Below are 57002 nucleotides of genomic sequence, written 5' to 3' on the forward strand. Positions count from 1 at the left end.
CTTGTCTGCGTTGATGGACTCTTTTGTGGTAAAGCCTTTATATTGGTTCCTTTTGGTAATCATACCAAAGATATTAAGCCGGGCAGCTTTCTCGGATGGGATGTAAACATCCTCATTCTTGAATTGCCAGCCATATGGAACATATCCATTTGTACAGACATGGCTTTCGTCGGCATAATATAGCACAAGTTCCCCTTTGGAATCAAGTTCTTCAAGTTCTTGCAACTTCTCTTTCTTGTATGCGTAGAGCTGCGGTGAGGGTTTGCCCCTTGGGCGTTTTCTTATACGCTTATATCTTGCACCAATGTTTCTAAAAAACGTTTGAAGGTAATGTCACTGGCTTCTTTGCCAGTCGCATTCTGCCATGCCTCACGTGCTTTAGACACGCTTTGACGGTCTTCCTCAATTGCCTTGCGGACTGCTTCTTCATCAGAACAATCCATAATAGGCTTTCGACCCTGACCAGGACGTGTCTCCAAGCCTTTGATGCCATTTTCTTCATAACGTTTTACCCATGCGTAGACAGTAGGTACAGTCACCTCAAGCATTTCTGCTATTTTGGGAGCTGATTTACCTTCTGACTTCAGCAATATGGATTTGCATCTGATACGAAAACTATGAGTAGGGCCATTATGATAGCCTTTCTCTAATTTGAGGCGATCAACCTCTGATAATTCAAGTACTTTTATTGGTTTCATAATTCTACTTTTTCTATAAAACGGAAAATGAACCATATTAGTACTGATATATATAAATAATTTAGATCACTTACTTATATTATTGCTTAATCCAAATGAATATTATAAATTTAGGAATTCTTGCTCACATTGATGCAGGAAAAACTTCCGTAACCGAGAATCTGCTGTTTGCCAGTGGAGCAACGGAAAAGTGCGGCCGTGTGGATAATGGTGACACCATAACGGACTCTATGGATATAGAGAAACGTAGAGGAATTACTGTCCGGGCTTCTACGACATCTATTATCTGGAATGGAGTGAAATGCAATATCATTGACACTCCGGGACACATGGATTTTATTGCGGAAGTGGAGCGGACATTCAAAATGCTTGATGGAGCAGTCCTCATCTTATCCGCAAAGGAAGGCATACAAGCGCAGACAAAGTTGCTGTTCAGTACTTTACAAAAGCTGCAAATCCCGACAATTATATTTATCAATAAGATTGACCGTGCCGGTGTGAATTTGGAGCGTTTGTATATGGATATAAAAACAAATCTGTCGCAAGATGTCCTGTTTATGCAAACTGTTGTCGATGGATCGGTTTATCCGGTTTGCTCCCAAACATATATAAAGGAAGAATACAAAGAATTTGTATGCAACCATGACGACGATATATTAGAACGATATTTGGCGGATAGCGAAATTTCACCGGCTGATTATTGGAATACGATAATCGCTCTTGTGGCAAAAGCCAAAGTCTATCCGGTGCTACATGGATCAGCAATGTTCAATATCGGTATCAATGAGTTGTTGGACGCCATTTCTTCTTTTATACTTCCTCCGGCATCAGTCTCAAACAGACTTTCAGCTTATCTCTATAAGATAGAGCATGACCCCAAAGGGCATAAAAGAAGTTTTCTTAAAATAATTGACGGAAGTCTGAGACTTCGAGACGTTGTAAGAATCAACGATTCGGAAAAATTCATCAAGATTAAAAATCTAAAGACTATTTATCAGGGCAGAGAGATAAATGTTGATGAAGTGGGTGCCAATGATATCGCGATTGTAGAAGATATAGAAGATTTTCGAATCGGAGATTATTTAGGTGCTAAACCTTGTTTGATTCAAGGATTATCTCATCAGCATCCCGCTCTCAAATCCTCCGTCCGGCCAAATAAGCCCGAAGAGAGAAGCAAGGTGATATCCGCTCTGAATACATTGTGGATTGAAGACCCGTCTTTGTCCTTTTCCATAAACTCATATAGTGATGAATTGGAAATCTCGTTATATGGTTTGACCCAAAAGGAAATCATACAGACATTGCTGGAAGAACGATTTTCCGTAAAGGTCCATTTTGATGAGATCAAGACTATCTACAAAGAACGACCTATAAAAAAGGTCAATAAGATTATTCAGATCGAAGTACCACCCAACCCTTACTGGGCCACAATAGGGCTGACTCTTGAACCCTTACCGTTAGGGGCAGGGTTGCAAATCGAAAGTGACATCTCCTATGGTTATCTGAACCATTCTTTTCAAAATGCCGTTTTTGAAGGGATTCGTATGTCTTGCCAATCTGGTTTACATGGATGGGAAGTGACAGATCTGAAAGTAACTTTTACTCAAGCCGAGTATTATAGCCCGGTAAGTACACCTGCTGATTTCAGACAGCTGACCCCTTATGTCTTCAGGCTGGCTTTGCAACAGTCAGGTGTGGACATTCTCGAACCGATGCTCTGTTTTGAGTTGCAGATACCCCAAGTAGCGAGTTCCAAAGCTATTACAGATTTGCAAAAACTGATGTCTGAGATTGAAGACATCAGTTGTAATAATGAGTGGTGTCATATTAAAGGGAAAGTTCCATTAAATACAAGTAAAGACTATGCCTCAGAAGTAAGTTCGTACACTAAGGGCTTAGGCATTTTTATGGTTAAGCCGTGTGGGTATCAAATAACAAAAGGCGGTTATTCTGATAATATCCGTATGGAAGAAAAGGATAAACTTTTATTCATGTTTGAAAAATCAGTATCATCAAAATAATGGAACGATCCAGGAATTTCTATAAGACAATACGGTTGGGGTATATACTTATCTCCGTTCTTATCGGATGTATAGCATATAATAGCTTCTATGAATGGCAGGAGATAGAAGCATTAGAACTTGACAATAAAAAAATAGACGAGTTCCGAAAAGAGATAAAAAGGCGTAACTTTGCACAATATTTCAACAAACAGAGCCTCGGTTTCGTGCTTTCGGCACAGTCTTATTGTGGCGGCGAAAGTCTTGTGGGCATGCTTTCTGCTGTCGGCAAACAAGTGTTGTGGCGCAGAATTATGGCAGACGAAACTTGGGAGGCACAAGTATTCGGAAAAAACAAAAAAGGAAAATAGTGAAAATGAAGCAGACTTTTATTCTGTTGTCGGCTCTTTGCGCCGCCGTTCTTGTGGGATGCGGCGGCAAAGGAGATTCCGCCCAGAACGGAGAAAACGGCAATAACGGCGGCAAACAGTGGAAAACCATGGTGGTGAAGCGTTCCGACACCGAGGTGTCGCAGCTCTTCCCTGCATCCATTCAGGGCCGGCAGGACATTGAGATACGCCCCCAAGTGCAGGGCAAGATAGTGTCGGTGAACGTGAGCGAAGGTCAGGAGGTGAAGCGCGGGCAGGCGTTGTTCGTTATCGACCCGGTGCCTTTCCGCGCCGCTTTGGCTCAGGCTTCGGCCCAAGTGCGCGCCGCTATGGCGAGTTCGGCCACTGCCCGGCTCAATTACGAGAGTCGCAAGCGCCTGTTTGACCAAAAGGTCGTGTCGAAACACGACCTTCTGTTAGCTTACAACTCATGGCTCGACGCTCAGGCTCAGGTGAGTTTGGCGCGCGCTTCAGAGGCAAGTGCCCGCAACAATCTGTCTTACACCGTTGTGAGGAGTCCCGGCAACGGCGTTGTTGGCGTGCTGCCGTTCCGCCAAGGAGCCTTGGTGGGGCCTGAAATCACGCAGCCTCTCACCACCGTGTCGGACAATTCCGAGATGTATGTCTACTTCTCCATGGACGAAAACCAACTCTTGGGACTGCTGCGCAAATACGGTTCCATGGCAAAGGCGGTCAGTTTGATGGACAGCGTGGGCTTGATGCTGAGCGACGGAGGCATGTATGTCAGGCAAGGCAAGGTGTCGAGCATCAGCGGAGTAATCAACAAAAGCACGGGAAGCGTGTCGCTTCGCGCCGATTTTGCCAACCCCGGACGCCTGCTTCACAGTGGCGCCACGGGCAATGTGGTGATGAAAAACAAGTATAACGGAGTGATTGTCATTCCCCAGTCGGCCACCGTCACTTTGCAGGACAAGCTCATTGTCTACCGGGTCGTGAGCGGAAAGGCCGTCTCCACAGCCGTGAGTGTTGCGCCTTATAACGACGGCCGCACCTACATAGTGCTTTCGGGACTGAAGCCAGGCGACGAGATTGTTGCCGACGGAGCAGGACTTGTGCAGGAAGGAATGGCTATAAACAAATAAGATTATAAATGAAAAAAGGCAATATCTTTATAAAGCGTCCGGCGATGGCGGTTTCCGTTTCAATCATAATGTTGGTTGCCGGAATCATTTCGCTGTTCACGCTTCCGGTGGAACAATACCCCGACATTGCGCCGCCCACGGTGTATGTGAGCACCAGTTACACCGGAGCTGATGCCGATGCGGTGATGCAGAGCGTGGTGATGCCGCTTGAGGAGGCAATAAACGGCGTGGAAAACATGATATACATGACCTCGAACGCCTCCAACGACGGTTCGGCTGAGATTTCGGTCTACTTCAAACAGGGCACCAATCCCGATGTGGCTGCCGTGAATGTGCAGAACCGTGTGGCGCGTGCGCAGGGACTTCTGCCTGCCGAAGTAACTCGTGTGGGAGTGAGCACGGAGAAGCGTCAGAACAGTTTCTTGAAGATTGCTGGTCTCACTTGCACCAACGGCAAGTACGACGAGAACTTCATTTCCAACTATTTGGAGATAAATGTGTTCCCCCGGTTGAAGCGCATCGAGGGCGTGGGCGATGTGCAAGCCTACAGCAGCACCTACGCTTTGCGAGTGTGGATGAAGCCCGACGTGATGGCACAATACGGTTTGGAGCCTGACGATGTGAACGACGCCATCAACCGGCAGAGCTTTGTTGCGGCGGTGGGCGCGTTGGGAGAGCAGAGCAAAAACGCTTTCCAATACACAATCAAGTATAAGGGCCGTTATGCAGATGTGAAGCAATTCGAGGACATTGTGCTCAAGAACGACAAAGACGGCAACCTGCTGCGGCTGAAGGATGTGGCGAAAGTGGAACTCGGAGCCACCGCCTACAACTTCAAGGGAATAATCGACGGCAAGCCGGGAGTGAGCTTTCAGGTGTTCCCCGTGTCTGGAGTGAACATGACGGAAGTGAACAACAACATCAACAAGGCACTTGACGACATGAAAAAGGACTTGCCCGACGGGCTGAAGTTCGTCACCTTCATGGACACCAACGACTTCCTTTTCGAGTCGATTCACGAAGTTGTGGAGACGCTTGTCATTGCAATTCTGCTCGTGATACTCGTTGTCTACTTCTTCTTGCAGGACTTCAAGAGCACGCTCATACCGTCGCTTTCCATCATAGTGTCGCTTGTCGGCACGTTCGCCTGCCTGAAGATAGCCGGATTTTCCATCAACATCCTCACGCTCTTTGCCCTTGTGCTCGCCATCGGAACGGTGGTTGACGATGCCATCGTGGTGGTGGAAGCAGTGCAGTCGAAGTTCGACGCAGGCTACAAGTCGCCTTATCTTGCCACGCGCGACGCCATGAGCGACGTCACGATGGCGGTGGTTTCCTGCACGCTCGTGTTCATGGCGGTGTTCATCCCCGTCACCTTCATGGGCGGAACGGCAGGCGTCTTCTACACACAGTTCGGCATAACCATGGCCACTGCGGTGGGTCTTTCTATGGTGAGCGCCCTCACTTTGTGCCCGGCATTGTGTGCACTGCTCATGCGCCCGGCATCGGGAACTAAGGGAGCGAAGAGTCTCAACGGCAGGGTGAAGGCGGCTTACAACGCCACTTACAGCGCCTTGCTCGGCAAATACAAGCGTGGCGTGATGTTCTTCTTCCGTCGCCGGTGGACGGCATGGACGGCTCTCGGCATCGTGGTGGCGCTGTTTGCCTACCTCATCAGCACCACGCGCACAGGACTTGTGCCTCAGGAGGACAAGGGATTAATACAGATGTTCGTTTCGGCTTCGCCCGGAACCTCGATGGAGGAAATGGGAAAGATAATGGAACGTGTGGAGAAAGTGGTGAACCAGCAGCCCGAAGTGGCAAGCTATGCACGCATCGACGGTTTCGGAGGAGGCACGGGCTCGTGCTACGGTGCGCTCTACATAACGCTGAAAAAGTGGGGAGAACGCAAGGGAAGCGAGCACAGCATAGGGGCGGTTATCGGCCGTATGCAGGCCGGAACGGAAGCCATAAAGGAAGCCACGGTGTTCTGCATGGAGGACGCAATGATTCCCGGCTACGGCGAGGGCAACGCCATCGACCTGAATTTGCAGGATCGCACGGGCGGCGATGCCAAGGTGTTCTACGACAATGTGCAGCGCTTTCTCATGGCGCTCAACGACCGTAAGGAGATTGCAATGGCTTTCTCGTCTTACAGCATCAACTTTCCGCAGTACGACATTGATGTGGATGCGGCGAAGTGCGAGCGTGCCGGTTTGTCGTCGCAGCATGTGCTCGACGTGCTCGGCGGATACACCGGCGGCACTTATGTGAGCAACTTCAACAAGTTCGGCAAGGTCTACCGCGTGATGTCGCAGGCTTCGCCGGAATACCGCACCGACGAGTTTGCACTCAACCGCATCTTCGTGCGCACCGACGACGGCATGGCTCCCATAAGCCAGTTTGCCTCGCTCCGCAAGACGGTGGGCGCAGAAGGGGCGAGCCGCTTCAACCTTTACAGTTCGATTGCGGCAAACGTGGATGTGGCAGAAGGCTACTCCACGGGCGAAGCGCAGCGCGCCATCGCCGAAGTGGCAAAGCAGACGCTCCCGTCGGGCTACTCTTACGAATACGGCGGCATTGCCCGCGAGGAGGCGGAGCAGGGCGGCGCGTCGACAGTTGTGGTCTACGGACTCTGCGTTATGCTCATCTTCCTCATTCTTGTGTGCCTTTACGAGAGTTTCCTTGTGCCGTTTGCGGTGATTCTCAGCGTGCCGTTCGGACTGATGGGAAGTTTCCTCTTCGCACGCATCTTCGGTTTGGAGAACAACATCTATCTTCAGACTGGTGTCATAATGCTCATCGGTCTGCTTTCCAAGACGGCCATTCTTATCACTGAATACGCCTCGGAGCGCCGCCGCAAGGGCATGGGCATTGTTGAGGCTGCCTACAGTGCGGCCGTGGCGCGGTTCCGCCCGATATTGATGACGGTGATGACGATGGTTATAGGAATGCTTCCGCTCGTCTTCGCCTCGGGGGCGGGAGCCAACGGCAACCGTGCTTTGGGCACCGGAGTGGTGGGTGGACTGCTTGTGGGCACGTCGGCATTGGTTTTCGTCGTCCCCTTGTTCTTCATCGTGTTCCAGTATCTTCAGGAGAAATACGTGAGAGGACCGAAGCACGAAGAGGCTGATGTGCAGACGGCGGCGGAGCATGAATCGTTTATGAGCATAAAAAACAATGAAGATGAAAAATAATCGTTATACATTGGTCAGTGGCGCGTTTTGTGGTATTGCGTTGTGCCTTTGCACCTTGTCTGCGCCCGAAGTTTCGGCACAAACGGCAACCGGCGTGGTGGCACCGACCGATGCCGCTGAAGGATATTCGTTCGACGGCGACTCGTGGCGCAAGGTGTTTGCCGACAGTCAGTTGCAGCGGCTGATAGAGTGCGGACTCGCCCACAACACCGACCTGAATGTGGCGCGCCTGCGCATAAGCGAGGCTGAGGCCACGCTCAAGTCGGCACGCCTTGCCAACCTGCCTTCGCTTGCATTCTCGCCAAGTGCCGGAATAAGCAGTTTCGGCGGCGAACGTGCGTCGAAGACCTACTCGCTGCCGTTGCAGGCAAGCTGGCAGATTGACTTGTTCGGCAAACTGAAGAACGCCAAAATGCAGCAGAAAATGCTCGTGGAAAGCAGCAAGGCTTATCGGCAGGCGGTGCAGGTGAACCTTGTGGCGAGCATAGCACGCGAGTATTACAATTGCGCCTTGCTGCATGCGCAGCTGTCGCTTGCGCGCCAGTCGGTTGATGTCTGGAACGAGACGGTGAGGACTATGAAGGCTTTCATGGAAGAAGGACAGTACACCGATGCCGCCGTTTCGCAGGCGGAGGCGAGCCGTGAGCAGGTGAAGGTGACGGCAGTGGACTTGGAACAGCAGATTCGCGAGAGCGAGAATGCCATGAAAAAGCTTTTGGGCGACAGTGCAAATACCGTTGTTATGGCATTCGATGCCGACAGTTCGGGCGGCGGCAGGAGTCTGCTTCAGAGTGCTTCGGAGTCTATGGGTGCCGACATTGCGGAGGGGCAGGGCATCGCCTTGTCGCGCCTGTCGGTGCGCCCGGACGTGCGTCAGGCCGAAATGAACTTGGCGGCGGCAGCTTATGCGGTGAAAGAGGCAAAGGCGGCGTTCTATCCTTCGCTTACCCTTACGGGTACGGCGGGGTGGACTAATTCGGCTGGCGTGATAGTGAATCCTGCCAAGATGCTCTTTGAAGCGATAGCTTCGCTCACGCAACCGATTTTCCAAAACGGACGGTTGAAGGCGGACTTGAAGATAAAGCAGTCGCAGCAGGAAGAGGCGCGCCTGCAATTTCAGCAGGCTCTGCTAAATGCAGGAGTGGAGGTGAACGATGCTTTGACGCAGGTGCAGACTTACAACGGAAAGTCGGCATTGCTCGACAATCAGGTGAAACTGCTTGAGCGCACCGTGAAGTCCACCCGTTTGCTGCAGCAGAATGGCAGCAGCAACTATCTTGAGGTGCTCACGGCGCAGGAGAATCTGCTTTCGGCGAAGATGACCGTGTTGCAAAACTGCTACATGAAGGTGGCTTCCTTGATAGCCCTCTATCAGGCTCTGCCGTAAGCTTCGCGTGGCGGTGGATGCCGCAGTGCGGCAGAAGCTGAATTGAGTGTGAAAACCGGCAGTATTTTGCCGCTTTAAAAACAAGGCTTGTTTGGAACGCAAACAAGCCTTGTTTTGATTGCAAAGAAGTTCGTTTTGCAGAGCAAACAAGGCTTGTTTTTGAATGGGGTGGAATATGGCTTGATTAAAAGTGAAAAAAGATGGTTATTTAATCACCCATTCCGTGAAATTGGCTTCGTTTTCCACGTTGAAGTTTATTCCCACCTTAGTCACAGGTTTGCCTGCGTCTTTGTAAGCGTCGGCATAAGCCTTTTCTTCAATCTGCCGCATGGCTTCTTCTGCCGAGCCGTTTAATTTCGTTTCAATTACATATATGCGGTTCGATGTTTCGAGCACGGCATCGATGCGTCCCTTGTGGGTGCGCACTTCCACCTGCATGCGGTAGTTGGTGAGAAGCGAGAACATTATGTAGAGCAGTTGCTGGTAGTGCCCTTCATATTTCGTGTTGTCGCAATAAGGAACGGTTGACAGAAAATCTTTCATCAGCCGCAGGGCGCCGTCCATGTCGTCGCGGTTGATGAGCGAAGCCATCTTTGCCACGGCCGTACCGCCGCGCCCTCCCTTGTTGCCGAGATATTTTGGCAACAGAGATTGGAACAGTCCCACACGTATTTCCTTGTTGGGTATGCCGAGATGATACACTTCGCCAAAAGCGTCGAAATTCTTTATTGTTAGGTACCCGCTCTGATAAAGCAACGGAGTGAGCGACTCCATGTTCTCTGTAGGAGCGTCAAATTCGGGGCGGATGGCATCAACCCCTTCGCCTATGTCCGACGGAATAACGCCGAATTTCGGCACAGTTGCAAATATCCGTGGCTTATTTTTGTAGTATAGGTCTATATTTTCTTGTTTAATGCTTAAATGTTTATAAGAAGCATTACCTTTGCACTCATGAGTAAGCAATCAGCATTTGACTATAAGATTCTGGCAAGTTACCTTCTTCCCAAAGGCATACTTGAGTACTTCGACGTTACATCCGTTAACGAAGACCACACTGGCATTATTGAAGAGACTGGTAATGAGCGCGTCCTTCTTCACATCTATCTTGACGAAAAAGATGCACGGGAAGAAGAGTGGCACGACCTTAAGCCCAATGGTTTCACGGAAAGCCGTCAGGTTAACGACTTTCCTATCCGTGATCACAAGGTCGTTCTTCATGTCAGACGTCGCAGATGGTTAACGGCAGAAGGCAGAAACATAATCCTTGACAGGTACTCGTTGCTTGCTGATAACACCAGCTACTCTAAGGAGTTTGCTGATGTCTTAAAAAAAATATTTGGATACCTACCCGATAACGGCCCGCTCGCTGGGACTATACTTTAAGGTAGATGGCAATAACCTGGAGCGTGCTTACAAGGATCATCTGAGCGGTTTCCGTAATTGGGAACAAGCCAGTCATGCAGAGGACTGGGTGCTGCATCCTAAGAACATAGGCAAACGGCTGGGCATTGACGAGACCATGCTTCACAAGGACCTGATGACATTCTTGACCAACAAAGAAGGGCATGGCAAACGTCACACCTTAATAGCAGCTGTAAAAGGCACTAAGGCCTCAGACATTATCAATGTTCTTATGCAGATACCGCAGGAACAGCGAGAGCAGGTCGAGGAAGTTACCATGGACTTCTCTGACAGCATGTTTGCTGTCGTCACAGAAGCCTTTCCTAATGCAGCCATAGTCATTGACTGCTTCCATATCGTCAAGCGTTGTATCGAAGCAGTGGAGGAACTCCGCCTCAAAGCTAAACGAGAAGCACAGAAAGCACAAAACAAGGAGAAGGCCATGTTCAAAAAGAAACTTGAACAGCTGGTAAAGAGCCGTAAATACTACCGCAAGAAACATCCAAAGAAATACAAAGGCAAGAAGCGGGGACGCAAGCCACAGAGGTTGAACAAACGCTTCAGGCCAACCATGCTTGCCAATGGCGAAACTGTCATAGAACTGCTGACAAGAAGCAAGTATCTGCTGAGTGTGAGTGGTGAGAAATGGACTGACAGGCAGAAAACACGTGTTTCGGGATGTTCCCAAAGATAAAGGAAGCATATACTTTGATTTGTAGCCTAAGAAGCGTGTTTAGCAACAAGTCTATCGACCGGGGTACTGCTAAGGTTAAACTGCATGAGTGGTATCAGAAGGTATCAGCTTGTACGTTGCGTGAAGTAAAGGCTGCAAGGGATGCCATCAAGTACAAGGAAGAAGAAGTACTAAATTACTTCATAAACAGATCAACCAATGCTCATGCTGAATCTCTTAACTCTAAGTTGAAAGGCTTTAGAGCACAACTACGCGGTGTGCAGGATTTACCTTTCTTTATGTTCAGAGCGTCTATGATCTTTGGATAACATGATTATATTGCCACGGACTTATGCAACTGTGCCGATAAGGAACAGCAACGCCGTTTGCTTCTTTGGCAGGATTTTATACAACGTAACAAGGAAAAAATCAAGTCTTCCTTGGAAGTCGGTATGCGCTCGGAAGGTTTTGCTGACGATAGTTTTGATGAGTTCTATGCCTTGTTAGACAAGGACTATCAGCCACAAAACTTCTCTTACTTTAAACCTCTTACCCAGTCACTCTTTGTTTCCAACTTGAGTATGGATAGTGTCAATAGAAGATATAATGTAGTTAATGTTCTTTCCGTGAAGGATAACAACGTGAGTAAAGTGGAGGATGTCTTGGATTCGCATGATAGCTATAGCTTTGATGTGGACAGTATGAATAGTGCTATCGCCAATCACTTGTCTAACGACTTCAACTATATCGGCTTTGCATGCGGATTCATAGTGTTCTTTTTCCTTTGGCTCTCTTTTGGTAGTATCGAGTTGGCAGTCCTCTCATTTGTCCCTATGGCAGTGAGTTGGTTGTGGATATTGGGTATTATGGCTTTGTTCGGTATGCAGTTCAATATTGTCAATATCATTCTGGCTACCTTCATCTTCGGTCAGGGCGATGATTATACAATCTTCATGACTGAGGGTGCCATGTATGAGTATGCTTATCGTCGCAAGATGTTGGCTTCTTACAAGCATTCCATCATCATTTCGGCATTGATTATGTTTATTGGAATCGGTACTTTGATCGTAGCACGTCATCCCGCACTCCATTCGCTTGCAGAAGTAACAATTGCCGGTATGTTCTCTGTAGTGCTAATGGCCTACATTTTCCCACCACTCGTATTCAAATTTTTGGTGCGACACAATGGCGAATATCGTAAACGACCTGTTTCAATGATGCCTCTTATCGTTATGGGATTGTCTTCATTTGTTTTTTTCTGTCAGTTGACAACAGTTTATGTAAGAGGATTTTTGACTTTATGCTTGTTAAAGCCTACGGCAAATAAGAGGAGACATTTCCATAGATATGTACAGCGACTTTATCAGTATAATCTTACGCATATACCTACAGTTAAATATCGTGTGGAGAACACTTCAGATGAAGACTTTGAACAACCTGCCATGATAATTAGCAACCATCAATCAATGTTGGATGCTGCTGTTTTTATGGCGCTGAGCTCCAAAATAGTAATCATTTCCAATAGGCACCCAAGTAACAATTGGGTAGTAAAACGTATTTATCAATGGTTGGGCTTTGTTACCCTATCAAAGGATATGAATAAGAACCTCTCTGCTCTTAGGGAACGTGTAAAACAGGGATATAGTCTTGTCGTATTTCCCGAAGGCGAACGAAATTCCAAGTCTTCTATTATGCGATTTCATAAAGGTGCATTCTATATAGCAGAACAATTGGGATTGGATATTGTGCCTGTGTTCTTACATGGTTTGAATGATGTTTTACCAAGAAATAGCTTTGCGGTGTATGGTGGAAATATTACAGTAAGTATACGTGAGCGCATTTTGTTGAATGATGCTCGATGGGGAGATGGATATGTACAGCGGACAAAAAATATACATAGGTATTATGTTGAGGAGTATGTTAAAATGGCTTCATTGATAGAAACTTCTCATTATTATCACAATTTACTGCTTGACCGCTATCGATATAAAGGAACGGAAATATATCGTGCTGTACAGAACAATCTAAAGAAGTATAGCAACTTTTCTCAGTGGATAGATGGAGTTGTAACATCTTCCAATGTTCTTGTCTTCAATCATAGCTTTGGAGAATTCGCACTTCTTTACGCCTTGGTGCATAAGAATATTATAGTATCAGTATATGAACCTGATGAGGAAAAATCAACATTGTTGTTCTATTGTTCAGAAGGATTAGTTCCTAATTTAAAAATACATAAGACAATAGATGTTGCAGAAATTAAAGCGGATAAATGTCAGGTATTTATGTTTGATATGCCCGACAAGAGTTTAGAGGAAACTAGTAATATTAAAGTTATAAGCGTATGAAAAACATGTTTATATTGTCATTTATACTATTCTTGCTTTCTTCCTCGGTTTGTGGTCAGACCGCAAAGGAACAAATGCCTTTAATAGGCGAAGACAGGTCTGTCACATTCAAATATCGTAATTCTGAAGAAAAGAATGTGATAGTAGAAGGATCTTTTACGGAAGCAAAAAATATGGCATTAATAGATCGTACATGGATTTTACATGTTGATTCTCTTCCATCGGAGATGTATACATACAGTTTCTATGATGGTGAAAAAAAGTTTTTGGATCCATGCAATCCTAATGTAGTACGTGATATTACTGACACCTTGAATTATTTTATTGTCGACGGATTCCCGGGATCTTATTATAAAAAGCAAAATGTTCCACATGGCAAAGTTCGTCAACTTTGGTATCCTTCATCATTCAATGAGAATATGAAGCAACGTCGTTTGTCTGTCTATCTGCCGGCAGACTATGACGTGAATCTCAAAAAGACGTATCCTGTATTGTATCTCTTACATGGTACTGGTGGTGATGAAATGGCATGGCTTGATATGGGTCGTTTGTCTCAGATAATGGATAATATGATAGCACAAGGCAAGGCAAAGCCTATGATTGTAATTATGCCTAACGGAATCGTAGATTTGGATGCTGCACCAGGACAAAGCCCTTATATGCAAGGAAAAGCAAGTCGTTCTAATGTATCTTCATGGATGGGGCGAACAGAAAAGGCTTTTTCTGAAGAAATCATACCTTTTGTAGAAAAAACGTTTAGGGTTGAGTCTGACAAGCAACATAGAGCTATTGCCGGTCTTTCAATGGGAGGGCTACATACAATAGCCATTTCTGCTAACAATCCAACGATGTTTGATTATGTAGGTTTGTTCTCGCCCCAATCGATAAATCCATTGACTGACAAAAATATTATGCACATACAAAAAGTAAATGCTCAAGTTGAGAAGATTAAAGACAAATTACCAGATTGGTTGAAGCAAAAATATGAGAAGGGAAAAGATGTTGTTGAAGATGTAGATGTTTATCAGAATTTAGACAACAAACTAAAAAATCAGTTTAAAACTCCTCCTCAACTTTATTATATTGCAATTGGGAGGAAAGATCCTTTAAAAACTTTCTTGGATAAATTTCGCAAGCGCCTTTCTAAACAAGGAGCTACATATCTGTATAATGAAACAGATGGAGGACATAGTTGGGAAAATTGGCGGAAATATTTATTGGATTTTTTACCTCGTATTTTTTAATTATTAACTATTATGACAATGAAAGAAATTATTCGACAGACACTGGAGAATGTGTTGCCTTTAGTAGATTTAGACTCTGATTTTTTGTTTCAAGAGCTTGATTCGCTTGGAATAACAACAATTTTAATGACACTTTCTGATATGTATGGGATAGAACTTAACCATTCAGATGTCACTCCAAAGAATTTTAGAACACTTGATAGTCTTGTTGAGATGGTACAAAAGAAAATAGCTGAAAAATGACGATAGAGGATAAATTGCGTTCGCATGCAACGTACAGCCCAGAGAAGATAGCTTTAAAATGCGAGGGAAAATCATATTCGTATTCAGCATTATTTAAGGCCGCATGCCTTAAATCAATTGAATTAGGGGATGTTACACGAAAAATGGTACCAATCGTGGCAACTTCTACTTTTGATTTTATTGCATCTTATTTTGCAATCCATCTTGCAGATGCTGTAGCTGTGCCCTTAGATAAAGAATTACCGTCCTGTAAAAGAAAGCAACTTATAGATACTTTTTCTGGAAAGATTGCTCCAGAGGGTGTGGCTGATATACTCTATACAACAGGTACAACAGGAAAATCCAAGGCAGTCATGATAAGTCATGAAACAATTATGGCTGATGCGGAAAATTTGGTTGAGGCACAAGAGTATGATGGTGATTTAACATTTATCATCAATGGACCTTTGAATCATATTGGTAGTTTGTCGAAAATCTATCCCGTTATTTACACAGGAGGAACAATCCAGTTGATTGATGGAATGAAGGATATTAACCGTTTCTTTGAGGTAATAGATGATGCGAATACCAAGGTGGCAACCTTCTTGGTTCCAGCTTGCATACGTATGCTCTTGACTTTTGCGAAGGATAAATTGACATCGTATGCTAATAAGATAGATTTCATAGAAACGGGAGCTGCTCCCATGCCATTAGAAGATATGCGTCTGTTGTGTCAAGTTTTGCCTCAAACCCGACTTTACAACACCTATGCATCTACAGAAACAGGCATTATTTCTACTTTTAATTATAATGATGGCGAATGTTTGGCAGGTTGTTTGGGAATGCCAATGAAACGATCCTCATTTTTCATTACAGACGACGGTGTCGTTGGGTGTAAGGGAAAAACACTTATGATGGGATATTGGAACGATACGGAAACAACAGCAAAAGTACTAAAAGATGGTACCATTATTACAGCAGATTTAGGGTCTATAGATATAAAAGGTAGGTTACGTCTGCATGGACGAAGTGACGATGTTATAAACGTTGGAGGTTATAAGATTGCTCCTACAGAGGTTGAAGACATTGCATTGGCTTTTTCTGGTGTGAAAGATTGCATTTGTATCGAGGCTCCACATCCTGTTGTTGGAAAAGTATTCCTCAAATCCGCAACCTATAGGGTTTAGTGGGATTTTGCTTGCAAAGCGACAAAATTCATTTTATTGTACATATTTCTTGCACAACAGAAATGTCGCAGACACAAAATCCCCTTACCCCATAAAGCGACTTGAGGTAATACGCTGGTTTAACCAGAAAAGCATGGTCTTTAACCAAAGTCTGTCTTGAACAGGTTGGCATAAGCATTGTTGTCTGAGTAAATGTTCAATACATGCCTACGTGATGTCTTAATCCATTTCGCAGGAACAGAGATGAACTTGAAAACAAAGGTCTTGATTCTGCTGGTGGCACGCAATCCAAATTCATGGGTTTTCAATCTCTGCATAATAGCTTTGTAGAAGTTTCTGATGAGAGCTGTCATAAGCAGGAATACAGTATTCTGTGCCATGAACGATTTTGGCAATCGATTCCAGCCAAAGCCATTGTTCATGTCATCGAAGATGCGTTCCTTGCCACCACGAAGATTGTAGAATTCCACGATGTCTCTTGCACTCGACTTGTAATCGTTAGTCAGTATACATCTGTAGGTATATTCGCCTTCCCAAATGTCAAGGTATCCATCTATTCGCCTTTGTCTCTGTATGACAAGACGATACGGTTTTCCTTTCCATTTCTCAACAAGGATAGAATTCAACTCAAACTCAATACCGTTGATTTCAACAGTTTTCCATCCAGTTAAGGCAAACATGGAATCGTAGAAAGAAGAGCATCTGTTGGCACGAATATAAAAATGCCTGCAATGAGCCTCTACCATATCTACGATTTCCTCCGAACATGAGCCGCAATCCATGCGGGCACGAGAAATATATATTTCCGAAGCCTCCAATCGCTTGAAGATTCTTTCCAAAGTCTCTCTTTGGTTGAAGCGCACGTTTGTGTTACCGTCTCTATTTTCAATACCGACAATCATGTCGTTAATGACTGCCACCCCTGGACTATAGCCCAAGAACTTCTTGTAGGTTGGTTTTGCATCATACTTCTCTGTTTCAATGAACTGATGGTCAAAGTCAAAATCATACTCTTGACCGGATTTCAATTGACCAGTAGCAAGCAGGGCATTGACCAGTAAGCAGTTCATCTTGTCTGCAGTATTGAAATCATAGGATTTGCCAGAAGCAGACTTATAGGTGATGCTCTTAAAAGTCAGTTCTTCGATAGCACGTAATATGGTGTCTGCGCTGCAAGTGCGAAGAGTTGGATGAAGAGACAAATGTTTCATCAGGTGAGTTGTAACATCCTCAATACATGAGCCACCACAAAGATATACGCACATCAGAGAGCGTAGAATCTCGCTATATTGATAACCAAACATAGTGCATCTCAATCCCAAGGTGGAATCTATGGTTTGAGCTAAAAGAGCATCAAATTGCTCCATAATCGAAAAAATTCCCCCAAAAGGAGTGAGTTTCTCAGATTTTATTTGTATCTTTGCCATGTCATATTAGAGTTTTGCTTGTCTTCTTTTCGCAACACTAAGGTAAGTGAAAATTCTGACATGGCAAAATCCTGGGTAACTTTTTGTTGCTCAGGCACTTATAAATAATGTTAAATATAGTGTTGCGGAATTAAGGGTATTGAAACTGTTGATTGTACCAGATGTCGATTATAATCGAAAGAATCTGGTGAATTACCTCAAATCTAAATTAGAATCTCATAAAGTTCCTGTATTATATGGTGAGATTGCTGAAGTGCGGCGTACATTTAATGGAAAAATCGATCGCAAGAGTTATCGATAAAAAATTAGATTTTGAAAAGGATGGCGGGATTGATACTCCTGCCATCCTTTTTGCATGTAAGGTGTAGGTGACTACCTGTACTACGACCGGTATCGCCTGTGACTCCAACAATTATACCGGGATAAACATATTCTCCTTTACGAACTATGATAGAGGATAAATGGCAATAGCTGACATGATAATTGCCATGCCTCAATGTAACATAGTTGCCAGAACGATTGTCATACCCTACCTTTTCGACAATACCATCCATCATGGCATAGGCAGGTTCGTTCTTCGCACGAAGATCCAAACCGTTGTGCCATGATAGTTTACCTGTGAAAGGGTCACGACGATAGCCGTAAGGGCTGGTGACTTTGATTGATTTCAGTGGATAAGTGATGCTTGGATAGCTACTTGTCCACTGTTTTTGTTTGTTATCCACCGAGTGTGTTTCCTGTTGTGGTAGATTTGCAGTGACGGAATCTACCTGATTGTTTACAGGAAACAGAAACTTCTCCTCCACTTTCTTGACTTTGTAACGGCATACGTTGTCTCTGACGGTATTGAACTGCGCCTTTGCACTCGATACCGCCAGACAACTTATTACCCATAATGCCACTATTTTCCATTTCATGGTGCAAAGTTAGGGAAAGAAATCAAGAGTGATACACGATGCTGTAAAAGTATAACATAAAATAAGATTAAAGTATGATTGAGAGTATGAAGTAATGATATAATCATAATAAAACGGAAAAGATTGGGCAGAAGAACGTAGGCTTTCTTGTATTCATTACTCTTGGGCTATCTTTGCATGGCTATATGCAAAGTATCATTCAAAATATAATCAGAATATGAAAAGAAACTCATTTGAAGAAAGAGAAGTGCCATATCAGACACTCGCTAAGTTCGGTCTTACCCATGAGATGATAGAAGACCTGCCGATGCATGCCTTGGAGGACATCAGCAATGGGCGTCCATCGCCAGTATTGCCTGTGAGCATGGAAGTAAACGAGGGTTACAGAATCAAGAGTAGAACCCGATTCGCCTTGGTAAGAATGGCAGATGGAAACGTGGATGTGATGTTCTATCCTGTGTTGAAGTACGCCCCATTGGATAACTTCACCAAAGAGCAGCAGGAACTGTTGCAGCAAGGCAAGGCTGTGGTGGCAAATGTGAATATGCCCGATGGCAATCCTATCAAGGCATTCGTACAGATTGACGGTGAGACCAACCAAGTGATGGCTGTGCCGACACCAGTGATTGGCAGAAACCTACAGGTGCTGTCCGACGAACTCAGTCTTGGAGGAACGGAGCTAAAGAGCATCCAAAATGGCGAGGCACTGACATTTGCCGTAGAAGACGAGCCTGTGACTGTAGGCATCGACCTGAAGAGCGATACTGGCATCCGCTTCACCAACGGCGATGGTGACCAGTGGCGCAAGGAAGGCAAGCGAGAGTGGGACAAATACACCTTCGGCATCTATGGCTGTTGGGTAATGGATGATGACGGTAATCTTGACTATGTTCCAGAGGAGGAATATACCGAAGAACTGTGGAATGAGCAGAAAAAAGCAGCTGGAAGACATGCTTCTGCCGTTGCAAGAAAGTAAAGTGAAACATCAAACTTTGGGAAGAAATGAGAAAAGGACCTTATTATACAGAAGACATTCTCGTAGAGAAGATGCAGAGCGGCGAATACGGTTGGCTTGATTATGTGAACCATTTCAGTGAGGAATGGCAGAACGAGTATCAAGAATACTGCAAGGAACACGCCCTGTGCATCGGCAACGAGAGTGCGGAACAGTTTGTGAAGTACAAAGATGAACTGTTAGAGCAAGGAATGGAAAAAGAGAACGCTTAATAAAATCATGCTATGGCGATAAGAAAGAACTTGAATCCAAGACAGATGGACTTGCAGCCAGAGATGCGTGACATCTTGATGCGCAATGGTATGCAAGCCCATATCATAGCCAACGGTGACGGTTATCAGTTAGCGGTACAGGGACATGACTCCCCACTGCTGACCTATAACCTCACCGAGAAACAGATGTTGGCATTGACCGATTGGGGAACCAACTCTGCCAACAAGAAGGCGTACAATGTCTTTACCAGCATCATCGGCAAAGACTTCTATATGCCGAGAAATCTTGTCCATGCAAGGAATGCTAACGGAAGAGTGGCTATGGGGCTGCATGGATATAGGATTGGTGCCGGAGAGTACGGACGGTTGGGATGGAGTCCAGAGTTTTTAGGTTGGACACCGAGAATGCAGGACGGCTATCATCTACGCAGAGTCGGAGGACATATATTCTATGCAGGAGCACCGATGGTAGCGGAAAGACCTGACAGAAGGCTGAAACCTGGTGAGTTAACCTCTGGAGGTTATGGCTTTTACTATAAAGGACAGCAACAAGTAGTACCACAAGCAGACGTATTACAAAACCTGCAAGCCGTGATGACACCTGTAGAAACACGTCCAAGAAGTCAAGAGCCAGCCAAACCCTACAAGGAACTGATTAGCTCACCTGTATATTTCTCCAACGATCAATGGCAGGAATGCCTGTCTTCACACGGTATCATCATCGATGAGAAGGCAAAGACACTCACCATCCAATCAGAAAGCACCAAGAGTGATATGGTGTATGACTTGACCGACGAAGAATTGAAGGCTTTGACCAACAATTCCGTCAAGCAAGTGTCGGTAGCCAAGCGACTGGAGATACTGAACAATGTCATTAAGGATGATTTCGCAGACAAGATAACGATGGATATGCTCAACAGCAAGGAGCGCATCCATATTGGTTTGCGCCCAGAGGTGCAGCAGGAGTTGGATGGCAAGATGCAGTTGCAGTCAACAGTAGAACCATTGCAAGTGCAGCAAGAGCCTGTGAACAATAAAGTAGGTATTGTGGATGGGCAGGACTTGGACGAGAGCAAGGGATGGTTCCGTGAAGGCAAGCATGGCAGAGAAGTAACTGTTGGTGAGATACGAGTGGAGCCAGCGGAGCAAGAAGGCAAGTTCCGCATGACAGCCATCATCAACGGTGAGCGAGTAAGCCACGAGATAACGCAGAAGCAGTATGACAAGTTCATGGCAGTGGATGACTACCATCGCATGAAACTCTTTTCCAAGATATTCGGTGAGGTAGATATGAAAGACCGTACCAGTTTGGGAACCAAGATAGGAGCAGCTTTGTTGGCAGGACTGGGTGTTGCAGCCGAAGTCGGCAGTGAACTTCATAGACCACATGGCGCACCTGTAGTGATAGTTGACCACCATCATGGTGCAGCCCCTGCACCACCTCGTCCCTACTTCAAACCAGGAGTAGATACACCGATGGATGTGGCGGCGAGAAACTTTGAGGCAGCCATGAACCAAGAGGTATTGCATCAGCACATGGGGAAAGGACTATAACGGAATACGCTTATGGCAAACAACGAACTGACATATAATGATTTCTTGCAGCGTCTGAACATACAAGAGTTGTTGGTGGACGCAGGCTATCAGTTGAACAAACGAGATGGCTTGCGCTATCCGTCGTATGTAAAGGTGGACAGTCATGGACAGCGAGTGAGGGGTGACAAGTTTATTGTCACTGGCAATGGCAAGTGCTGTTTTCAGCCACCAGAGCAGAAGAACTACAACGTGATAGGTTTCATCAAGGAGCATCCGACGCTGTTTGACGACTATAAGCCAGGGATGTCATTGGACAGACTGGTGAATGTGGTATGCAACAGACTGTTGAATAATCCCATTGACGTGCGTGAAAGCAGAGTGGCAGAACCCAAGCGAGATGCCAAGCCCTTCAACCTGTCAGACTATGACATCTTGCGTTTCAACCCAAGGGAAAAGGACACTCAACGGAAACACTATCCTTATTTCAAGGAAAGAGGCATCAACATGGGGACCCAGTTCGCCTTCCACAAGCACTTCTTCTTGGCGACCAAGCGTCGAAATGACGGATTGAGCTTTGCCAATCTCGCCTTTCCACTGTCCTTGCCGTCCAAGCCAGATTGCATCGTTGGATTGGAAGAACGAGGCAGACCCAAGCGAGAAGACGGTAAGGCATACAAGGGAAAAGCAGAAGGAAGCAACAGCAGTGAAGGACTGTGGATAGCCAACCTGACAGGTAAGCCATTGAAAGAAGCCACAAATATTCTATGGTTCGAGAGTGCCTACGATGCTATGGCAGAGTACCAAATCAACCCGGTGAAGAGCGTGTATGTCTCGACCGGAGGTACACCGACAAAGGGGCAAATAAAGGGAATGCTGGAAGAGACCCGACAAGCGAACCATTATTTGGGCTTTGACAAAGACGAGGCAGGACGTGGCTTTGTGAAGAACTTCAAAGCAATCGCCAAGGAAATGGGATTTGCAGACTTCACGGTGCAAGCCTTTCATCCTTTGGGACAATACAAAGACTGGAACGATGCCTTGCTTGGCAAACGAGACCAACGGTTGATAGACCAAGGAGAGATAGACTTCGACTATTTCGAGTTCGCCAAGGCGCAAGAGGCTGAGAGGCAACAACAGCAAGCCAAACAGAAGGAAAAAGAGGAACAGACATCGGGCTTCCGCAGATAAAGCACGGTGTCATTATCAAAAATGAGAACTATGCAGCAGACATATCGGTATAGAAACATCATCATCAAGCCCCATTGGATGCAGTTCGTCATCAACGAGCTGCACTTGCTTGTGCTTATAAGCGTAGGCTTTGTATATGCAGGTATTGATGATGCCGTCCTCTCCACTTTGGTGTTTGTCCTCTCGCTCTTGCTTTCCCTATGTTTGGCATATCGAATGGTCTATCTATGCAGGATGCGGTACATCATCAGTAACGAACAATTAGTGTTTGAGCATGGCGTGTTTCATCGGGAAGTAGATTATCAGGAACTGTATCGTGTGGTGGATTTCAATGAGAGTCAGACATTCATGCAGCAACTATTCCGATTGAAAACCGTGAGCATATATTCTGGAGACAGAACGACACCAAGACTTGACATTATTGGAGTACCGATGAAGGAAGAACTGGTGACAACCATCAGAGAACGAGTAGAAACCAACAAATGCAGGAGGAGCATCTATGAAATTACAAATAGGTAAGATATGGTTAATAGCAATTATCGGCATAGCAACGGCATTGGAAGTCAAGGCACAATTGGTGTCATCCAATCCCTTGGAATGGATGGCACTGGCAGAAGGCAATGAACTTATCAACAGTGAGATTGAAAAGCAAATCAACGGACAGACCAAGACGGCGTTGTTGCAGAACACGATGGCTGCTGAGTTTAATCAAATACACAAATGGGAGAAAAAGTACAACAGCTACTTGAAATCAGTGAACGGCTATGCCTCTTCGCTGAAAGCCTGTACCCATCTGTATGATGATGGCGTGAAGATTTTCATCACGCTCGCCAAGTTGAAGACAGCCATTAAGAACAATCCGCAAGGCATCGTGGCAAGTATGAGTATGAACAACCTGTATATCGAGACGGCAACGGAATTGGTATCGGTTTTCAATCTATTGAACGATGCCGTGGCGAATGGTGGCACAGAGAATATGCTGACAGGAGCAGACCGCTCCAAGACATTGTGGGCATTAAACGACAAACTATCTGCTTTCCAAAAGAAGCTCAACAAACTGTATCTGAGCATCCGCTACTATACAATGAGTGATGTGTGGAACAATGTCACGGCAGGGATGATAGACAGAAGTAATGGTGAGATTGCTACGCAAGCATTTGGACGGTGGCGGAGAGCTGCCAAAGTCAGTACACCATAATAATATAAAAACATTTGAGTATGAGAACATGGATATTTTGCTTTGGCATCATGCTGCTTTCTGTCTGCAAGATGCAAGCCCAAAACGACCCTGTATTGGCAGGAATGATATACGCATATACAGACAAGGCAGAAAAGGAGTTGAAGAACCAGGAGAAGGTGATGCTGATGCAGACCACTGGTCATATATGGTTGAAAGAGGAAGTGGAAGGAACCACCAATCTGCAACGAGAATTCAACAACTACTTGGACTCGTTCCGCTCCATCGTGGTGTATGCTGCACAGGTATATGGCTTCTATCACGAGATAGACCGACTGGTGGATAACTTGGGAGGATTCACCAAGCAACTGGATAAACATCCGAGCAATGCCCTTGCTGTGGCACTGTCAGCCAAGCGCAACAAGATCTATCGGGAGTTGATTATGGGCAGCGTGGAGATAGTAAATGACATCAGGCTTGTATGCTTGTCGGGCAACAAGATGACCGAGAAAGAACGAGTGGAAATCGTTTTCGGCATCCGCCCCAAGCTGAAGGTAATGAACAAAAAGCTGCAACGGCTAACCAAGGCGGTGAAGTACACCTCGATGGCGGACATCTGGGCAGAGATAGAGGAAGGTAGCCACGACAAGGCAGACAAGAAAACCATCGTGAAGGACTGCATGAACAGATGGAAGCGAAACGGAAAGATCAAATAACAATAAAAAGATACGACTATGAGTATATGGGCAAAGATAGCAAAGTATGGCGGCAGTGCCTTGAAAGGTGCAGGTAGTGTCGCCAAGCAAGGACTGAAATCTGCAAGCAATACGGCTGTGCATCCCACCCAAGCACTAAAAGGCGCAGGAAGTGCGATGAAAACAGCCGCTGTGGGCAGCGCAGCAGGATATGTGGCATGGCAGAACCTTGTCAACGACAAGAGCATGGTGGAGATAGCCAGTGATGTAGTGGTAGGAAAAGACACCACGGAGAAAATATCCGAAGCTGTGGAAGACGTGAAAGGACTGAAGAACAAGGCTGGAGAAGCAGTGGATGCTGTGAATGGTGCCATGGGCGACATCAACAGCAAGTGGAGCGGAATGAGCAACTTCTTCCGTGGCATCTTCGGAGGCAACGGACTGGAGATGTTCGGCAACTTCTTCAAGAACTTAGGTAAAGGAAACGTGTCGGGACTGAGCCTTGCAGGACTGGTAACAGCAGCGTTCCTCACTTTCGGACGTTTCGGATGGCTTGGCAAGATAGCAGGAGCCATGCTCGGCATGATGCTCATCGGCAACAATTCCAATATCAAGAACATTGTCAGTGGTGATGGCGGTCAAGGAAGAAATGTGAACGAAGCAGAAACGACCACACGCAGTGGCGGCATGAAACGATAAACATAAAAACGACAACAACATGAGATATACAGAAGAAATGATGCTGCAATCAAAAAGCGGCTTTTGCATGCCCTTTGAGGAGCGAGGCAAGGACGTGGAACTGACGCTTGGCTATGGAAAACAGAAGCATCCTGTAACAGGAACGGTGTTCTTCCATCACGGACTGGACTTTGAGGCAAATCACTATCTGCTGTCTGCCTTGGCAAGCGGAACGGTATCGGGCATTGGCAATGATGCGACACACGGCATCTACCAAGTGATACGCTACGGCAAATATGAAGTGACCTACGCCCACCTTGCCAACGTGTTCGTGAACTTCGGACAAACCGTGAAGGCAGGAAACATCGTGGCATTGAGCGGTGACAGACTGCATTTCGAGGTGAAGTTTGACGGTAAGGAAATCAATCCGATTGATTTTCTGACCATGCTATATGGCAATGTGAAGGCAATGGAACAGACCGGTAAGACTGGTTTTCCTGAGTTTGAGACCTACGACATGAATATAGCCACACAGTATGACAAAGACCAGAAAGAGATAGAAGAATTGATGCTGCGCTTCATGCCATCGTATATGGAAGACCTGTATAAAGGTATGTATGTGACACCGCAACATGCAGAGCAGTCGCTAAGGAACATCTTTACCTTGTCAGCGGCGAAACACTATTTCTATGAAGCTATGCCATCCATCAGCAATCCGTTAGGCATCGGGCAGAGAGCTATGCCCTTGGCTTGCAAGGTGCAGAACCTGCTGATTGCGGATTTCTTGAACTATCTGGCATTACGACATGGCATCTATCTGTCCACACTGAGCGAAGTTCTAAAAAAAAACTCCATGACGAAGCCGTAAGGACAAGTGGCATCATCGATCCTCTTGCAGAATTGAACATCGATATGCAGAGCTTTGATATTCCAAGGTTGGTGAGCGTCTATCCCGACCGTGCAGGAGTGAGATGGTGGACAAAGGCGTGGTTCAATAACCGAGAGGAAGGAGAATGCTCCGTGGAGATAGAACTGCAGCAAGCCATCCTCTTCATCCATGACAGAATAGAGAAGGACGCTTGGCTGGAGGAATACTTTCCAAAGCAGATGGAAGTGTATCACCAAGCCATCGAGCAGACAAGAGAACAGATATTAGGTCAACTAAACGTAACGCTATAATGAGTACTATCAAGAACCCGACACGCTTTGCAGAACTGGAGTATTGCCTTCAAGGATATTTTGACGGCAAGCTGGCATCTGTGATGAAACAGGTGCGAGATGACTTGACTCACAAGCAACTGGAGGAAAGAGGCAGATACCAGAGCAGTTTGGCAGGAGTGCTTGCTTCTGCCAATCCATATGCCGACAACACCGAGTTTGTTCTAAAGCAAACAGGCAAATGGAACAGCAAAACCACGGAGGACTATCTAGTGATGTGCAACCAGAAGATATGGAAGGACAAAAACATCGTGAAGGATTTGGCTCTTCTTGCTGGCGAGTGGCGCAATGCCGTGGTGAAGGAAATTGGACGAAGCAAATATGACGCTTTGTCGAAAGCCTGTGGCGAGGATTTGGCATACGCATACGTTGCACAAAGGATGGAAGACCTGATGATTGGGAAGCTCGTCAAGGACAATACACCCAAATCAACGATGGACTACATCTTGCGAAAGGCAGCACAAAACAGCATCTGGGGACTGCAAGAAGAACTGATGAAGTCACCATTGACAGCAGAGATAGAAGCTCGTGGCGAGAAAGCCTATAAGCCAAGCAAGACGGAGAAGTTTGCTGGAAGGGCTACCGCCTTGGTAGTGGATGCCGTGACTATGGGCGGTATCGGTAGTTGGAAGTCATTGGCAACTTTGGTGGGGAGCGACATGGCATTGGGCTATATCCTCGATTCCAAGAAGGGAAACGCAGAACAGCGGAAAGAGCAAGTGATGGAACTGAGCATCAGCAAGGGTGTGTTCGGACAGAACGGCAATACCTTCACTGGTTTTCGCTCACAAGCCAAGAAAGTGAATGCCACCGACAATGGCTATGTCAAGACGCTCAACAGCAAACTCCATAACAAGATACATATCCCACAAAAAGCATTTACACCCATGGCATGGACAGATAACAGTTTTAAGTTTCCTTTCCAAAAAGAGCAAGAGAAACGGAACGATCCGAAATACAAGAATGTACCGCTGATAGTGGCACCCGGCAAGGAAGATGCCTATCTGGAAGAGAAAGCCAAGCACGACGCAGCCAAGGTTGCAGAGGCAGAGCGCATCATCCAGGAAAAGAAAGATGCAGAGGCGCAACAAACAGAAACTGATGAACAACAGCAAGCGCAATCAGAAGAAGAACAGCAAGAACAACCTGAAAATGACAACAGCAACGGATGGGAAGGACTGTTGAAGAACTTCGGACTGAATGGTTTCAGCGACATCGGCAATAACCTCGGCTATGTGATAGCCATGTTGCCCGACATCCTTGTTGGACTGTTCACTGGCAAGACGCAATCATTAGGCTTGAAGGACAACATGATGCCAATAGCCGCCATTCTTGCAGGAATGTTTGTGAAAAATCCATTGCTGAAGATGACACTCATCGGTATGGGCGGTGCCAATCTGCTGAACAAGGCAGGACATGAAGCATTGGCAAACAAACAGGAAAGCAATGATAGAAATGCTGTATCATACGATAATACAACATCACAAGCAGTGCAATATAAGTCCTATCCAGACGAACCGTTGAATCCCCGAATAGCCAACCCTGTGCTGCAAGGCAATTGCTTGGTGGCAACCATCGACCGAGTGCCATACACCATCCAACTGCCAGAGCATGTGGTTGGAGCATATCAAGCAGGAGCCTTACCACTCAACACCCTTGCCAATGCCGTGCTTGCCAAGAGTGACCAGATGAGACAGATGGCAGAACGCAACTATGGCGAGCAAGAAGTGAGAAATGTGAGAAACGAGGCGATGGAAAACGCAGAGCAGCGAGAAGTCATCCAACGTTCAAGATAAGATAAAACGTAAAACAATCATACAATGAAAGAGAAAAGTCCACAAGAGAAGAATGCGGCAGAGCGTCAAGTGTCACTGATTACCGAAGCCCTGTCGAAAGCAGCCGACAACAAGGGTGTTTGGCTGAACGAGCAAGGAAAGCAATATCCACGGTTTTACCCAAAGGGAGCGGCAGTGAGTCCGTTCAATGCCCTCGTGATGGGATTGAACTCCGACAAGAACGGATTTTCTACAAATCTTTACACGTTATTTAGTGAAGCCAAGAAGCGAGACGAGTCTGTGATGGCGCATGAGAGAGGTGTGCCGTTCAACTGGTATGCGTGGAACAAGTATGTGAACCGACATAATCCAGAGGACATCATCAGTAGAAAGGACTACCAGGAATTGTCGGCTACCGATCAGACACAGTACAAGGGCATCCATAATCGGGAGATACGAGTGCTGTTCAACATCGATCAAACCATGTTGCTATTGAAAGACAAAGAAAAATATGAAGAGGTGGTGAAGGCGAATGTCGGTGCGAATGAAGACAAGGCATTGCGTAGCCAAGTGAATGACTTCATCCAGAAGATGAAGGACAACCTGATGGCGGTGCGCAAAGACGGAAGCGGAGTGGCACATTATGACACGGAGAAGGACGCCGTGTATATGCCAAAGCAAGAAAATTTTGAGCAATATAGCGATTATGTGCAGGAGATGCTGCGTCAAGTGGTGAGTGCTACAGGACATCAACAGCGACTGGCAAGGGAAGGCATGGTGATGAAGAATGGCATTGCACCATCTGAGGATGCCGTGAAGCAAGAGAAACTGGTGGTAGAACTGGCTTCGGGCATCAAGATGATGGAAATGGGTATGCCAGCCAAGATTTCCAAGGAGAACATGGGATTGGTGGACTACTGGAACCGTGAACTGAAAGAAAATCCATGTCTGATAGATGCTATAGAGAGTGATGTGAACAATGCCTTGGACGTTATCCGCAAGGCAGAGCGTGGCGAGAAAATAGAATATTCATCCTTGAAGAACGAGCAGCAGACCACCGAGATGCAATTGAAGATGCCCAAGCATTACTTCGTGGCAGACGAGATAGCCAAGCATCCTGACAGCGAGCAGAAGTTTGTGGTGATTGTAAGAGACAAGGAAAACAAGAGTGCTGATGTGGTGTTGCCAGCAGGAGCATCATTGGAAGTGAACAACGAGGTGTCGGGCATGAGCAAGCAGCGCATCGAACATGCCTTACAGAAAGAAGGTTTTCAGTCTGTCAAGTTCTATAATCCCGATGGCGCTTTGGGCTACCATCCTGATGACAGCTATTTTGCAGGAAAGGACATCACTGTGGCAAGATTGAAGAACTGGCAACTGGAAGACATATCCAAGATAGACGTGAGTGATGCCGTGAGCCAGAGCAAGCAGGTGGGCTTCGACCGCATACAGATGGTGCAGGATGACAACAAGCGTTGGGCGATGTATATCAAGCCCGAAGGACAGAAGGCTTTTTCCATCTATCCCGACAAGGCGGACTTAAACCGCTTCTTCACCACACTGAAACAGGCGCAGGACACGATGGACAGTCTGAGAGTGGAACTGGCACAGAAATACTATGCGATGGCAGAGACAAAGCCTGACCTGAAGGTGGACTTGTTTGGCAGCGGTCAGCACAACGAGGTGGACATGAACCGCATACAGAAAGTGAACGTGTTCAAGGCAAAGAACGATGTCATTCTGTGTGCAGTCACCATTGATGGCGCAGACAAGTTGCAGCCTCGTGTGGTATCGCCAAGCCAATGGCAACGAATGTGGATTGCCGAAGACAAGAACGAGTACAAAAAGCATCTTGCTGCTACCCTGTTTGCTGACATCCTGCAGAAAGGACAGACGCAGGAGCAGACTGCATCAGAAAAGCAAGTTGAGGAAACCGAGGTGAAGCAAGAAACGCAAGTCTCCACCGATAAGAATGAGGAAGAACATCGAGAGTATCACGAGGAAGAGAATAAGCAAGCATCTTCTGAGGAAAAGACAGATATTAGGGAAGAGAAGGATGCGACTGTTCAAAGAGATAATAACGCTACTGTGGAAAAGAAGGAAGAAACAAAGGGTAAGCAGAAGGAAGAGACCAAGGACTCTCCCATCATGAAGCAATGGAAGGAGTTGAAAGCCAAGCATCCAGATGCTTTGCTGCTGTTTCGTGTAGGTGATTTTTATGAGATGTATGAACAGGATGCCAAGCGAGGAGCGGAAGTGTTGGGGATTACATTGACAAAGAGAAACACCCAAGCTGGTATCTACATGGCTGGCTTTCCACATCATGCCTTGGACACCTATCTGCCCAAACTTATCCGAGCAGGAGAACGAGTGGCTATCTGTGACCAGTTGGAGGCACCCAAGCAGAAGCAAGAGGAGCAAAATACTGAGGAACAGCAGCGTTCTGGCGGTATGAAACGATAATAATGAGGATAAAGACATGAGCAAGAATCAGCAATATGCAGAAAGATATGCTGTCGAGGCGATGGAACAAATGAAGCGATATGGCATCCCTGCTTCCGTCACCTTGGCGCAAGGCATCTTAGAAAGCCGTAATGGACAGAGTGAACTGTCGCAGTTGGGCAACAACCATTTTGGCGTGAAGGCTTCGAAAAGTTGGCTGAAGAACGGTGGCGACTATCTTGTCTACACCGATGACAAACCGAATGAGAAGTTCTGCAAGTATGCCACGGTGGGTGACTCATACGAACACCATTCCAAGATATTGAAGAACAACAGCCGCTACAGCCAATGTTTCAAACTCTCTCCCGACGACTACAAGGGATGGACAAACGGCATTGAGCGAGGCGGTTATGCCACCAGTGGAGGATATGCAGCCAGTTTGCAAAAGATTATCGAGATCAATGGATTACAGAAGTATGACCAACAGGTGATGCGAGAGATGAGGGCTGAGGGCAAGAAGTTCGGCGTAGAACAGAATGCAAGGACTTCAGCAACGGTATCGTCTTCGGTATCGACATCCAATAATGACGAAAAGAAGCAAACAGCATCTCAAACAACCAACGACAAATACTCATTCCCTGTGAAAAGGGACGAGTTCTTGTTTGTCACTTCTCCATTCGGTATGCGTCAAGACCCTATGGACAAAAGCAAACAGCAGATGCACAAGGGCATTGACATCAGAGCCAAGCATGATGATGTGTTGGCAACCGAGAATGGTGGCAAGGTGGTAGCTGTGAACCACAATGCCAATACTGGCGGTGGCAAGTCTGTGACAGTGGAATACGCAAGATCGGACGGAAGCAAGGTGCAGACCACATATATGCACTTGGACAGTATTGCCGTGAAGGTGGGTGACGAGGTGAAAGCTGGGCAAAAGTTAGGTGTGTCGGGAAATACCGGCACACGCACTACTGGCGAACACTTGCATTTCGGAGTGAAAAACATATCGGCAGACGGCAAGACAAGGGACGTGGATCCTGCATCATACTTGGCGGAGATAGCGCAGAAAGGTAATCTGAAGCAACAAGCATTGTATAACGGCAATGACCTGTTGGCAAAATACAAGGGAAATAGTTCGGTAGTGGACACGAGTCTGTCACCTGACGATTGGATGAAGAAACTGCTTTCATCCGAGGACGCAAGCACAGGATTGTCAAGTACAGACCCGATAATGGGATTGGTGACTACCATGTATAGCAGTCTGCTTGCCCTCGCTGTGCAAATAGACAGTAAAAGCGAGGAAGAGCAAAAAGCGCAAATCTCAGAAGCTGTAAGCAAAAGGCAGGTGGACTTGAAACCGTTGATGCCGACTATGAATGAATGTGTGCTGAGCGTTGGCGATAATGGAAAGGCTGTGTTGCAAGCGGACAATGGCACTACCAAAGTGACGAGAGAGCTGACCAATGCGGAGTTATGTAGATTGTCGCAAGTGTTGGGTGATACCAACCTGAGCAATGATGCCAAGAAAATGCGCATCGCTGGAATGGTGAATACTATCGTGCTGACGCAACAGGCATCGCAAAACTATGAGCAAGTCCTGGAACAGCAAGAAGGTCAAAGTCAGACAATGCAAAGAAAGTAAGATACTTGGAGGTTCCACATCTTGGTCGATTGAAAACGAATAAAAAAGTATTTGAGCTATGATTAAATGTAACGTAAGTGTGTGCGGAACCGTCAGCAAGGCTGCAGTGGTTCGCAATGGGAAGGACGGAATGCCTTTTACGACATATTCCGTGGATGTGGTGGTGCCAGCCAAAAGTGGTATCAACAAGACCGTGATTGTCAGTTGCATCATGGATGGTGACGATTCGGAAGGTATTGTCGTGGGCAACCGCATTGAGTTGAAAGGTGTGTTGACCTTCAAGAAGAAAGACGACAACCTGTATTTCAACTTGAAGGTATCGGAAGTGAACCTGTCTCCCGTATCGGAAAGCAAGGATGGCATCGTGGGCGACATGGAGTTCAAAGGCAAGGTCGGTAAGGACATTGATATGAAGAAGGACAAAAATGGGAAGGCTTTCCTGATGTTCTCTGCTTTCAGTGCAGAGAAGATTAGAGAAGAATTTACTTTTACGTGGGTGCGCTTTGTCCGTTTCTCGGAAGAAAGAGAGGAATGGTTGCAGCCAAAAACCACCATCGAGGCAAAGGGCGAGCTGGAAATCTCGGTGTATAACGACAGGCTCAACTTAGGCTGCAAGGTGGCGGAGTTGAACCAGTGGGAGAAGAAACCGTATCATCCTAACAATTAGCAAGTATGGCATATTACAATAAGAGTCCACAGAATAATGGCGATGGAAAGAATGCTGAGGACAGAGCCTTGGACACCTTTGCCAACATGATGATAGAGAAAATCGAGTCGTTGGGAAGCAAGGACGGATGGCAAAAGCCTTGGTTTACGGAAGGTACATTGAGTTGGCCGAAGAACCTGTCTGGCAGGGAGTATAACGGCATGAATGCCTTGTTGCTCACCATGCTCTGCGAGAAGAAAGGCTACGAGTTGCCAGTGTTCTGCACCTTTAACCGTGCAGTGGGTTTGAACTATCAGACCGACAAGCAAGGTAACAAGAAGCAGATGGTGGATGCCAATGGCGAGCCGTTGCCCAAGGTTGGCATCAATAAGGGAGAAAAGAGTTTTCCCGTGATGCTGACAAATTTTACCATTGTACACAAGGAGACAAAAGAAAAGATACCCTATGACGACTACAAGCGAATGAGTGCTGAGGAGCAGAAGGAGTATAATGTCTATCCGAAGTTGAATGTGTATCAGGTGTTCAATGTGGCACAGACCAATCTGAAGGAGGCACGACCTGAATTGTATGCCAAGTTGGAAGCGGAGAACAAGCCAGAAAAGGCATTGGTGAAGGAAGGTGACATGTATTCGTTTCCTGCTGTTGACCGGATGTTCAAGGAGCAGAGATGGATTTGTCCCATCAATATCGAACACCAGGACAATGCGTTCTACTCCATTTCCAGCAACCAGATAACCATTCCTGAAAAGTCACAGTTCAAGGATGGTGAGTCGTGGTATGGAACAGCGTTCCATGAGATGGTTCACTCAACAGGAGCGGAAGATCAGTTGAACCGTCTCAAACCGCAGTCGGGCTTCGGTTCCGATGAATATGCACGTGAGGAACTGGTTGCAGAGTTGGGCAGTGCGTTGGTGTGCCAGAAGTATGGCATGACCAAGAATCTGAAGGAAGACAGTGCCGCCTATCTGAAATCGTGGCTCGGCAGTCTGAAGGAGACGCCAAGTTTCATCAAGACCACCTTGATGGATGTGAAAAAGGCAACGTCCATTCTCACGCAGAGAATAGACGAAGTGTCTTTGGAAATGAAGGAGCAACAGAGTGAGGTTGTTGCAGCTTCAGTATCGGAAGAAAACAAGGATGCGAAGGACATGAAGCAATCTGCATCATCAAATGATAATGAGCAGACTGAGGTAGAAGAGGAAAAAGTCGCACGGTCTGCGTTCCGTCGGTAACGAGTCAATTGTGGCAAACATGCAAAAAACCAAGATGCGCACATATATAATAATGTGTAGGCATCTTGGATTTTTCGTTTTGGGAGTTTTATTCTTCCTCCTCATCATCTTCTTCGGGTGATAGCCATTTCTGCCAATCTTTCTCATCAATGGTGAGGTCGTCCATTTCCCAATCATATGCGAGTTCGGGCATTGGGTCACGAGAGTAAGGGAAATGGATGGTATAGCCGATTTGTCCATAGGAGACATGGAGCGGAGTGACGCAAAGGTCTCTGCCGAAATAGCTTCGGGTGGTAAGGTATTTGCGCCAGTCGAAACGCTCATTGAGAATGTTTCGACATAGGCGGTAAAGATATTGTTCTATTGTCATACGGCTTGAAGTTCTAACTGTGAATAATATTGTTTGAATGCCTCGTAAAGGTCAGCCATCATTACTTCGGCTTCCTCCATGTCTTTGACTATATCGGCAATGTGGTAAGGTGCACCATTTTTGCCGTGACCGTCTGAGCCAATCCAAATGTACGCTTCCTCGTCAACATCAAAGTTCTCGTAATACTCATGGATATTGTCGATGAAGGCTTCCATATCATCGTCTTCAAGTTCCACGCTGAAATTGAAATCTTGACCATAGGAAGTATATTTAGCGAAGTTTACATCTGTCTTGCCGTTTTGTGGCTCGGAGAAATCAACGCTCCATCCTAATATTTTGGCTATCTCCGTTATCTTTTGCTGTATCATATAGTTTGATTTTTATCAGCCATAGGCAAGAAGCCTACGGCTGATGAATGGTTTAAACTTCTTCCCTGTCATACATGTCAGACAGAAACGACTGCAATCTCTCGTCGGAAATGTTTCCGATTGGGCAAGGCTTGAAGCTCTTGTCCTGCAATATCGGTATCTTGGGAAGGTTATGTCCGACATCCACGCTGATACTTTCCATTTCCTTGATGGAAGCATAGCCATATTCTGTATCGGCAAGACCGACAACGATAGAGAACAGCGTGAAGTCATTGCCTTCCGGCTGACCTTCCAATACATACCAACGGACTTTGCCGATGAAGAAGACGCATTGGCAAATGGCATCCTTCTTCTTGCCGTCCTGTGAATAAAGCGGATATTGCTTGAACTGCTCCGCCAACTGTGGTGTAATCAATCTGCTTGTCATAACTGCATTATTTATTGTGTGAATAATCTGGTGAAGATGGATAGTAGAGCTGCTGCTCACGCAAGGCTTCAATGGCTGCATGTGCCAAAGTGCAAGCCCATTCATTGCGAAGGTCATAATAGCCCTTCTGATAGTTTATTGCCAACTGCTCCATGAAAGCCATCATCACCTTGAACTTCTCGTTTACAAGAAAGCGGTGGTCATTGGCAAACTCTGCACCCACCTTGGATGCGGAACACATCTTGCCGTTCACGAAGCGTGAAAACTCATTGGCAAACTCCTTGTCTCTTTCGTTAATCATATCGTTCATATCTGTTCGGATTAAATTGTGAAACTTCTTTTTCTTCCCTATTCTCGAAGCCTTTACGACTTCATCGAGGGAATTGATTTTACGTGCAATCAAGAGTTCGGACATGGAGGCAGACAAGACAAGGAATTGGGAGATTATTTCATCGGAATACCCCAATCTTTGATTGGTGGAAGGCTGCTGATGAAATAACCTGCTAATAGCAAGGCGGTACTTGACAGTCTGGTGGGCTGAACTAAATTTGCTAAGGAAAAACAAGGGAGGATGAAGGGGTATGGGAGATGTGTAGTGACTAAAACTGGTAAGATTACCACTTTTTGATAATAGAGAGATCTGTTAAAACCTGTATATACAGATGCTGCATTCCCGTTTTTTGTCATTTGTGTCACTTTTCGGGAATTGTATTTCTGAAAATATCCCTGTTCAATCTTCGCACTATGTTAAATAGTATTGAACAAGATGAAATATTGAACAAAAAGTTCGTTCGTTTAAGTTTTGTTCATTATCTTTGCAACGTTCAATCAAATTGAACACAACTGATATATTGAACAAATAACATAAAATGATGGCAAACAATATCATAATAAACCAAGCATTGGATGCTCTTAGAGCAAGCCTTCCTGTGGGGGATGTTGTGTCAACAACAGCCGTCAAAGTAAATTGTACCAATGAAAATGATGTCACTGTTAAGATAATGAATATAGATTTTGTGTGTCATGTAAGGGAAAACATAACCAAGGCCACATTAAATCCGACATTAGCGACTATGCAAACGATGAACAATGACAAGCAGCAAATCTTGCTTGTTACGCAATACGTCACGCCGCAGGTATCAACAGAATTGGCAAACAGAGGTATCAACTATCTGGACTGTGCAGGAAACTGCCTTGTCAGATATACAAAGGCAGGAAACTTGATTTTCCAAATATTTAATCAAGGAAGGAAAAATACAGAGTCCAAGGTGAAAACCTATCCCGTGTTTCAAGATGCAGGATTGAAGGTCGTGTTTTATCTGTTGCAAGATGCAGACAATATAAAGAAGCCTTATCGAGAGATAAAAGAGCAAATTGGTGTATCTTTGGGAAGCGTGAAAAACGTTTTGGATGAACTTGCAAGACGTGGTTTTGTTTGTGACACTAAAAACGGGCGCATAATAAAAGACAAAAAACAACTGCTTGACTTATGGGTTAGCAATTACAATGAAGTATTGAAACCCAAATTGCTGGTAGGAGCAATGGCATTTCGAACAGAAGCGAATAGAAATGAATGGAAAAACATAGCATTGCCAAAGGGCATGTCATGGGGAGGAGAACCTGCCGCAAACTTGACGGATGGCTACTTACAACCAGGAATTTTCGACATATACACGGAAATACCTGCAGCACATCTTATACGAACAGGTGTCGTCAAGCAAGATGCAAATGGGGAAATTCATCTGTACAACAAATTTTGGAATTGGGAAACAGACAACAGAACTGTTCCTGCTATATTAATCTATGCAGACTTGATGGGTAGTGGCAATAGTCGCTGCTTGGAGGCTGCGCAACGCATATTAAAGAATGAGCTTAAAGATTTCGAGTGAAAAGATAAACAATCCATTTCTTGTGGATTTGTTGGAGAAACTTACAGATAGCTTCCGTAGAATGAATCACGACTTCTTTATCATAGGAGCCACCGCTAGAGATATAGTCATGCAGCAGATGCTGAACACGTCATCACGTAGAAAGACAAGAGACTTGGATCTGGCTATAGCTGTTCCAAACTGGCAGGAATTTGACAAAATCAAAAATAGTTTGATTGCGGATGGTTTCGAGAAGGACAAGTCAAAACACCAACGCTTCTATTATGGTGACTATGAGATAGATGTTGTTCCATACGGATATGTCGCCAAGGAAGATGACAACATCTATTGGCCACCCGAAGAAACAATTGCCATGTCCGTAAAAGGGTTTGACGAAGTGCTTTCTGATGCTATAACGGTTAGTATTGATGACAGATTCACTGTAAAGATAGCTTCCTTGCATGGATTATTCTTGCTGAAGTTCAATGCTTGGATGGACAGACATCTAACCACAAACAAGGATGCGGAGGATATGTCGTTCATATTGGACAACTACCTTATGGCAAACTTGGATCGAGAAGCTTATATGGAAGTGTATGATTGGGAAGATTTTGACGAATATGTAGCTGGTGGCTATTGGCTGGCAAACGATTTGGCAAAGTTATTGAACCGAGACCAACTTGTATATTATGCAGACAAAATTGACGAGGAATTGCAGTTGGAGGAGAGAAGCTATTTGATAAGCCAAACTCTCAATTCACAATCGGGTTTGAATTATGACCAAGTAAGGAGAACATGGCAAGTCATTTCAGAAGTGTTTCGCTCTGCTACAGAAGAAAGGGATTTATAATGATAGATATAAAATATTGTAGTCAAAAAGGCTTATGTGATACAAACCAGGATTTTATCTTGTGCAAACAATTACAAGATGGGAGTTGCATCGCTATCCTTGCCGATGGTATGGGTGGCTTACAATATGGTGAGATCGCAGCTGCCACTGTTGCACAAAGTATTTATAAAATATTGGCAGAACAAAATTCTGTGGATATAAGAGAGCTGTTAGCAAAGGCTTTTGAACAAGCAGACATTGCAGTTGCAGATAAATGCAAGGCTCTTTGTTGCAAAATGGGAGCAGCAGTTACCGTCTTATACATAAAAGATGATACTGCCTATTACGCATGGCAAGGAAATGTTCGTCTATATTACAAAAAAGAAAAAGGTATACATCAACTTACTGAAGACCACCAGAAGGAAGGTGATAATTGTACCTTTCTGACTCGTTGTGTGAATGGAAGAGGTTTCCGCAACCCTATATCCATTCAAGAAACGAAAATATCAGACATGGACTTGTTGTTTTTATGTACAGATGGATTTTATCAATCCAAGGATTGCATAGATTCTGTTATAGTAGAAAACAAATTGCCAAGTCGTATAGAATACTTGGAAGATGATGCATCCTGCATTCTCATACAGTTGCATAACCCTTGATAAGATAAGAGATATGGCAAAGAAGAAGCATAAAGGACATTACTGTAAGATTTGTGGTGAATACAAGTCGAACGAGTCATTTTCGGGGAAAGGTCATGTCCAACACATCTGTAAGGAGTGCATGGGTGAGATGAAGAAAAGCAACAAGAAGATTTTGGACTTGCCTTTCGGGGGCAATGAGTTTGAGATCGTTGATGCCGATGAATATATCGATACTATCTTATATGGCAACAACGAAGAACGAGAAAACAAGACTTTCAAGAAACTCAGCCGTGAACAGAAAATGGTGTTGAAAGCGATAGTGCAAGATGAAGTTACGTTCTATTGGCAAGCCCATCGACAGATACCAGTAAATGACAAGTTAAAACAACTCAGAAGTTCTGTCAATACTGTAGTATATGAACAGTTGGACTTTGCCATAAAGGATGACACGATGTTCAAAGCTTATATACAAGAGCAAGTTATCACTGTCATAAACAAGATCTTGCGACAGGAGAAAGAACAAAATAACCAATAGCAGAAAGAGTCCATTCTTCACGAACGGACTCTTTCTTTTGATAATCATTGTTTTGCAGATTACCGCTTATCGTATGAATGATAGTAAAACACATCTACCGTGCAAATAGTCTGACCGCCGTATGACGGTTGGCTGCAATTGGTGAATACTCATCAATACCGCCCTCGCTTTTTGATATTATCATGGACTTGTCAATGCCTCTTACCATGAGCTGTTGCGTAATATAAGCAGCTCTTGACTTGCTGAGAGGATTGTTGATGCCATCGTTTCCTGTGGCACTGTCGGCAGCACCAACAACGGAAATTTTGAGATGATAAGCCTTTGCTACACGAGCAAGCTCATCCAAGTTTACCATCTGTGAAACGTCAACCAACTGCGTGGTTCCAATCTTGAAAAAGAAGAACACTGGCGAACCGATGCACTTGGTTCCACCTGCCATTTCTGCAACGTATTTGTTCCAAGAAACAGAATCGGAAACAGAGAAACTATACTCCAGAGAGCGACTTGTTTTTTGTTTTCCCATGCCATTCCAATCCTTGTGAGCCAATCTTGCACGGAGTGAGTTCAAACCGCTGTAGTCATTTTTCGGGTAGATGCGATGCTCCATACTATCCGCATAATATGTCAGGCGGTCGGCATAGGCTTTCAGCAATCCTTCAATCTCCAAGATCTTTCTCATTTCAACGATGGCATTGGCATCCTCCGCATGAGCTTTGCTTAACTTTTGGTTGCGAGCCAACAATTCATTGGTGTAATCTGCCAGCCATTTATTCTGGTTGATATAAGGAGCGGCATCTACAACCTTCTTCCAACCGACCTTTCCGATGTTGAAAGTCAGTCCGGCAGACAAGGTGAACAAATTGTCACCAAACTTATTGGATGCGCCCACGCCGTCATAGTCACGGAATGTGGTTGCGCCACCCAATTCCATGTTGACCGCCAAACGCTTTGTTAAACGATATTGTCCAAGCACACCATAGTTGATGACAAACGGACTCTTGCCGTTATCCTCGTTATGGATAATACCGCAACCAGCATACGGAATGAATCCCCATCTTTGTGTGGTGGCATGGTCTTTGACAAAACTGTTGGTCACATTCCAAAGAAAATCTGCATGAACCATCTTGTAATCACGGACATTCTTGCTGGCATCCTTGAACAGAAAACCTTGGAAACTAAATCGACCACCAATCTCTGGCGTGAACCACTTTCCTGCCTTTATTGCCAGGGAAGGTTTCATTCTGTCGAACAAATTCCCTGTACCATGCGGCTTTCCTACAAAGGTAGATATGCCACCAGACACACCAACGAACCAGTTGGAAGACCATGCAGAAGGAACTGCCACTTCTTTGAGGTATGTAGGATCAATCTGTCGAAGCATATCCTCGTTTATGCCAGATGACACCATTTCATTCGTGCCATCATCCGTTGTTGCTGCATTGACCTGCATTTGTCCGCATAGGCACAATGCCATCATAAATATTGCTTTTCTAATCATAAATTTCAATTTGTCGATTATTCTTTCTATTAACGCTTTCTACTCTTGCTGCCTTTCGGTCGCATCATCCTGTTTGCCATCGCAAGGCAACGGTGCGCCCAACGCCTGTCATCTTCGTCATCGTTGCGTCCCCATTTCATGTCATTGCTGCCACCGCCTCCGCCACCTTGCCCTTCGGCAAATGTCGTAGCTTGGTCGATGTAGCCAAGATACAACAATGTGGCACAATGCAGAACTTCGGCAGTGTGCTCGGCTATGGTTTCCAATGGCGAGCCGTCAAATGCGACTTTGGTTTCAGGTGGCAACGATGCCATCTTGGAACGGTAGTCAGTGACCATGCTTTCCAACATAGCTGTCTTGATAAGTGTACCAGCACCAGTCTGAGCTTCACGAGAGAACTGCATGGCATCCTGTCGAAGCGTCTCTGTCCTCTCCTTGACAAACTCCATGTCTTTGTTCAACTCATCCAACTGCTGGTCAGCCACAGCGAGCTTGTCTTTCTTGTCTGCCAGTTTCTCATCAACGGAAGCCAACTCGTTTTGCAATTTTTCCAACTTCTGCGACAAGATGGAACTATCTCCTTCCTTGTTGGCAATCTGCATCTTCAACTTGTCAATCTCCAACATCTTCTGATGTTTCTCTTCTTCCAGATGTTCCACCATAGAAGAGAGACCTTTCACACGACGTTCTGCCAGTGCTATTTCCACCCGAAGGTCGCTTACAGCTTTGTTAAGGTTGTCCAGCTCCTCTTCCTTTGAAGAACATTCCTCGGACAGATGCTTGCGGTATTCCTCCGTAGGTCTGTGTCGTTGCCGAGTCTCCGTTTGGCTTGTTCCACGCACCAGTCCCCAAGGCTCATTGACCATCGCCAACTCGTCATGAAGTTTCGATGTACGTTGACTATATTCCCGATTGTTGGCACCTGCGAAGATTTCTTTGAAGGCAAACTTGCCGTCCTTGATTGGCAGAAGAACGCAATGAATGTGTGGTGAAGTCTCGTCCAAGTGTACATAGAAGGCAACGATGTTCTCCTCACCATACTTTCCTGCGACAAAATTATAAATGTCCGTCGCCCATTGCTCAATCTCAGGCATACGCTTGACGGCATAATTTTCCTTGTTGTCGCCTGGCTTGAAGACTACCTTTTGGTCACCGAAGGCAAGCTCACGCATCTTCCATTGCGAACCGCTGAAAATGAAGTCCGCCACCGTTCTGAAACGTGGCTCAGTCAATCCCTCATTTTTGTCCTTGATGCCACGAGCAGCCAAGTTCTCAGCCATCATCTGTGGGATGGACTTGCTCTTGTCGATAGGTGCTATCTTGCCTCCCTTGGAAATCTGGAAGTTCAGATGCTGTCTGCCGAGGTCATAGTTACCCTTGGCAATGGCTACCTGCCAAGCCCGGTCGCTCCAGTTGCGTTGGTATTCACGGCTGAGAGCGGCGGCGCATCCCTTACGTCCCCTGACGTTCAAAACCTGCTTTGCTATTCTTTCCATATCTCTGATATGCTTATATGTGTCAGTAAAAATGGTGTCCCAGCTTGCTGCCTTGGCGGACACTCTCCCGAAGACTTTTAGGTCGTAGGGGTAATGAGTTACCACACTCCCTAAATTCGTGAACAGCGGGCAAGCCCGATGCGCTAAAAAGGCAAGCCACGACGAGTGCGATATGCCAGTACCGAACCGTGAGGTCTTAAAAGGAGAATGTCCGTAAGGCAGCTATAATGGAACAGAATGAACTCTACTTATGGTTGTCCGCCTTGGCGGTTACAACTGGCTTGGCAGCTGTCTCAACTGTTGAGGTAGGACAGCAAGCCTTATAAGCGGAACACAGGGATTGAAAAAGGCTCATGTCTTCAGCTGTGTTCAATTTGACGGAAGCAGCCTTTCCATGACTGGCGATGTCGGGCAGTTCCTTTATCAGAAGGAGCAACTGGAGCCAGTCTCGATTGAGAACACGAGTGAAGAACTTGAAGATTGCGTTACGCAGCTGAAGTCTGTTATGTTCTTCCTCATCTACAAGAGGCATACAATCCACAAGTCTGCCAATCATGCAAGTAGCAATATCATCAGATGAAAGTTGGTTGTCAGATGATGTAGAAGCAGAGTTGTTTTCTTGCGATAATGCTACTGCACCCTTTACAATCTGACCACAGACAACGGCAGTCTCTTCTGTGGTGGAAGTGCCATTGAACCAACTGTCTATTGTGAAACGGATGATTGGTTCCAATATGCTATTTCGCATTGTCGGAGCGTTACCGTCATTCATGCCAATCATCGTGATGATGGTGTATTTCGTTTCAAACTCCTTGCTGTGTATCAGCCCATGTTTCGTTAATTTTTCGAGGAACTGACGCACGGTGGCACGATGCCAATGCCAGTCCTCCGCAAGTTGAGTTTTGGTTGTGATAAACTGAAAATCTTTCAATTCGTCTGCCACTTCCTTACTTACGGCTTTCGGCATGTAGTGTTCACAAGCCTTGTCCAGCAGATAGCAGAATGCCTCATGCTTGGAATACCGCTCATTATGTCGGTCCTGGAGAGAAGCCAAGAAGCAGACAGAGAGGCTTACCTTTATATTTTCCTTTGGTATATGTTTCATTGAAAATGTCTTGTTGATGTTGTGAAATAATGATTCTCATTTTTGACTGAGTGTTGTGGAATGTGCCAGTACCAAGTGGCATATTCCAAGATAGGACTAAAAGTAGAAGTTTACGATGTCCTCAGGACATTGCGCCAAGTGTCTGCCACTGTCAGGACATTGTGCCTTGAAGATGACCTTTGAGGACGGATAGTAGATGGATGCCACCAAGAGAAGCCCAACCATCACTCCCAATGTGTACAGATGGGGAGTGAACATGAACACCAATGAGGCTGTAAAAGCGATGGCACATGATTTCCTGTTGTCATGCAACCTATGCAGCAGATTGTCTGCATAGGAGAACTTGAACAGCAATAATGCCAACATTGCCGTTACATGAGCACCAATCTCGTTGGGCAGTACTTGATATACCACGAAACTGAACACCAATATTGCCATCAGCAACAGCAATGTGTACAGTTTCCGAAAATTATGCGAAAACACCATGCGGAGATAAAATCTCTGCATCATCCGATTGTTCTTCCTGTAGCACATCGTTGATGCCAATAGAAGAAACATAGGGAAGAAAAGAAAGATAATCTTGAATATCATAGATCAAATTGTAATGTAAAACGGTCAATAACCTTCGAATAGCTCCAACTCAATAATTCCATAGGTGACTTCCATGAAAAGTCGCTCGACATCCGCCATTGTCAAAGCATTTGATGCAAGGCGTTTCTTGAAACCAGCATCCTTTCTCATAAGAATCTTGGCACTTCGGTCAATGTCAAGCAGAGGAATATGCCACTCTTGCCCACGGACATAATCATTGTTGGAATGACAGGCCCGAAGGGTAATACACCGACAGCAGACGGTCTGCACCATGCCATGCCGTGAAACTGCGGTGTCTTTCCAATGGAACGAACTGCCAACGTCTATCCATGTGTGGCATTTGTGGATGATGTCCACGATGTTCTGAAGCTGCATGTCGCTCATAAATGGAACGTAATGTCACATGAAACACATCAGCATGTCCGCCTTGTCACGCTTGTACTTGAAGAAGCCTGTCCTCGCTTGCAGTTCCATGTCGTGGCACAAGTCACCGTACATGAACTCCAAGGACTCATAGATTGTCACCATGACGGAGTGGACATTTCCATTGGCATCCGTACTGGTATTCATCTTGTACATCCGCCCGAAATTAGGGTTGGAGAAGGCACAGCAGAACTGTCCGAACTCTGTATGTACGGAAGTCACCTTGTGGTAAAGGATGACCAGTTCCATCTGGTCTTCGAACAGGTTCATCACCTCTTCGAGAGGACAAGGCTTTTCCAACTTGAAGTCAAGCAGGACATAGCCGTCTTCATAGACTGGCTGTTCCATGCGCTCCTGGTTGATAAGCTCTGGCAACTGCAATGGTGCAAGTGCCAGGAAGTCGTTGAGAAATTTATGCAGCATAACTGTTGTGTTTATAATGAAGAAATGTATAGCTTGATGAACATATCTGGTAACCCGTCTGTCATATTCTTGTCCATCTGCAAGGAACGGCTAAGACAGGCGATTGTGCCTAAAGCATCTATTGACAGTTGCACCAAATCCTTTCGCTGATTCTCTGAAAGCATCGCCATTCCGAAGTCATCAATGGACAGGAATGGTTGCAGTATCATCCAAAAATATGCAGTCCGTTGTTCTGCGGAAGTAACCTTTCCACTCTTAATATCAGCAACGCAAGTCTGCGCATTGGCGATGATTCTTCGATTGGTACGAACCGCCATGTATGCCACGGCATCCCTTGCCGGTAAGTTTCCTTTCCTTGAAGATTGAGCAATCATCTTGCACACATCTTCTGTTCCACTTGTTATATGCGAAACCGACACGTCGCTCATCTCGTATAGATGAGATAGAAATGTTCTGAACAGCCTATCCTCCGTTTTCAGAAAGGCGAGGAACTGTGATTGGTTGGCAATGCCTTCCTTCTTCACCTTCTCCAAGAAGAAATGATAGGTGGTCAAGATCCTTGTCTTGTCACCTTTATATAATGGTATGGTGTCCATACTCTCAAAAAACTTTGAAGCCACCAAGGAAAGGCCGTCCGTTTCCTTATTACCTTTATAAGGTGTGGCGTTCATCTTCAACAGAAGTACATCCTTGAATGTCCTTCGCTTGGCGGTAGCTATGCGCATAAACTCGTCACGGATGGAGTCATGGACATTGGAAAATTCTTCCAGAGGAAACGAATGTGCCTTTTTGGTGGTGTCTCGCATCAGACAAGCAGAAACCGAGTCTTCTAAAGTACGCCATTTGGATATTTTGTCGGCAAGGTGTTCCATAGACAAATCCTTGTCTGATTTCATCCTTGAAAGGAACACCTTTTGCGCATCCAATGCCTCCCTTGCATTATGGAAAGATGATTCACTGGCATTTTTTGAACAGGATGCCAGCAAAAGAATGGCAAGTATGATGGCAGACAACATGGACATTTGTTTTCTGCCTTCAAAGTATGATATGCGAAAACTTGAAGTGCAAGGTTGTTTGCACTTCACCCTCAATCGGCTTTTTGCCGCAGATATGATAATGTTTATACTTTCCATTTCGGACTTTGTTTGAAATTTGCGGTGCGAATTTACGACTATTTATCGGGTATTCATTCAAACTAAATCAAACTTTATGTTTTATTCTCATTCATACTTTATAGCATGATATGAAATGATAATATATCCAAGAAAGTGCAGTACATCAATCTTTAATTAACTATAATAATTATCAGAGTATGATTATACTTTGATGGAATATGAGTATCTTTGTCGGCAAATTACAAATCATTGTATAATAGCTATGGCAAAAGTAGGTTACATATTTAACTCGGAGCAGTATGACACATTCACCTTTGACCGGGCTTGGATGGAGAAGTACGGCTGCTGCCGTATCATAGAAGATAGTGCAAGCCAAGAGAAGACACGCCCGGAATGGAAGCAACTCATGGATTGTCTGGAACGAGGTGATGAACTGGTCATCTCGAAGTTCAGCAATGCGCTGCGTGGTGTTCGGGAATTGGCGATGTTCCTGGAGTTTTGCAGGGTGAAAGTGATAAGGATAATATCCATTCAGGATAAGATTGATTCAAAGTGTGAGTTGTTCCCAAGTACATCAATAGCCGATGTGCTTTTCATGTTCGGTTCGTTGTCTGAAGAGGTCGTAGCCTTGCGCAAGGCTACTGCCCATGTGGAATATATCAAGTCGGGTATTAAACCAGCCAAGAGTTCTACTCCAAAGAAAGGTATTGACCGTGAGAGGAACATCGTCAATATGTATAACAACAACTACACTATCGATGACATCTGGAAGGTCAGCGGCTTCAGGAGCCGCAGCTCGGTGTTCCGCATACTCAACAAGTATGGGGTGAAGCTGAACCGTGGCAAGTTCAGCGGACCGCTTGGCAAGAGAAAGCCCAAGGATGAGAATGAATAATCACTATAACATTCAAGTATATTCCAAAATTAAAGACGTATGACACCAAAAGAATATGAGCAATATATAGCAAGTATATTCCAAAATCAAGGATATAAAACTCTTGTAACTCCATACTCCAATGATTGGGGTATAGATGTTATTGCTATAAAAGGTAAAGAAAAAATAGCAATTCAAGCTAAAATGTATGGAAATAAAAGAAAAGTCAACAGAGCTGCCATTATGCAACTATATGGAGCTATGGCCTATCAAGACTGTACAAAAGCGGTAATTGCCACCGATGGAGAACTTCTTGATGATGCTATATCAGTGGCAAAGAAGCTGAAAATAGAGATATTGACGACAAAAACAAATTTTGTTTCAACTTTTCATAAAGAAAAAGAAGAGGAGAACTCAGATTCTATCCATAAAGATTTTCGTATGGAATATCCAACGTTTGATGAAGTCTGGAGAAAATACATTATGCCTTTAAAAGGAGTGACACTATGGAATACAAAAGGAGAAAATAAAATTCTGGATGTAAATTGGGGCGGTATTACAAGAATAACTTCAAATAAAAGACGAAGTTCTATCTCTATAGACGGTTTCCGTTTTGCATATAACGAATTGATTAGAAAAGGAAAAATAACAAGGGATTATATCAATCAAGAAGTAGATAAAAGATGTTCATCTGGCATCGTACTCATACTGGGACAAATTCCTTTTGTTTCCACAGTAAGAAATCCAACTTCATTGGAAATTTAAAGATTGTAGATATATCCCATAAGACGGAAAGACTTTTATTTCAAATAAATACTCCAACAAAATGAATTTATATCAAGTTGAAATCACAACTGAAATTGATACAGAGTGTATTCTTATAAATGCTAATGATGAAAATGAGGCAATAAGTATCGCACAGTATATGTTAGAAAATGGCGAGATAGACTTTGCGATAGGACATGAAATCATCAATATCACAGCATTTCTTGCTTGTTGAAAAATATTCAGCCTACAGATGCTGCTATACGATATTTTTTTTGTGGCTTCGAATACACGAACGCTTTCCGTCCACAAAGCCATAGCTATCTGCGCACGAAAAAGCACGCAAGATGTTCTGACCTTGTGGAATAATATTATTGGCAGATAAGGCAATTCCTTATCTGTCTCTTCTGAAATCATTTCGCTTGTCTCCGTGGAAAAGGTTTTTGAGCGTTCCGCCCAAAGCCTTGAACACGAAGAATACCACGAACAAAGATACGATGTCGTTCATAAGCTATAGTTTTCGTTTGTTATACTTGTGACTTGTACAGATTGATGATGTCCATCCCCATCGACTTGGCTTTTCGGCAAGTGTAGAACGTGCCGCCCTTGGGCTTGCCGTCGAAGAAAGCAATCAGTCCGCACGAATGAGAAAGCATATAATCATTTCGTCTGAGCAAGCATCCATTGAAATAGTGCTTACTCAACAGGATAGCATCGTCCGCCTTGTCAAGAATATCCCAATAGCGGTCTTGCTCCCTTGCGCTCCACCTCTCGTTCTGACCGTCATAGGGAATGACGGCAATAAGTTTTAAATTGGTAAGTTCCGCTTTCAATGAAATCACCACTTCAGCAGCCAACATATCGAAGCCGAGTGCCATGCCACAATAGAAATTTGTGATACCCATAGCATAGAGCAGCCTTATCTTGCCCCTCAGTTTCTTCCTTATCTCGTCCTTGCGGTCTTCCGCTATCGTGCGATGTCCCGAAAAAGCCACGGAATTGGCTTTGATGTACTTTGTTTTATCCATATCACTTTGCATATTTATAGTGTGTGCGTCCCAAGAAAAGACCTCCCAATACGTTTCCGCCAAACATTTCCAACTGATTGGCAAAAATGGCATAGCTTGCGCCGGTCGTTACCACATCATCAAAAACATAGATGTCCTTGCCTTTGAAGTAGGCTTCATCAAACTCAATCACTTGTGTCTTAGTGATGCTCTTTTCCTTGTCATGGCGGTGCTCGTGTACTGCCAAGCGGTCGCCTGAAACGGATATGTGCGAATAGCCGTTGATGATGCCGCAAAGCTCGCTCACACGATTACAGAAAGCCATGTATCGACTCTCGTTCTTGGCTTGGGTGCTGGCTGGCACACATACAAACACGATGTCCTTTATCTTCTCACCACAAACTTTGATAAGATGTGCTGCGGTCATTTGCGCCACCTTCTCAAAAGCGTTGTCCCTTGCATCCTTGAACGCCCAAATCAGTTGGCGTGCAGCCACTGCGTCCTCGCCCACATTGCGAACTCTCACAGGGAAATACTTCAAGAAGAAATCCATCCTCTTGCTCAGCTGTCTCTTGATGCTATCGTCTATCATTCTTACCATAGTCGGAAAAATTATTTGTGTTAAACTCAATTTTCATTTTCCCTATTTTCGGAAGCCTTTCGGCTTGCCCAAGGGATATTTTTCCGCCACGCAAAGGTGTTGGAAGGCAAAAAGACAAATCGGAAGCGAAAAATACGCTCTATATGCAAGGCACATAGAGGAAGATTTTTTGAAAAGCATCCATGATGCCCAATTTGGCATTTGCCACGCAACTGGTACCTTTGCGGAAAATATCCGAAGCGGCAAAGACGATGGACGAAATGAAATGACTATAAGTGCTACTACATAAGATTACAACAAGAAAAGGGTGGGTGTGGAACTGCGCCATCGGTGCAATTCCGCAAGGGTGGGACGAAGTGCTATAAAGAGAGAACGGTTTGCCGATTATAACAGAAGGACGGAACAAAGATGCGGCAGGAGTAATTGGGAAACTCTCTTGGCATCCATGCCGAGTGTGTTTCCGCTCCAGCCTTCATGCCATGTGGCTTATTGCAGTAGCGACAGTTGGTCGCCACAATCAAGGAGCCTTTTGGCATGAAATCTTTGTAACGGCTATAAAAGGGTAAACCATGGATTATAAAAGGAAGACGAGAAGCGAATATAAAAGATATGGGTGGGAGTGAAACTGCGCAACAGCCAGACAAGCTATCCCACGAAAGGGGTGGCATTGGTAGACAGCATGTAAGTGACGGTTGCGTCACGGATGCCGTTAGCCAATGCCATTCTGTTCGTGCTTGTCCTTCGGCAAATGGTCATTCTTCATCTTTCGGGATGTTACTCCCGATAAATGAAGAATGTCGCTTTGACGAACTGTTGGTGCGGTTTCGCAGATGGGTGGGACGAAGCGTTAAAAAAGAAAGGTGATTTGGCTGATATAAAGGGAACTCGTAATGGCGGTTATAAGAGTAAACTTGCTAATAGTGGCTATAAAAGTAAACATGGTTGTATGAACAAAACAAAAGCGACCGAAGCCGCTTTGTTTATTAGAGAGAATGAAGAAATCCTATTTCTTGCCTTTCTTGGTAGGCTTTTCAGGCTCTACCGTTGGAGTTTCCTCCTTGTCTGGTGTAGGATAGAACTTGTTTGCGATGAAGACGATGCGGTTGTGCTTGGTGCCTTGCTGATCAACCCACTCGTCTGGCTTGAAGTAGCCCTCGACGGTGAGCATGGTTCCCTTCTGCAGCTTGTCGAAAGAATCAACATGCTCGTTCTTGCGCCATGCCTCCATGTTCATGAAAGCTGATACTCTGTTGGTTTCCTCACCATTCTTCTCCTGACGGCTGACTGCCAATGAGAAACGTGCTACAGAAGCGTTGGTGAACTGACGGATTTCTGCGTTGTTGCCTACGAATCCTGTTACTACGAAAGTGTTCTCGATCTTTTTCATATTGAATTACTTTTTGAAGTGAAACTTAATTTTTACATGCAATCCAAGAGCAGGGATGTGGCACATGAGGGCAGCACCATGAAAATCGACTATAATACTCGTTTTCTGTTGGCGGTGAGGAGAAAAAGGAAGATTATCGGCTATTTTATTGGTCACAGCGAAGCGACCGCACAAGACGGATTCCATCTGTCGAAGCATCACGCTACCTTTGCATAGGAAAAATAGTGGCTTCAAAAAATCGGTAATTCAGAAAAGGACGCAAGAACACCGTAACAGCATCGTATGGCTCAATCATTTGCAGTAACCATCACCAATGCAAAGCACGTTTCCATGGCGTGTGCCGTCATAAACAATGGTAAACCAACAGGCAATACACTTTTCTGCATGGAGGGTGGTCGCATGAGCATATTGACAAAGACAAGCAGAAGGAGAACCTGCTTCGAAGGCTACTCCTATTTGTAGAGGAAGGTAAGCATGAGCAACCAACTACAATCGCAATGCTGCAAACAAGATCCATCCTCAGACAAAAGGCTTCATTGTACGAAAAGCTCCAAGAAAGGCGTAGTCGCAGATTTTATCTCATACAAAGAGGCAGGTCGCCATTTGGCGAATACAACCTCAAAGCATAGCCATATAAAAGTTTATCGGCAAACGATGAAGGGAGTTTGCCGTTACATACAAAAGGGCTTTTACTGGCGGAAAGAAAAAAGATGCCTGGCGAGTATAACCTTCACCAAGCATCCTTTTCGTCAGTCATAGACAAGAACGTCATCACGTCTTTCTACAATTTCCTTGCCATTGCGCAATTTCACTACGATGTCCTCACCATAGTCTGCAACCACGAAACCTTCTGTGCGTCCTCTGTAGGGTATCAGCAGTGTGCAACTGCAACCGATAATGTCGGTCAATTCTTCGTATTCAAACATAGCTCTATAAAGTTTGTGGGTTCTCCGAATGATAAATCACCTTGCAATCCTCAACCTCGGCAGGTAGTCCAAAGGCAGGATAGTGCGAGAATGATGCGTTTCCGTCTTGGCTGAGTGGAGAAACAATCTCCACTTGCCATTTCTGCATGAAGCCATCAACCATCTTGATGTCCTCGTCACTCAATCCCGTAGGGTCGCCATTGATGATATAGCATAATGCCCAAGTGGGGATTTTCTCTATCGTCTCAAATCTTTCCATCAGCCAAACGTGAACTTGTTTATATAATAATAGGTATCCTCGTTCTCATACTCATAGCCGTTGATGAAGTCCACCATTTCATCATCGGTTCTGTCGCCTTGCGAGATACCCATCTTCTCACACCACTTGGCAATAGCATCTTGGCAAGTGTCAAAGATGTCCTCACAAGCATCCTCGAAAGGCTCACCCGAAGAACTCACACAGCATTCCTCTGGGAAGAAGCCTTGCTCGTCGTGGACATAGAAAATGTCGCATCCACATTCTATCTCACGATAACTGATGGAAAGTTCTCCACCAAGGACTTTGTTCAGTTCATCAAAGAACTCCTCACAGGCAGACCAAGCACTTTCGGTGTCAAAGGACAACAAGCAGATGTCATCGTCTGCCTCAAACTCTGCCCAATAGACATGTCCTCTTACCGATATGCCCATCTTCTCATAGTCGATGCCATAGTGTTCCGCCAACTTGTAGAGATATACGTTCTTGGTGTTCACCTCCATTGTTTGGAGCGTGTTCCAAAGGTCGGCTACCGCCTTGCGTTCGCCCATCACCTTGTACTGAGTGTCACAAATGTTTGCCATAAGTCTTCATTTTTTTATTCCCTAATTTTGCATCTGCAATTTCGGGATTGATTAAAATTTTGTTGCCTCAAAAGATGTCTGTGCTTTTCCTGCAAGGTTCTCTGCTCAAATACGACCTGCAAGGTGGAGATTTTAGCAAGAGACCATAGGCACTGACCTTGCAAGGAATATGGGTACAGACATTACCTTTGCAACCAAATTTATCAAAGCCCAGAAATGGTGATGAAGATTCAGGTAACGGAGTAACAATTAGAAAAGTTGAGTTGTGAGGATAAAAAAGCCAAGAACGACTTGAAACAAGCGATTACAAGTGGAAAGTAACAGAAATCATACAAGAGTTCTTACTGGCGGAAAGAAAGAGAGCGACAACCCAATACTGCACATGGCACGATTGGGCTATCGCTCCGCAATTCGTTCAGTTCATCCAATCCATTAGTATATATATCCTAAGATGAATGAATTTATATTTGTGTATTGGCTTTGGTTGGCAGCTATAGACAAGTAACACATCTTTTTTCTTTCCGCCAGTAAAAATGGTTCTTGAAGTAAAAGTAACAGGGAAAATGGTTGTTGGGTAGCAAAATTTGTTGCACAAGATTTGTTTTTCATTTTGTTGGTTCTTTCTTGTCACCCGATAAAATGATGCTTACGTTTGAGCTTTCCTGTACCTGCTGATAATCAAGTAGGTAACAAATAAGAAATATCGTCTTTCAATGTACAACGCTGGAAGCCCCACGCCGATGTAAGTATATAGTACCACCTATCAACTCATTGCTAAATGCTATGAGCCAATAAGGGCTGTATATATGATACATCCCAAGGGGCGTCCCCGTTGCTTTGTTCTTGACAGACATTTGGAAGTTGCGAAGTTCTAATAGCGTCAAAACCAAAGCGTACAGTTACGCCTTTATGTATATATGTCCATCCCACCTTCGCCCAATTGGAGCTTCCAGTAAGGATATGACACCGCAAAAGTAACAATTATTATCGAAACAACAAAACTTTTAGCTAAAAAGTTTCGAAAAAAGTTGTATGAGGGGACACAATAGTAAAAAGGAGAGCTATCTCGGAACATGATTCTTCCAACAAAAGGGATGAGGCTATAATGATATTTAGAAAGAAGTACGCAAGCGATAAAGAACCAATAAATACACGCACGTAAAAATCTTTTTTCTCGAAAAAAGTATCAAAGTCTCATTTTTCGGTATAGAATAAGGCTTATATCTTTTATACACAGAGCTTTATCACGAATGAGACTTCTCTAAAAATGAAGGGAGAAGTATCATCGAAGTATCATAAATTAGCGAGAAGTATCATGATTTCTTGCTTGCATCGAAAAAAAATGCTTTATGAAGTGATAATAATAGCATTTATAAGGCAATAAACAGGATGTTTTTGCGTTTAGTAAAACAGAATGTTTTATTCTTAATACTTAAGAAACATGGATGAAAAGGAATTACTGAAAAAGGCTTTTGAGTACGGAAACGTACCTAGCAACATCACCTACTGTTTCACCGAACCATGTCCGATGAAAAACAAATGCATTCACTATCTATCCGGTCTCTACAAAAACGAGAAGACTGATAGAGGGGATGCCATTTTCCCAAATGCCCTGAAAAACGGGAATTGCAAGTACTTCGCTCCGCTGCGTGTCGTGAAAATGGCATGGGGATTCGACAAACTCTTTGCCGAAATGAAAGTGAAAGACGCTCCTGCACTGCGCGCCGAAATGAGAGACTATCTCGGCAGCAAAGGACAATACTACCGTTACAAACTGGGACAACTGAAACTCCTGCCGGAACAACAGGCATATATCAAACAGCTCTTCGCCAGATACGGATATAAAGATGTTGAATTCGACCATTTCTCAGAAGAGATTGATTTCACTAAAAGCTAATCTTTTTCTCTGCCCTCCAGATGTTCCAGCCATGCCATTTAAGCGGTCCCACAGAGAACACGTGACGGGCTACCGGTGAACACGTGACGGGCTACTAGAGAACAAGTGACGGGCAGCCATTGCCCGTACAACGGGAAACGAGTGCCCAATTTATCAACAAAACTTTGGGCAACGCTGATAAGATTTTATGTTTATAGTTGACAGTTTATGGTTAATAGTTAACAAACAAACATCCTAATCAATATATTCAATGAAGGTAACAATCGTTCATACAAACAACAAGAAGCAGCTCCTCGTCAGCACAAAGACGATGGAGAAGTTGCTGCAACGTATCGCAAAAGATGACAGCAGACTTACTGTTACCCATTTCCGCGAATACGTGCCCTATATGGAAAGCGGCTACGAATATTACAAGGATATGCCAACATGGATGCACATCTACCCCGCTGCTGAATTCGCCAAAGACGAAAACAACAACCTGAAGATGAAGGCGTGCAACGGTATCCTGATGCTGAAATTCGGAAACATTACGGATGCAGACGGCGTGGAGGGCGTGAAGCGCTCGGTTGCCATGCTGCCTTCTACCTTTGCTGCGCTGGAAGGTGCTGATGGTAAGTCGGTTATCGTATTGGTGAAATTCAGCAATGAAGATGATTTGCTGCCTGCTGAGGAGGCGGATGCCGAACGACTGTACCGCATCGCTTACCAGCAGATTCTGCCTGTATATCAGGCGATTGCTAAGGCTTCGGTGCTCACAGACGGACCGAAACCTTCTATAGAAGCGGGCGCAAACCTGTCTTTTGAGCCTTCGATGCACAACAGTTTTATGATGACGCTCGATGCGAAACCTTATTTCAACAGTAAGGCGGTGGCGATGAAGATTGACAGCAACATGCACCCTCAGAACCAGGCTTTCAACACGGAAGATAATCAGCAGATGATTCCTGGTTCCGGTACTTCGGAAGAAGAAAAGAAAGTTGACAAGAACAGCGTTCGCGAGAATATCATGAGCATGATGCAGCTGCTGAAAAGTAAATATAACTTCAGATACAACACGGTGATGAAATTCGTGGAATACATGCCGAAAGAGAAAGGTTGGTATGGTTTCCAGCCCGTAGATCCGAGAGTGCAGAAGCGCATGACGCTGGAGGTGCAGCTTGCCGATATCCGAGTGAGCATCAAGGATGTCAGGAATTTTCTAGAGTCTGATTATATCAAGAATTATAATCCGATAGATGAATATCTCTTCCAATGCTACGACAAATGGGATGGAAAGGACCATATACGTGCCTTGGCTCGTACGGTTCCTACCAACAATCCTTACTGGGCAGACTGGTTCTACACCTGGTTTCTGGGCATGGTTGACCAGTGGCGCGGCTTTACCCATCGCCAGTATGGCAACTCGGTGGCTCCGCTTCTCATTTCCAAGCAGGGTTACAACAAGAGTACTTTCTGTCGCCGGCTGTTGCCGCCAGAGCTGCAATGGGAATATAGCGATAATCTGATTCTGTCAGAAAAACGTCAGGTTTATCAGGCGATGGCGCAGTTTATGGTCATCAATCTTGATGAGTTCAACCAGATTTCTCCACAGGTGCAGCAGGGATTTCTGAAGAATCTCATCCAGTTACCTACGCTGAAATACAAGCCTCCGTATGGCAGTCATGTCATGGAATTTCCTCGTCTCGCCTCGTTCATCGCCACGAGCAACATGAAGGATATTCTCACCGACCCATCCGGCAACCGAAGGTTTATAGGCGTGGAACTGACGGGACCAATCGATGTGAGTGTGCGTCCGAACTATCAGCAGCTTTTCGCCCAGGCGCTGACCGCTTTGCACAATGGCGAGAAGAGTTATTTTGATGCGGAACAGGTGAAGTTGATCATGAAGAACAACAGCCAGTTTGAGGTAATCCAGCCGATAGACCAGTATTTCCAGCTCTATTTTGATTTGGTTGAGAATGAGAAAGAGGGCGAATATCTGACTGCCGCCGAGATTTTCGACTATCTGAAAAAGCAGATAGGTTCATCGCTCAAGGTGAACAGTTTGATGGGATTCGGCAGGAAACTGGCGAATATGAGTGAGTTAAAACATAAGAGATTTGCAGATGGAATGAAGTATCTTGTAAAGAAAAAGTAAAATAATGATACTTCTATGAGACTTTAATGAGACTTCTCGGCACAAAAACCGAGAAGTCTCATTCTCTTTATCTTGTTATCTATCAAGTCTTTAAGTCGATATTTTCAATAGAGAATGAGACTTTGAGACTTTTTTCTCAAAAAACTTTTTCACGTAAGAGAAAACTATTATCCTTTAGATAGCATAAAGGAAGGTACGGATGAACCAGTAGCAAACGATACCTGCGATGTAACCTACAAAAGCAATCCAGGAGATATGCTTCATATACCAGCCGAAGGTAATCTTCTCCAAGCCCATTACCACCACACCAGCGGCACTACCGATAATCAGCATTGAACCACCGACACCGGCACAGTAGGCGAGCAACTGCCAGAAGACACCATCCACAGCCATATCACCAACAGCTGCCACAGGATACATTCCCATACAGCCGGCTACCAGAGGCACATTATCAACAATACTTGAAAGCACACCGATGATACCAGTTACGAGGTAGTGGTTGCCATCGAATACGACGTTCAAGCCCTGCCCCAAAGCTGTCAATACGCCAATCTCAGCCAAGCAAGATACTGCCATCAGGATTCCGAGGAAGAAGAGAATGGTACTCATATCAACACGAGAAAGCAACTTGGTTACTCGCTTCTGAGTACCCTCGGCATCAGCTCCACGATGCAAACCGCGATAGAAAACTTCGGTAGCAGTCCAGAGAACGCCCAATACCAGGAGGATTCCTACGAATGGAGGCAAGTGGGTAATACTCTTGAAGATAGGAACGAAGATCAAACCGCCTACTCCCAACCAGAACACTGCCTTGCGCTGACCTTCGGTGAAATCGCTGACCGCTGCATTCTGCTGGGCAGAAACCTCAGGCATCACGAGTTCGCCCTTCAACATGGTCTGAAGGATGAGGGCTGGAATCACCATGGAAACTACAGACGGGATGAAGATTTCGGCGATAACGCCGGCTGCAGTAATCAATCCCTTGTTCCAGAGCATGATGGTGGTAACGTCGCCGATTGGTGAGAAGGCACCACCCGAATTGGCTGCGATGATGACGAGGGATGCATAAACCATGCGATCCTTGTGGTCGGTGACGAGCTTTCGGAGAATCATGATCATCACGATACTGGTGGTCAGATTGTCGAGGATAGCTGAGAGGAAGAAGGTAAGGATAGCGATACGCCAGAGGAGCGCACGTTTCGACTTGGTCTT

The 57002-nt window shown here is 45.1% G+C and carries 60 protein-coding genes and 2 pseudogenes (2 of these 62 running past the window's edge); 39 read left to right on the forward strand and 23 right to left on the reverse strand.

The window, feature by feature from the left end; genetic code table 11:
- Nucleotides 1-306, reverse strand: partial view of an IS630 family transposase gene (locus ONT18_RS10415; RefSeq protein WP_106812727.1) — the 5' end (the start) only. It extends 312 nt beyond the left edge of the window; only the first 306 of its 618 coding nucleotides appear in the window; it begins with the start codon at nt 304-306; its stop codon lies beyond the left edge, outside the window.
- Nucleotides 282-698 carry a helix-turn-helix domain-containing protein gene (locus ONT18_RS10420; protein WP_106812837.1) on the reverse strand — a complete coding sequence of 139 codons (417 nt, stop codon included), beginning with the start codon at nt 696-698 and terminating at the stop codon, nt 282-284. Before ONT18_RS10420 ends, ONT18_RS10415 begins: the two co-directional genes overlap by 25 nt.
- Nucleotides 699-793: 95 nt before the next feature.
- Between ONT18_RS10420 and tet(Q) the strand changes: the two genes are divergently transcribed.
- The 5 genes and pseudogenes from tet(Q) to ONT18_RS10445 all read left to right on the forward strand — a co-directional run bounded on the left by tet(Q) (nt 794) and on the right by ONT18_RS10445 (nt 8774).
- Nucleotides 794-2719 (forward strand): tetracycline resistance ribosomal protection protein Tet(Q), encoded by a 1926-nt coding sequence (tet(Q), locus tag ONT18_RS10425; protein ID WP_264905421.1) that lies wholly within the window; start codon nt 794-796, stop codon nt 2717-2719.
- Nucleotides 2719-2889 (forward strand): annotated as a pseudogene (locus tag ONT18_RS10430) (two component system sensor kinase); the annotation flags it as partial. The gene tet(Q) and the pseudogene ONT18_RS10430, both read left to right, overlap by 1 nt.
- A 185-nt stretch (nt 2890-3074) precedes the next feature.
- Complete coding sequence (locus ONT18_RS10435) at nt 3075-4190, forward strand: efflux RND transporter periplasmic adaptor subunit (protein ID WP_144154368.1); 1116 nt, start codon at nt 3075-3077, stop codon at nt 4188-4190.
- Nucleotides 4191-4198: 8 nt separating this feature from the next.
- Complete coding sequence (locus ONT18_RS10440) at nt 4199-7387, forward strand: efflux RND transporter permease subunit (protein ID WP_264905424.1); 3189 nt, start codon at nt 4199-4201, stop codon at nt 7385-7387.
- Nucleotides 7388-7481: 94 nt separating this feature from the next.
- Complete coding sequence (locus tag ONT18_RS10445) at nt 7482-8774, forward strand: TolC family protein (protein WP_264905426.1); 1293 nt, start codon at nt 7482-7484, stop codon at nt 8772-8774.
- Nucleotides 8775-8978: 204 nt separating this feature from the next.
- Here ONT18_RS10445 and ONT18_RS10450 read toward each other — a convergent pair whose 3' ends face one another.
- Nucleotides 8979-9440 (reverse strand): PD-(D/E)XK nuclease domain-containing protein, encoded by a 462-nt coding sequence (locus tag ONT18_RS10450; protein ID WP_264905428.1) that lies wholly within the window; start codon nt 9438-9440, stop codon nt 8979-8981.
- A 285-nt stretch (nt 9441-9725) separates the two neighbouring features.
- On the opposite strand from ONT18_RS10450, the gene ONT18_RS10455 reads away from it, so the two are divergent.
- The 7 genes from ONT18_RS10455 to ONT18_RS10485 all read left to right on the forward strand — a co-directional run bounded on the left by ONT18_RS10455 (nt 9726) and on the right by ONT18_RS10485 (nt 15846).
- On the forward strand, nt 9726-10157 hold the full coding sequence (locus ONT18_RS10455) for an ISAon1 family transposase N-terminal region protein (protein WP_260849721.1): 432 nt from the start codon (nt 9726-9728) through the stop codon (nt 10155-10157).
- Entirely contained in the window at nt 10111-10869 is a 759-nt protein-coding gene (locus ONT18_RS10460) for a transposase (protein ID WP_264905431.1), read from the forward strand. The genes ONT18_RS10455 and ONT18_RS10460 overlap by 47 nt, the downstream gene beginning before the upstream one ends.
- Nucleotides 10854-11177, forward strand: a complete 324-nt coding sequence (locus ONT18_RS10465; RefSeq protein WP_301331982.1) for a transposase — start codon at nt 10854-10856, stop codon at nt 11175-11177. Before ONT18_RS10460 ends, ONT18_RS10465 begins: the two co-directional genes overlap by 16 nt.
- A gap of 111 nt (nt 11178-11288) precedes the next feature.
- Complete coding sequence (locus tag ONT18_RS10470; protein ID WP_264905435.1) at nt 11289-13193, forward strand: 1-acyl-sn-glycerol-3-phosphate acyltransferase; 1905 nt, start codon at nt 11289-11291, stop codon at nt 13191-13193.
- Nucleotides 13190-14437, forward strand: a complete 1248-nt coding sequence (locus tag ONT18_RS10475) for an alpha/beta hydrolase-fold protein (RefSeq protein ID WP_264905437.1) — start codon at nt 13190-13192, stop codon at nt 14435-14437. The genes ONT18_RS10470 and ONT18_RS10475 overlap by 4 nt, the downstream gene beginning before the upstream one ends.
- Before the next feature lie 18 nt (nt 14438-14455).
- On the forward strand, nt 14456-14680 hold the full coding sequence (locus tag ONT18_RS10480) for an acyl carrier protein (RefSeq protein ID WP_264905439.1): 225 nt from the start codon (nt 14456-14458) through the stop codon (nt 14678-14680).
- Nucleotides 14677-15846 (forward strand): class I adenylate-forming enzyme family protein, encoded by a 1170-nt coding sequence (locus ONT18_RS10485; protein WP_264905441.1) that lies wholly within the window; start codon nt 14677-14679, stop codon nt 15844-15846. The genes ONT18_RS10480 and ONT18_RS10485 overlap by 4 nt, the downstream gene beginning before the upstream one ends.
- A 140-nt stretch (nt 15847-15986) precedes the next feature.
- Here the strand turns inward: ONT18_RS10485 and ONT18_RS10490 are convergent, their stop codons facing one another.
- Nucleotides 15987-17273 carry an IS1380 family transposase gene (locus ONT18_RS10490; RefSeq protein WP_264903518.1) on the reverse strand — a complete coding sequence of 429 codons (1287 nt, stop codon included), beginning with the start codon at nt 17271-17273 and terminating at the stop codon, nt 15987-15989.
- 305 nt (nt 17274-17578) lie between these two features.
- Nucleotides 17579-18190: a M23 family metallopeptidase gene (locus tag ONT18_RS10495; RefSeq protein WP_264905443.1), complete on the reverse strand. Its 612-nt coding sequence runs from the start codon at nt 18188-18190 to the stop codon at nt 17579-17581.
- 217 nt (nt 18191-18407) lie between these two features.
- Between ONT18_RS10495 and ONT18_RS10500 the strand changes: the two genes are divergently transcribed.
- From ONT18_RS10500 to ONT18_RS10570, 15 genes and pseudogenes are all read left to right on the forward strand, one after another.
- On the forward strand, nt 18408-19166 hold the full coding sequence (locus ONT18_RS10500; protein WP_264905445.1) for a DUF4099 domain-containing protein: 759 nt from the start codon (nt 18408-18410) through the stop codon (nt 19164-19166).
- A gap of 26 nt (nt 19167-19192) precedes the next feature.
- A complete protein-coding gene (locus ONT18_RS10505; protein WP_117701508.1) occupies nt 19193-19417 on the forward strand; it encodes a hypothetical protein in 225 nt (74 codons plus the stop codon).
- 12 nt (nt 19418-19429) lie between these two features.
- Nucleotides 19430-20971 (forward strand): hypothetical protein, encoded by a 1542-nt coding sequence (locus ONT18_RS10510; protein WP_264905449.1) that lies wholly within the window; start codon nt 19430-19432, stop codon nt 20969-20971.
- A 12-nt stretch (nt 20972-20983) separates the two neighbouring features.
- Nucleotides 20984-22141 (forward strand): toprim domain-containing protein, encoded by a 1158-nt coding sequence (locus tag ONT18_RS10515; RefSeq protein WP_233904989.1) that lies wholly within the window; start codon nt 20984-20986, stop codon nt 22139-22141.
- A 30-nt stretch (nt 22142-22171) separates the two neighbouring features.
- Nucleotides 22172-22660 carry a PH domain-containing protein gene (locus ONT18_RS10520; protein ID WP_149952442.1) on the forward strand — a complete coding sequence of 163 codons (489 nt, stop codon included), beginning with the start codon at nt 22172-22174 and terminating at the stop codon, nt 22658-22660.
- The gene (locus ONT18_RS10525; RefSeq protein ID WP_264905451.1) at nt 22641-23339 is read left to right on the forward strand and encodes a hypothetical protein; all 699 of its coding nucleotides are present in this window, start codon (nt 22641-22643) and stop codon (nt 23337-23339) included. The genes ONT18_RS10520 and ONT18_RS10525 overlap by 20 nt, the downstream gene beginning before the upstream one ends.
- A gap of 20 nt (nt 23340-23359) precedes the next feature.
- The gene (locus tag ONT18_RS10530; protein WP_233904991.1) at nt 23360-24034 is read left to right on the forward strand and encodes a hypothetical protein; all 675 of its coding nucleotides are present in this window, start codon (nt 23360-23362) and stop codon (nt 24032-24034) included.
- 18 nt (nt 24035-24052) lie between these two features.
- Complete coding sequence (locus ONT18_RS10535; RefSeq protein ID WP_117701493.1) at nt 24053-24712, forward strand: hypothetical protein; 660 nt, start codon at nt 24053-24055, stop codon at nt 24710-24712.
- Between the two features lie 19 nt (nt 24713-24731).
- Nucleotides 24732-25559, forward strand: coding sequence for a M23 family metallopeptidase (locus ONT18_RS10540; RefSeq protein ID WP_149952434.1), 828 nt, complete (start codon nt 24732-24734; stop codon nt 25557-25559).
- A gap of 44 nt (nt 25560-25603) precedes the next feature.
- Nucleotides 25604-25870, forward strand: a complete 267-nt coding sequence (locus ONT18_RS10545; protein WP_264906859.1) for a hypothetical protein — start codon at nt 25604-25606, stop codon at nt 25868-25870.
- Entirely contained in the window at nt 25870-27705 is a 1836-nt protein-coding gene (locus tag ONT18_RS10550; protein WP_264905454.1) for a hypothetical protein, read from the forward strand. Before ONT18_RS10545 ends, ONT18_RS10550 begins: the two co-directional genes overlap by 1 nt.
- Before the next feature lie 24 nt (nt 27706-27729).
- On the forward strand, nt 27730-30147 hold the full coding sequence (locus tag ONT18_RS10555) for a zincin-like metallopeptidase domain-containing protein (RefSeq protein ID WP_264905456.1): 2418 nt from the start codon (nt 27730-27732) through the stop codon (nt 30145-30147).
- Nucleotides 30148-30163: 16 nt separating this feature from the next.
- On the forward strand, nt 30164-31768 hold the full coding sequence (locus tag ONT18_RS10560; protein WP_264905458.1) for a glucosaminidase domain-containing protein: 1605 nt from the start codon (nt 30164-30166) through the stop codon (nt 31766-31768).
- Between the two features lie 58 nt (nt 31769-31826).
- The gene (locus ONT18_RS10565) at nt 31827-32435 is read left to right on the forward strand and encodes a hypothetical protein (protein ID WP_264905460.1); all 609 of its coding nucleotides are present in this window, start codon (nt 31827-31829) and stop codon (nt 32433-32435) included.
- Between the two features lie 5 nt (nt 32436-32440).
- A pseudogene (locus ONT18_RS10570) lies at nt 32441-33640 on the forward strand (ArdC family protein); the annotation flags it as partial.
- Between the two features lie 115 nt (nt 33641-33755).
- On the opposite strand, the gene ONT18_RS10575 reads toward ONT18_RS10570, so the two are convergent.
- Genes ONT18_RS10575 through ONT18_RS10590 form a run of 4 tightly spaced genes read right to left on the reverse strand, consistent with a single transcriptional unit; the run spans nt 33756 to nt 35142 of the window.
- Nucleotides 33756-34037 (reverse strand): hypothetical protein, encoded by a 282-nt coding sequence (locus ONT18_RS10575; RefSeq protein ID WP_032836839.1) that lies wholly within the window; start codon nt 34035-34037, stop codon nt 33756-33758.
- Complete coding sequence (locus tag ONT18_RS10580; protein WP_264905465.1) at nt 34034-34405, reverse strand: hypothetical protein; 372 nt, start codon at nt 34403-34405, stop codon at nt 34034-34036. The genes ONT18_RS10575 and ONT18_RS10580 overlap by 4 nt, the downstream gene beginning before the upstream one ends.
- Nucleotides 34406-34457: 52 nt before the next feature.
- Nucleotides 34458-34832, reverse strand: a complete 375-nt coding sequence (locus ONT18_RS10585; RefSeq protein WP_264905467.1) for a DUF2958 domain-containing protein — start codon at nt 34830-34832, stop codon at nt 34458-34460.
- A 7-nt stretch (nt 34833-34839) separates the two neighbouring features.
- Complete coding sequence (locus tag ONT18_RS10590) at nt 34840-35142, reverse strand: sulfide:quinone reductase (protein ID WP_264905469.1); 303 nt, start codon at nt 35140-35142, stop codon at nt 34840-34842.
- Between the two features lie 18 nt (nt 35143-35160).
- Between ONT18_RS10590 and ONT18_RS10595 the strand changes: the two genes are divergently transcribed.
- The 5 genes from ONT18_RS10595 to ONT18_RS10615 all read left to right on the forward strand — a co-directional run bounded on the left by ONT18_RS10595 (nt 35161) and on the right by ONT18_RS10615 (nt 38705).
- A complete protein-coding gene (locus tag ONT18_RS10595) occupies nt 35161-35331 on the forward strand; it encodes a hypothetical protein (protein WP_181976294.1) in 171 nt (56 codons plus the stop codon).
- Between the two features lie 370 nt (nt 35332-35701).
- Nucleotides 35702-36721, forward strand: coding sequence for a type IV toxin-antitoxin system AbiEi family antitoxin (locus ONT18_RS10600; RefSeq protein WP_176933828.1), 1020 nt, complete (start codon nt 35702-35704; stop codon nt 36719-36721).
- A complete protein-coding gene (locus tag ONT18_RS10605) occupies nt 36699-37550 on the forward strand; it encodes a nucleotidyl transferase AbiEii/AbiGii toxin family protein (RefSeq protein ID WP_176933827.1) in 852 nt (283 codons plus the stop codon). The genes ONT18_RS10600 and ONT18_RS10605 overlap by 23 nt, the downstream gene beginning before the upstream one ends.
- Complete coding sequence (locus tag ONT18_RS10610) at nt 37550-38188, forward strand: PP2C family protein-serine/threonine phosphatase (RefSeq protein WP_176933826.1); 639 nt, start codon at nt 37550-37552, stop codon at nt 38186-38188. The genes ONT18_RS10605 and ONT18_RS10610 overlap by 1 nt, the downstream gene beginning before the upstream one ends.
- A 13-nt stretch (nt 38189-38201) precedes the next feature.
- Entirely contained in the window at nt 38202-38705 is a 504-nt protein-coding gene (locus ONT18_RS10615; protein WP_264905475.1) for a hypothetical protein, read from the forward strand.
- A 94-nt stretch (nt 38706-38799) separates the two neighbouring features.
- Here ONT18_RS10615 and ONT18_RS10620 read toward each other — a convergent pair whose 3' ends face one another.
- The 7 genes from ONT18_RS10620 to ONT18_RS10650 form a co-directional block, all read right to left on the reverse strand.
- Nucleotides 38800-40203, reverse strand: coding sequence for an OmpA family protein (locus tag ONT18_RS10620; protein ID WP_264905477.1), 1404 nt, complete (start codon nt 40201-40203; stop codon nt 38800-38802).
- Between the two features lie 29 nt (nt 40204-40232).
- Nucleotides 40233-41699, reverse strand: coding sequence for a MobV family relaxase (mobV, locus tag ONT18_RS10625; protein ID WP_264905479.1), 1467 nt, complete (start codon nt 41697-41699; stop codon nt 40233-40235).
- Nucleotides 41700-41943: 244 nt separating this feature from the next.
- Nucleotides 41944-42804 carry a hypothetical protein gene (locus tag ONT18_RS10630; RefSeq protein WP_264905481.1) on the reverse strand — a complete coding sequence of 287 codons (861 nt, stop codon included), beginning with the start codon at nt 42802-42804 and terminating at the stop codon, nt 41944-41946.
- 96 nt (nt 42805-42900) lie between these two features.
- Nucleotides 42901-43314 (reverse strand): hypothetical protein, encoded by a 414-nt coding sequence (locus tag ONT18_RS10635; protein WP_264905483.1) that lies wholly within the window; start codon nt 43312-43314, stop codon nt 42901-42903.
- A 105-nt stretch (nt 43315-43419) separates the two neighbouring features.
- Entirely contained in the window at nt 43420-43779 is a 360-nt protein-coding gene (locus ONT18_RS10640; RefSeq protein ID WP_117701467.1) for a hypothetical protein, read from the reverse strand.
- A gap of 15 nt (nt 43780-43794) precedes the next feature.
- On the reverse strand, nt 43795-44241 hold the full coding sequence (locus ONT18_RS10645; RefSeq protein WP_217313225.1) for a hypothetical protein: 447 nt from the start codon (nt 44239-44241) through the stop codon (nt 43795-43797).
- A gap of 11 nt (nt 44242-44252) precedes the next feature.
- The gene (locus tag ONT18_RS10650; protein WP_264905486.1) at nt 44253-45263 is read right to left on the reverse strand and encodes a hypothetical protein; all 1011 of its coding nucleotides are present in this window, start codon (nt 45261-45263) and stop codon (nt 44253-44255) included.
- 355 nt (nt 45264-45618) lie between these two features.
- Between ONT18_RS10650 and ONT18_RS10655 the strand changes: the two genes are divergently transcribed.
- The 3 genes from ONT18_RS10655 (at nt 45619) to ONT18_RS10665 (ending at nt 47230) form a co-directional block, all read left to right on the forward strand.
- Nucleotides 45619-46251 (forward strand): recombinase family protein, encoded by a 633-nt coding sequence (locus ONT18_RS10655; protein ID WP_264905488.1) that lies wholly within the window; start codon nt 45619-45621, stop codon nt 46249-46251.
- Nucleotides 46252-46290: 39 nt separating this feature from the next.
- Nucleotides 46291-46995, forward strand: a complete 705-nt coding sequence (locus ONT18_RS10660; protein ID WP_264905490.1) for a restriction endonuclease — start codon at nt 46291-46293, stop codon at nt 46993-46995.
- Nucleotides 46996-47056: 61 nt separating this feature from the next.
- Nucleotides 47057-47230: a hypothetical protein gene (locus tag ONT18_RS10665; protein ID WP_158577412.1), complete on the forward strand. Its 174-nt coding sequence runs from the start codon at nt 47057-47059 to the stop codon at nt 47228-47230.
- Between the two features lie 292 nt (nt 47231-47522).
- Here the strand turns inward: ONT18_RS10665 and ONT18_RS10670 are convergent, their stop codons facing one another.
- The 3 genes from ONT18_RS10670 to ONT18_RS10680 all read right to left on the reverse strand — a co-directional run bounded on the left by ONT18_RS10670 (nt 47523) and on the right by ONT18_RS10680 (nt 49990).
- Nucleotides 47523-48023, reverse strand: coding sequence for an SLOG family protein (locus ONT18_RS10670; protein WP_181976292.1), 501 nt, complete (start codon nt 48021-48023; stop codon nt 47523-47525).
- A 1-nt stretch (nt 48024) separates the two neighbouring features.
- Nucleotides 48025-48603 carry a hypothetical protein gene (locus ONT18_RS10675; protein ID WP_058322074.1) on the reverse strand — a complete coding sequence of 193 codons (579 nt, stop codon included), beginning with the start codon at nt 48601-48603 and terminating at the stop codon, nt 48025-48027.
- Between the two features lie 1003 nt (nt 48604-49606).
- Nucleotides 49607-49990: a single-stranded DNA-binding protein gene (locus tag ONT18_RS10680; protein WP_217313221.1), complete on the reverse strand. Its 384-nt coding sequence runs from the start codon at nt 49988-49990 to the stop codon at nt 49607-49609.
- 18 nt (nt 49991-50008) lie between these two features.
- On the opposite strand from ONT18_RS10680, the gene ONT18_RS10685 reads away from it, so the two are divergent.
- The gene (locus ONT18_RS10685; protein WP_141565419.1) at nt 50009-50206 is read left to right on the forward strand and encodes a hypothetical protein; all 198 of its coding nucleotides are present in this window, start codon (nt 50009-50011) and stop codon (nt 50204-50206) included.
- A gap of 66 nt (nt 50207-50272) precedes the next feature.
- Nucleotides 50273-50452, forward strand: a complete 180-nt coding sequence (locus ONT18_RS10690) for a hypothetical protein (RefSeq protein ID WP_264905496.1) — start codon at nt 50273-50275, stop codon at nt 50450-50452.
- Between the two features lie 287 nt (nt 50453-50739).
- On the opposite strand, the gene ONT18_RS10695 is transcribed toward ONT18_RS10690, so the two are convergent.
- The 3 genes from ONT18_RS10695 to ONT18_RS10705 are packed head-to-tail and all read right to left on the reverse strand — an operon-like array spanning nt 50740 to nt 51756.
- On the reverse strand, nt 50740-50916 hold the full coding sequence (locus ONT18_RS10695; RefSeq protein WP_010537206.1) for a hypothetical protein: 177 nt from the start codon (nt 50914-50916) through the stop codon (nt 50740-50742).
- 4 nt (nt 50917-50920) lie between these two features.
- Nucleotides 50921-51175 (reverse strand): DUF6926 domain-containing protein, encoded by a 255-nt coding sequence (locus tag ONT18_RS10700; RefSeq protein WP_010537207.1) that lies wholly within the window; start codon nt 51173-51175, stop codon nt 50921-50923.
- Nucleotides 51175-51756 carry a hypothetical protein gene (locus tag ONT18_RS10705; protein WP_264905499.1) on the reverse strand — a complete coding sequence of 194 codons (582 nt, stop codon included), beginning with the start codon at nt 51754-51756 and terminating at the stop codon, nt 51175-51177. Before ONT18_RS10705 ends, ONT18_RS10700 begins: the two co-directional genes overlap by 1 nt.
- 1441 nt (nt 51757-53197) lie before the next feature.
- Between ONT18_RS10705 and ONT18_RS10710 the strand changes: the two genes are divergently transcribed.
- Together ONT18_RS10710 and ONT18_RS10715 are read left to right on the forward strand one after the other, a co-directional pair.
- A complete protein-coding gene (locus ONT18_RS10710; protein WP_118141200.1) occupies nt 53198-53653 on the forward strand; it encodes a DUF6078 family protein in 456 nt (151 codons plus the stop codon).
- Between the two features lie 250 nt (nt 53654-53903).
- Nucleotides 53904-55790, forward strand: coding sequence for a VapE domain-containing protein (locus tag ONT18_RS10715; protein ID WP_264905502.1), 1887 nt, complete (start codon nt 53904-53906; stop codon nt 55788-55790).
- 174 nt (nt 55791-55964) lie between these two features.
- Here ONT18_RS10715 and nhaD read toward each other — a convergent pair whose 3' ends face one another.
- On the reverse strand, nt 55965-57002 hold the 3' portion of the coding sequence (nhaD, locus tag ONT18_RS10720) for a sodium:proton antiporter NhaD (RefSeq protein WP_264905504.1). The gene runs 333 nt beyond the window's last position; 1038 of the gene's 1371 nt are visible here — the last part of the coding sequence; its start codon lies off the right edge, out of view — the gene reads right to left on this strand; it ends in the stop codon at nt 55965-55967.

This window comes from Segatella copri (assembly GCF_026015295.1).
In the GTDB taxonomy this organism is placed as follows: Bacteria; Bacteroidota; Bacteroidia; order Bacteroidales; family Bacteroidaceae; genus Prevotella; species Prevotella copri_C.

What these genes read in the sequence shown, in the direction of transcription:
- ONT18_RS10420 (WP_106812837.1), bottom strand. Translation starts at nt 698, where the DNA reads ATGAAACCAATAAAAGTACTTGAATTATCAGAGGTTGATCGCCTCAAA.
- ONT18_RS10435 (WP_144154368.1), top strand. Translation starts at nt 3,075, where the DNA reads ATGAAGCAGACTTTTATTCTGTTGTCGGCTCTTTGCGCCGCCGTTCTT.
- ONT18_RS10440 (WP_264905424.1), top strand. Translation starts at nt 4,199, where the DNA reads ATGAAAAAAGGCAATATCTTTATAAAGCGTCCGGCGATGGCGGTTTCC.
- ONT18_RS10455 (WP_260849721.1), top strand. Translation starts at nt 9,726, where the DNA reads ATGAGTAAGCAATCAGCATTTGACTATAAGATTCTGGCAAGTTACCTT.
- ONT18_RS10465 (WP_301331982.1), top strand. Translation starts at nt 10,854, where the DNA reads ATGTTCCCAAAGATAAAGGAAGCATATACTTTGATTTGTAGCCTAAGA.
- ONT18_RS10475 (WP_264905437.1), top strand. Translation starts at nt 13,190, where the DNA reads ATGAAAAACATGTTTATATTGTCATTTATACTATTCTTGCTTTCTTCC.
- ONT18_RS10480 (WP_264905439.1), top strand. Translation starts at nt 14,456, where the DNA reads ATGAAAGAAATTATTCGACAGACACTGGAGAATGTGTTGCCTTTAGTA.
- ONT18_RS10485 (WP_264905441.1), top strand. Translation starts at nt 14,677, where the DNA reads ATGACGATAGAGGATAAATTGCGTTCGCATGCAACGTACAGCCCAGAG.
- ONT18_RS10490 (WP_264903518.1), bottom strand. Translation starts at nt 17,273, where the DNA reads ATGGCAAAGATACAAATAAAATCTGAGAAACTCACTCCTTTTGGGGGA.
- ONT18_RS10495 (WP_264905443.1), bottom strand. Translation starts at nt 18,190, where the DNA reads ATGAAATGGAAAATAGTGGCATTATGGGTAATAAGTTGTCTGGCGGTA.
- ONT18_RS10500 (WP_264905445.1), top strand. Translation starts at nt 18,408, where the DNA reads ATGAAAAGAAACTCATTTGAAGAAAGAGAAGTGCCATATCAGACACTC.
- ONT18_RS10505 (WP_117701508.1), top strand. Translation starts at nt 19,193, where the DNA reads ATGAGAAAAGGACCTTATTATACAGAAGACATTCTCGTAGAGAAGATG.
- ONT18_RS10510 (WP_264905449.1), top strand. Translation starts at nt 19,430, where the DNA reads ATGGCGATAAGAAAGAACTTGAATCCAAGACAGATGGACTTGCAGCCA.
- ONT18_RS10515 (WP_233904989.1), top strand. Translation starts at nt 20,984, where the DNA reads ATGGCAAACAACGAACTGACATATAATGATTTCTTGCAGCGTCTGAAC.
- ONT18_RS10520 (WP_149952442.1), top strand. Translation starts at nt 22,172, where the DNA reads ATGCAGCAGACATATCGGTATAGAAACATCATCATCAAGCCCCATTGG.
- ONT18_RS10525 (WP_264905451.1), top strand. Translation starts at nt 22,641, where the DNA reads ATGAAATTACAAATAGGTAAGATATGGTTAATAGCAATTATCGGCATA.
- ONT18_RS10530 (WP_233904991.1), top strand. Translation starts at nt 23,360, where the DNA reads ATGAGAACATGGATATTTTGCTTTGGCATCATGCTGCTTTCTGTCTGC.
- ONT18_RS10535 (WP_117701493.1), top strand. Translation starts at nt 24,053, where the DNA reads ATGAGTATATGGGCAAAGATAGCAAAGTATGGCGGCAGTGCCTTGAAA.
- ONT18_RS10540 (WP_149952434.1), top strand. Translation starts at nt 24,732, where the DNA reads ATGAGATATACAGAAGAAATGATGCTGCAATCAAAAAGCGGCTTTTGC.
- ONT18_RS10545 (WP_264906859.1), top strand. Translation starts at nt 25,604, where the DNA reads ATGCAGAGCTTTGATATTCCAAGGTTGGTGAGCGTCTATCCCGACCGT.
- ONT18_RS10550 (WP_264905454.1), top strand. Translation starts at nt 25,870, where the DNA reads ATGAGTACTATCAAGAACCCGACACGCTTTGCAGAACTGGAGTATTGC.
- ONT18_RS10555 (WP_264905456.1), top strand. Translation starts at nt 27,730, where the DNA reads ATGAAAGAGAAAAGTCCACAAGAGAAGAATGCGGCAGAGCGTCAAGTG.
- ONT18_RS10560 (WP_264905458.1), top strand. Translation starts at nt 30,164, where the DNA reads ATGAGCAAGAATCAGCAATATGCAGAAAGATATGCTGTCGAGGCGATG.
- ONT18_RS10565 (WP_264905460.1), top strand. Translation starts at nt 31,827, where the DNA reads ATGATTAAATGTAACGTAAGTGTGTGCGGAACCGTCAGCAAGGCTGCA.
- ONT18_RS10575 (WP_032836839.1), bottom strand. Translation starts at nt 34,037, where the DNA reads ATGACAATAGAACAATATCTTTACCGCCTATGTCGAAACATTCTCAAT.
- ONT18_RS10580 (WP_264905465.1), bottom strand. Translation starts at nt 34,405, where the DNA reads ATGATACAGCAAAAGATAACGGAGATAGCCAAAATATTAGGATGGAGC.
- ONT18_RS10585 (WP_264905467.1), bottom strand. Translation starts at nt 34,832, where the DNA reads ATGACAAGCAGATTGATTACACCACAGTTGGCGGAGCAGTTCAAGCAA.
- ONT18_RS10590 (WP_264905469.1), bottom strand. Translation starts at nt 35,142, where the DNA reads ATGAACGATATGATTAACGAAAGAGACAAGGAGTTTGCCAATGAGTTT.
- ONT18_RS10600 (WP_176933828.1), top strand. Translation starts at nt 35,702, where the DNA reads ATGATGGCAAACAATATCATAATAAACCAAGCATTGGATGCTCTTAGA.
- ONT18_RS10605 (WP_176933827.1), top strand. Translation starts at nt 36,699, where the DNA reads ATGAGCTTAAAGATTTCGAGTGAAAAGATAAACAATCCATTTCTTGTG.
- ONT18_RS10610 (WP_176933826.1), top strand. Translation starts at nt 37,550, where the DNA reads ATGATAGATATAAAATATTGTAGTCAAAAAGGCTTATGTGATACAAAC.
- ONT18_RS10615 (WP_264905475.1), top strand. Translation starts at nt 38,202, where the DNA reads ATGGCAAAGAAGAAGCATAAAGGACATTACTGTAAGATTTGTGGTGAA.
- ONT18_RS10620 (WP_264905477.1), bottom strand. Translation starts at nt 40,203, where the DNA reads ATGATTAGAAAAGCAATATTTATGATGGCATTGTGCCTATGCGGACAA.
- mobV (WP_264905479.1), bottom strand. Translation starts at nt 41,699, where the DNA reads ATGGAAAGAATAGCAAAGCAGGTTTTGAACGTCAGGGGACGTAAGGGA.
- ONT18_RS10630 (WP_264905481.1), bottom strand. Translation starts at nt 42,804, where the DNA reads ATGAAACATATACCAAAGGAAAATATAAAGGTAAGCCTCTCTGTCTGC.
- ONT18_RS10635 (WP_264905483.1), bottom strand. Translation starts at nt 43,314, where the DNA reads ATGATGCAGAGATTTTATCTCCGCATGGTGTTTTCGCATAATTTTCGG.
- ONT18_RS10640 (WP_117701467.1), bottom strand. Translation starts at nt 43,779, where the DNA reads ATGAGCGACATGCAGCTTCAGAACATCGTGGACATCATCCACAAATGC.
- ONT18_RS10645 (WP_217313225.1), bottom strand. Translation starts at nt 44,241, where the DNA reads ATGCTGCATAAATTTCTCAACGACTTCCTGGCACTTGCACCATTGCAG.
- ONT18_RS10650 (WP_264905486.1), bottom strand. Translation starts at nt 45,263, where the DNA reads ATGTCCATGTTGTCTGCCATCATACTTGCCATTCTTTTGCTGGCATCC.
- ONT18_RS10655 (WP_264905488.1), top strand. Translation starts at nt 45,619, where the DNA reads ATGGCAAAAGTAGGTTACATATTTAACTCGGAGCAGTATGACACATTC.
- ONT18_RS10660 (WP_264905490.1), top strand. Translation starts at nt 46,291, where the DNA reads ATGACACCAAAAGAATATGAGCAATATATAGCAAGTATATTCCAAAAT.
- ONT18_RS10665 (WP_158577412.1), top strand. Translation starts at nt 47,057, where the DNA reads ATGAATTTATATCAAGTTGAAATCACAACTGAAATTGATACAGAGTGT.
- ONT18_RS10670 (WP_181976292.1), bottom strand. Translation starts at nt 48,023, where the DNA reads ATGGATAAAACAAAGTACATCAAAGCCAATTCCGTGGCTTTTTCGGGA.
- ONT18_RS10675 (WP_058322074.1), bottom strand. Translation starts at nt 48,603, where the DNA reads ATGGTAAGAATGATAGACGATAGCATCAAGAGACAGCTGAGCAAGAGG.
- ONT18_RS10680 (WP_217313221.1), bottom strand. Translation starts at nt 49,990, where the DNA reads ATGAAAAAGATCGAGAACACTTTCGTAGTAACAGGATTCGTAGGCAAC.
- ONT18_RS10690 (WP_264905496.1), top strand. Translation starts at nt 50,273, where the DNA reads ATGGCTCAATCATTTGCAGTAACCATCACCAATGCAAAGCACGTTTCC.
- ONT18_RS10695 (WP_010537206.1), bottom strand. Translation starts at nt 50,916, where the DNA reads ATGTTTGAATACGAAGAATTGACCGACATTATCGGTTGCAGTTGCACA.
- ONT18_RS10700 (WP_010537207.1), bottom strand. Translation starts at nt 51,175, where the DNA reads ATGGAAAGATTTGAGACGATAGAGAAAATCCCCACTTGGGCATTATGC.
- ONT18_RS10705 (WP_264905499.1), bottom strand. Translation starts at nt 51,756, where the DNA reads ATGGCAAACATTTGTGACACTCAGTACAAGGTGATGGGCGAACGCAAG.
- ONT18_RS10710 (WP_118141200.1), top strand. Translation starts at nt 53,198, where the DNA reads ATGGATGAAAAGGAATTACTGAAAAAGGCTTTTGAGTACGGAAACGTA.
- ONT18_RS10715 (WP_264905502.1), top strand. Translation starts at nt 53,904, where the DNA reads ATGAAGGTAACAATCGTTCATACAAACAACAAGAAGCAGCTCCTCGTC.